At 69.9% G+C, this 56,537-nt stretch carries 53 protein-coding genes (2 of these 53 cut by a window edge); 42 read left to right on the top strand and 11 right to left on the bottom strand.

Going from position 1 to position 56,537, the window contains the following annotated elements; genetic code table 11:
* The 15 genes from ACYVIO_RS40550 to ACYVIO_RS40480 form a co-directional block, all read left to right on the top strand.
* Positions 1-892, top strand: partial view of a DAK2 domain-containing protein gene (locus tag ACYVIO_RS40550; RefSeq protein ID WP_460656333.1) — the 3' portion only. 734 nt of this gene lie to the left of the window's left edge; 892 of the gene's 1,626 nt are visible here — the last part of the coding sequence; its start codon lies beyond the left edge, outside the window; the stop codon is at positions 890-892.
* Entirely contained in the window at positions 889-3,135 is a 2,247-nt protein-coding gene (gene recG / locus ACYVIO_RS40545; RefSeq protein ID WP_460656332.1) for an ATP-dependent DNA helicase RecG, read from the top strand. The genes ACYVIO_RS40550 and recG overlap by 4 nt, the downstream gene beginning before the upstream one ends.
* The gene (rsmD, locus tag ACYVIO_RS40540) at positions 3,132-3,695 is read left to right on the top strand and encodes a 16S rRNA (guanine(966)-N(2))-methyltransferase RsmD (RefSeq protein ID WP_460656331.1); all 564 of its coding nucleotides are present in this window, start codon (positions 3,132-3,134) and stop codon (positions 3,693-3,695) included. Before recG ends, rsmD begins: the two co-directional genes overlap by 4 nt.
* Positions 3,688-4,158 (top strand): pantetheine-phosphate adenylyltransferase, encoded by a 471-nt coding sequence (gene coaD / locus ACYVIO_RS40535; RefSeq protein ID WP_460656330.1) that lies wholly within the window; start codon positions 3,688-3,690, stop codon positions 4,156-4,158. Before rsmD ends, coaD begins: the two co-directional genes overlap by 8 nt.
* A 127-nt stretch (positions 4,159-4,285) precedes the next feature.
* Complete coding sequence (locus ACYVIO_RS40530; RefSeq protein ID WP_460656329.1) at positions 4,286-4,807, top strand: YceD family protein; 522 nt, start codon at positions 4,286-4,288, stop codon at positions 4,805-4,807.
* 107 nt (positions 4,808-4,914) lie between these two features.
* Complete coding sequence (gene rpmF, locus ACYVIO_RS40525) at positions 4,915-5,106, top strand: 50S ribosomal protein L32 (RefSeq protein ID WP_077012766.1); 192 nt, start codon at positions 4,915-4,917, stop codon at positions 5,104-5,106.
* Between the two features lie 14 nt (positions 5,107-5,120).
* On the top strand, positions 5,121-5,852 hold the full coding sequence (gene rnc / locus ACYVIO_RS40520) for a ribonuclease III (RefSeq protein WP_184796024.1): 732 nt from the start codon (positions 5,121-5,123) through the stop codon (positions 5,850-5,852).
* A gap of 1 nt (position 5,853) precedes the next feature.
* Positions 5,854-6,708: a bifunctional DNA-formamidopyrimidine glycosylase/DNA-(apurinic or apyrimidinic site) lyase gene (mutM, locus tag ACYVIO_RS40515; RefSeq protein ID WP_460656328.1), complete on the top strand. Its 855-nt coding sequence runs from the start codon at positions 5,854-5,856 to the stop codon at positions 6,706-6,708.
* A 140-nt stretch (positions 6,709-6,848) separates the two neighbouring features.
* Positions 6,849-7,049: a hypothetical protein gene (locus ACYVIO_RS40510; protein ID WP_184796022.1), complete on the top strand. Its 201-nt coding sequence runs from the start codon at positions 6,849-6,851 to the stop codon at positions 7,047-7,049.
* A gap of 295 nt (positions 7,050-7,344) precedes the next feature.
* Positions 7,345-10,893, top strand: a complete 3,549-nt coding sequence (smc, locus tag ACYVIO_RS40505) for a chromosome segregation protein SMC (protein WP_460656327.1) — start codon at positions 7,345-7,347, stop codon at positions 10,891-10,893.
* A gap of 46 nt (positions 10,894-10,939) precedes the next feature.
* Complete coding sequence (locus ACYVIO_RS40500; protein ID WP_460656326.1) at positions 10,940-11,212, top strand: type II toxin-antitoxin system Phd/YefM family antitoxin; 273 nt, start codon at positions 10,940-10,942, stop codon at positions 11,210-11,212.
* Complete coding sequence (locus tag ACYVIO_RS40495) at positions 11,209-11,613, top strand: VapC toxin family PIN domain ribonuclease (protein WP_460656325.1); 405 nt, start codon at positions 11,209-11,211, stop codon at positions 11,611-11,613. Before ACYVIO_RS40500 ends, ACYVIO_RS40495 begins: the two co-directional genes overlap by 4 nt.
* Before the next feature lie 63 nt (positions 11,614-11,676).
* On the top strand, positions 11,677-12,252 hold the full coding sequence (locus ACYVIO_RS40490; protein WP_460656324.1) for a TetR/AcrR family transcriptional regulator: 576 nt from the start codon (positions 11,677-11,679) through the stop codon (positions 12,250-12,252).
* Positions 12,253-12,298: 46 nt separating this feature from the next.
* The gene (locus tag ACYVIO_RS40485; protein ID WP_460656323.1) at positions 12,299-13,330 is read left to right on the top strand and encodes an alcohol dehydrogenase catalytic domain-containing protein; all 1,032 of its coding nucleotides are present in this window, start codon (positions 12,299-12,301) and stop codon (positions 13,328-13,330) included.
* A gap of 12 nt (positions 13,331-13,342) precedes the next feature.
* A complete protein-coding gene (locus tag ACYVIO_RS40480) occupies positions 13,343-14,317 on the top strand; it encodes a zinc-dependent alcohol dehydrogenase family protein (RefSeq protein WP_460656322.1) in 975 nt (324 codons plus the stop codon).
* 45 nt (positions 14,318-14,362) lie between these two features.
* Here ACYVIO_RS40480 and ACYVIO_RS40475 read toward each other — a convergent pair whose 3' ends face one another.
* On the bottom strand, positions 14,363-14,686 hold the full coding sequence (locus ACYVIO_RS40475) for a nuclear transport factor 2 family protein (RefSeq protein ID WP_460656321.1): 324 nt from the start codon (positions 14,684-14,686) through the stop codon (positions 14,363-14,365).
* A 94-nt stretch (positions 14,687-14,780) separates the two neighbouring features.
* Here ACYVIO_RS40475 and ACYVIO_RS40470 point away from each other — a divergent pair, with 94 nt between their 5' ends.
* The 4 genes from ACYVIO_RS40470 to ACYVIO_RS40455 all read left to right on the top strand — a co-directional run bounded on the left by ACYVIO_RS40470 (position 14,781) and on the right by ACYVIO_RS40455 (position 17,788).
* Positions 14,781-15,308, top strand: coding sequence for a COG4315 family predicted lipoprotein (locus tag ACYVIO_RS40470; protein ID WP_460656320.1), 528 nt, complete (start codon positions 14,781-14,783; stop codon positions 15,306-15,308).
* Between the two features lie 108 nt (positions 15,309-15,416).
* A complete protein-coding gene (locus tag ACYVIO_RS40465) occupies positions 15,417-15,941 on the top strand; it encodes a sigma-70 family RNA polymerase sigma factor (protein WP_460656319.1) in 525 nt (174 codons plus the stop codon).
* Positions 15,938-16,663 (top strand): anti-sigma factor family protein, encoded by a 726-nt coding sequence (locus ACYVIO_RS40460; RefSeq protein ID WP_460656318.1) that lies wholly within the window; start codon positions 15,938-15,940, stop codon positions 16,661-16,663. The genes ACYVIO_RS40465 and ACYVIO_RS40460 overlap by 4 nt, the downstream gene beginning before the upstream one ends.
* A gap of 33 nt (positions 16,664-16,696) precedes the next feature.
* Entirely contained in the window at positions 16,697-17,788 is a 1,092-nt protein-coding gene (locus tag ACYVIO_RS40455; protein WP_460656317.1) for a threonine aldolase family protein, read from the top strand.
* 191 nt (positions 17,789-17,979) lie between these two features.
* On the opposite strand, the gene ACYVIO_RS40450 is transcribed toward ACYVIO_RS40455, so the two are convergent.
* Positions 17,980-18,885: a M56 family metallopeptidase gene (locus ACYVIO_RS40450; RefSeq protein WP_460656316.1), complete on the bottom strand. Its 906-nt coding sequence runs from the start codon at positions 18,883-18,885 to the stop codon at positions 17,980-17,982.
* Positions 18,882-19,268 carry a BlaI/MecI/CopY family transcriptional regulator gene (locus ACYVIO_RS40445; protein ID WP_344183668.1) on the bottom strand — a complete coding sequence of 129 codons (387 nt, stop codon included), beginning with the start codon at positions 19,266-19,268 and terminating at the stop codon, positions 18,882-18,884. Before ACYVIO_RS40445 ends, ACYVIO_RS40450 begins: the two co-directional genes overlap by 4 nt.
* 112 nt (positions 19,269-19,380) lie before the next feature.
* On the opposite strand from ACYVIO_RS40445, the gene ACYVIO_RS40440 reads away from it, so the two are divergent.
* The 7 genes from ACYVIO_RS40440 (at position 19,381) to ACYVIO_RS40410 (ending at position 28,815) form a co-directional block, all read left to right on the top strand.
* On the top strand, positions 19,381-20,802 hold the full coding sequence (locus ACYVIO_RS40440) for a cytochrome ubiquinol oxidase subunit I (RefSeq protein ID WP_460656315.1): 1,422 nt from the start codon (positions 19,381-19,383) through the stop codon (positions 20,800-20,802).
* Positions 20,803-20,813: 11 nt separating this feature from the next.
* Positions 20,814-21,800 (top strand): cytochrome d ubiquinol oxidase subunit II, encoded by a 987-nt coding sequence (gene cydB / locus ACYVIO_RS40435; RefSeq protein ID WP_460656314.1) that lies wholly within the window; start codon positions 20,814-20,816, stop codon positions 21,798-21,800.
* Complete coding sequence (gene cydD / locus ACYVIO_RS40430) at positions 21,800-23,422, top strand: thiol reductant ABC exporter subunit CydD (protein WP_460656313.1); 1,623 nt, start codon at positions 21,800-21,802, stop codon at positions 23,420-23,422. Before cydB ends, cydD begins: the two co-directional genes overlap by 1 nt.
* Positions 23,419-25,029 (top strand): thiol reductant ABC exporter subunit CydC, encoded by a 1,611-nt coding sequence (gene cydC / locus ACYVIO_RS40425; protein WP_460656312.1) that lies wholly within the window; start codon positions 23,419-23,421, stop codon positions 25,027-25,029. The genes cydD and cydC overlap by 4 nt, the downstream gene beginning before the upstream one ends.
* Before the next feature lie 46 nt (positions 25,030-25,075).
* On the top strand, positions 25,076-26,224 hold the full coding sequence (gene ftsY, locus ACYVIO_RS40420; protein ID WP_460656311.1) for a signal recognition particle-docking protein FtsY: 1,149 nt from the start codon (positions 25,076-25,078) through the stop codon (positions 26,222-26,224).
* Between the two features lie 65 nt (positions 26,225-26,289).
* A complete protein-coding gene (locus tag ACYVIO_RS40415) occupies positions 26,290-27,594 on the top strand; it encodes an NAD(P)/FAD-dependent oxidoreductase (RefSeq protein ID WP_460656310.1) in 1,305 nt (434 codons plus the stop codon).
* An 18-nt stretch (positions 27,595-27,612) separates the two neighbouring features.
* Positions 27,613-28,815: an RNA polymerase sigma factor gene (locus tag ACYVIO_RS40410; protein ID WP_460656309.1), complete on the top strand. Its 1,203-nt coding sequence runs from the start codon at positions 27,613-27,615 to the stop codon at positions 28,813-28,815.
* Here the strand turns inward: ACYVIO_RS40410 and ACYVIO_RS40405 are convergent.
* Both ACYVIO_RS40405 and ACYVIO_RS40400 read right to left on the bottom strand, forming a co-directional pair.
* Positions 28,787-29,758: an asparaginase gene (locus ACYVIO_RS40405; protein ID WP_460656308.1), complete on the bottom strand. Its 972-nt coding sequence runs from the start codon at positions 29,756-29,758 to the stop codon at positions 28,787-28,789. The genes ACYVIO_RS40410 and ACYVIO_RS40405 overlap by 29 nt on opposite strands.
* A 39-nt stretch (positions 29,759-29,797) precedes the next feature.
* A complete protein-coding gene (locus tag ACYVIO_RS40400; protein WP_460656307.1) occupies positions 29,798-30,376 on the bottom strand; it encodes a helix-turn-helix domain-containing protein in 579 nt (192 codons plus the stop codon).
* A gap of 88 nt (positions 30,377-30,464) precedes the next feature.
* Here ACYVIO_RS40400 and ACYVIO_RS40395 point away from each other — a divergent pair, with 88 nt between their 5' ends.
* Genes ACYVIO_RS40395 through ACYVIO_RS40385 form a run of 3 tightly spaced genes read left to right on the top strand, consistent with a single transcriptional unit; the run spans position 30,465 to position 33,117 of the window.
* Complete coding sequence (locus ACYVIO_RS40395; protein ID WP_460656306.1) at positions 30,465-31,406, top strand: NAD(P)/FAD-dependent oxidoreductase; 942 nt, start codon at positions 30,465-30,467, stop codon at positions 31,404-31,406.
* A 26-nt stretch (positions 31,407-31,432) separates the two neighbouring features.
* Positions 31,433-31,882, top strand: a complete 450-nt coding sequence (locus ACYVIO_RS40390; protein ID WP_460656305.1) for a sigma factor-like helix-turn-helix DNA-binding protein — start codon at positions 31,433-31,435, stop codon at positions 31,880-31,882.
* Positions 31,879-33,117: a hypothetical protein gene (locus tag ACYVIO_RS40385; RefSeq protein WP_460656304.1), complete on the top strand. Its 1,239-nt coding sequence runs from the start codon at positions 31,879-31,881 to the stop codon at positions 33,115-33,117. Before ACYVIO_RS40390 ends, ACYVIO_RS40385 begins: the two co-directional genes overlap by 4 nt.
* A 51-nt stretch (positions 33,118-33,168) precedes the next feature.
* Here the strand turns inward: ACYVIO_RS40385 and ACYVIO_RS40380 are convergent, their stop codons facing one another.
* Positions 33,169-33,765, bottom strand: a complete 597-nt coding sequence (locus ACYVIO_RS40380; protein ID WP_460656303.1) for a TetR/AcrR family transcriptional regulator — start codon at positions 33,763-33,765, stop codon at positions 33,169-33,171.
* A gap of 253 nt (positions 33,766-34,018) precedes the next feature.
* On the opposite strand from ACYVIO_RS40380, the gene ACYVIO_RS40375 reads away from it, so the two are divergent.
* The 5 genes from ACYVIO_RS40375 (at position 34,019) to ACYVIO_RS40355 (ending at position 39,763) form a co-directional block, all read left to right on the top strand.
* Positions 34,019-35,386 carry an ammonium transporter gene (locus ACYVIO_RS40375; protein ID WP_460656464.1) on the top strand — a complete coding sequence of 456 codons (1,368 nt, stop codon included), beginning with the start codon at positions 34,019-34,021 and terminating at the stop codon, positions 35,384-35,386.
* A complete protein-coding gene (locus ACYVIO_RS40370; RefSeq protein ID WP_460656302.1) occupies positions 35,383-35,721 on the top strand; it encodes a P-II family nitrogen regulator in 339 nt (112 codons plus the stop codon). The genes ACYVIO_RS40375 and ACYVIO_RS40370 overlap by 4 nt, the downstream gene beginning before the upstream one ends.
* Positions 35,722-37,977: a [protein-PII] uridylyltransferase gene (locus ACYVIO_RS40365; RefSeq protein ID WP_460656301.1), complete on the top strand. Its 2,256-nt coding sequence runs from the start codon at positions 35,722-35,724 to the stop codon at positions 37,975-37,977.
* Between the two features lie 10 nt (positions 37,978-37,987).
* On the top strand, positions 37,988-39,169 hold the full coding sequence (locus ACYVIO_RS40360) for a DUF2332 domain-containing protein (protein WP_460656300.1): 1,182 nt from the start codon (positions 37,988-37,990) through the stop codon (positions 39,167-39,169).
* An 87-nt stretch (positions 39,170-39,256) separates the two neighbouring features.
* Entirely contained in the window at positions 39,257-39,763 is a 507-nt protein-coding gene (locus ACYVIO_RS40355) for a hypothetical protein (RefSeq protein WP_460656299.1), read from the top strand.
* Positions 39,764-40,034: 271 nt separating this feature from the next.
* On the opposite strand, the gene ACYVIO_RS40350 is transcribed toward ACYVIO_RS40355, so the two are convergent.
* The 3 genes from ACYVIO_RS40350 to ACYVIO_RS40340 all read right to left on the bottom strand — a co-directional run bounded on the left by ACYVIO_RS40350 (position 40,035) and on the right by ACYVIO_RS40340 (position 42,616).
* Positions 40,035-40,760, bottom strand: a complete 726-nt coding sequence (locus ACYVIO_RS40350) for an arginase family protein (protein ID WP_460656298.1) — start codon at positions 40,758-40,760, stop codon at positions 40,035-40,037.
* 371 nt (positions 40,761-41,131) lie between these two features.
* Positions 41,132-41,869, bottom strand: coding sequence for a hypothetical protein (locus tag ACYVIO_RS40345; RefSeq protein WP_460656297.1), 738 nt, complete (start codon positions 41,867-41,869; stop codon positions 41,132-41,134).
* Positions 41,870-42,175: 306 nt separating this feature from the next.
* A complete protein-coding gene (locus ACYVIO_RS40340) occupies positions 42,176-42,616 on the bottom strand; it encodes a hypothetical protein (protein WP_460656296.1) in 441 nt (146 codons plus the stop codon).
* A gap of 198 nt (positions 42,617-42,814) precedes the next feature.
* On the opposite strand from ACYVIO_RS40340, the gene ffh reads away from it, so the two are divergent.
* The 8 genes from ffh to ACYVIO_RS40300 all read left to right on the top strand — a co-directional run bounded on the left by ffh (position 42,815) and on the right by ACYVIO_RS40300 (position 55,064).
* Entirely contained in the window at positions 42,815-44,383 is a 1,569-nt protein-coding gene (gene ffh, locus ACYVIO_RS40335; RefSeq protein WP_460656295.1) for a signal recognition particle protein, read from the top strand.
* Positions 44,384-44,620: 237 nt separating this feature from the next.
* Entirely contained in the window at positions 44,621-46,015 is a 1,395-nt protein-coding gene (locus tag ACYVIO_RS40330) for a lytic transglycosylase domain-containing protein (RefSeq protein WP_460656294.1), read from the top strand.
* A 431-nt stretch (positions 46,016-46,446) separates the two neighbouring features.
* Positions 46,447-47,592 (top strand): lytic transglycosylase domain-containing protein, encoded by a 1,146-nt coding sequence (locus tag ACYVIO_RS40325; RefSeq protein ID WP_460656293.1) that lies wholly within the window; start codon positions 46,447-46,449, stop codon positions 47,590-47,592.
* A gap of 1,643 nt (positions 47,593-49,235) precedes the next feature.
* Complete coding sequence (locus tag ACYVIO_RS40320) at positions 49,236-50,333, top strand: amidohydrolase family protein (protein ID WP_460656292.1); 1,098 nt, start codon at positions 49,236-49,238, stop codon at positions 50,331-50,333.
* A 129-nt stretch (positions 50,334-50,462) separates the two neighbouring features.
* Complete coding sequence (locus tag ACYVIO_RS40315) at positions 50,463-51,812, top strand: N-acetylmuramoyl-L-alanine amidase (RefSeq protein WP_460656291.1); 1,350 nt, start codon at positions 50,463-50,465, stop codon at positions 51,810-51,812.
* 147 nt (positions 51,813-51,959) lie between these two features.
* Positions 51,960-53,195: a sensor histidine kinase gene (locus ACYVIO_RS40310; protein WP_460656290.1), complete on the top strand. Its 1,236-nt coding sequence runs from the start codon at positions 51,960-51,962 to the stop codon at positions 53,193-53,195.
* Positions 53,183-53,821, top strand: a complete 639-nt coding sequence (locus tag ACYVIO_RS40305; RefSeq protein ID WP_460656289.1) for a LuxR C-terminal-related transcriptional regulator — start codon at positions 53,183-53,185, stop codon at positions 53,819-53,821. Before ACYVIO_RS40310 ends, ACYVIO_RS40305 begins: the two co-directional genes overlap by 13 nt.
* Before the next feature lie 121 nt (positions 53,822-53,942).
* A complete protein-coding gene (locus tag ACYVIO_RS40300; protein WP_460656288.1) occupies positions 53,943-55,064 on the top strand; it encodes a S1 family peptidase in 1,122 nt (373 codons plus the stop codon).
* A 46-nt stretch (positions 55,065-55,110) separates the two neighbouring features.
* Here ACYVIO_RS40300 and ACYVIO_RS40295 read toward each other — a convergent pair whose 3' ends face one another.
* Both ACYVIO_RS40295 and ACYVIO_RS40290 read right to left on the bottom strand, forming a co-directional pair.
* Positions 55,111-55,893, bottom strand: coding sequence for a M23 family metallopeptidase (locus ACYVIO_RS40295; RefSeq protein ID WP_460656287.1), 783 nt, complete (start codon positions 55,891-55,893; stop codon positions 55,111-55,113).
* A gap of 141 nt (positions 55,894-56,034) precedes the next feature.
* Positions 56,035-56,537 carry the final stretch of a flotillin family protein gene (locus tag ACYVIO_RS40290; protein ID WP_460656286.1) on the bottom strand. It continues 850 nt past the right edge of the window, so only the last 503 of its 1,353 coding nucleotides appear in the window; its start codon lies beyond the right edge, outside the window — the gene reads right to left on this strand; it ends in the stop codon at positions 56,035-56,037.

Below are 56,537 nucleotides of genomic sequence, written 5' to 3'. Positions count from 1 at the left end.
GTACGAGGTGATGTACCTGCTCGACGCGGGAGACGACTCCATCGGGGAGCTTCGGCGGGCGCTGACGGGGTTGGGCGACTCCGTCGTCGTGGTCGGCGGCGACGGGCTGTGGAACGTGCACGTGCACACCGACGACGTCGGTGCGGCGATCGAGCTCGGGATCGGGGTCGGGCGGCCGCACCGGATCCGGGTGACGCACTTCGCGGATCTGCCGCCGCACGCGCCGACACCGGGCCGCGCGGTGATCGCGGTCGCGGCGGGCGACGGGCTCGCCACGCTCTTCGGCGAGGCGGGAGCGATCGTCGTACGAGGAGAGCCTGGGCGGCGGTGCTCGACCGGGGAGCTGCTCCGGGCGATCGAGCAGTCGAAGGCGCCCGAGATCGTGCTGCTGCCGAACGACAAGGACTCGATCGCGGTCGCCGAGGCCGCGGCGACGGCGGCGCGGCAGGACGGCGTACGGGTCGCTGTGATCCCGACCCGCGCCCAGGTCCAGGGACTTGCGGCGATCGCCGTGCACGACCCCGAACGCAGCTTCGACGACGACGTCGTCCACCTCTCGGCCGCGGCAGGCCAGACCCGCCACGGCGCGGTCACGATCGCGGTCAAGGACGCCTGGACGATGGCCGGCACCTGCCGGATCGGCGACGCACTGGGCGTGGTCGACGGCGACTTCACGCTGATCACGGACGATCTGGTGACGGCCGCGACCGGGGTCGTGGACCGGCTGCTCGGCGGCGGCGGCGAGCTGATGACGGTGGTCAGCGGCCGCGACACGGACCCCGCGCTGGTCGAGGCGGTGGTGCGGCACGTGCGCCGGCACCGCAAAGATGTCGATGTGATGGTGTACGACGGTGGGCAGGAGCGGTACCCGTTGCTGATCGGGGTGGAATGAAGACAGACATCGACCGGAAGCTGCGCGACTTCCTCGGCGCCCGGACGGCGAAGACGTTCTCGGAGGTGCTCGGCCTCGAGACCGTCGGCGAGCTGCTGCGGCACTACCCGCGGCGCTACCTGAAGAAGGGCGAGCTGACGCCGTTCGACGAGCTCGAGGTCGGCGACCAGGCGACGGTGAACGGCAAGGTGAAGAAGGTCACCGTGCGCTCGCTGGACTCCAAGCAGGAGATCCGGCCGGACGAGGTGAACAAGTACCGCCGGCACAAGACGATCACCAAGGTCGTGGTCACCGACGGCCGCAACGACCTGGAGCTGGCGTTCTTCAACCAGCCCTGGCTGGTCAACAAGCTGACGCCGGGGACGGCCGCGCTGTTCTGGGGCGAGGTGACGAAGTTCCGCGACATCCTGCAGCTGAAGGGCCCGGGCACGGAGATCCTCGACGAGGAGGACCTCAGCGAGGCCGAGATCGAGCGCCGGGCCAAGCCGTTCCGGCCGCTCTACCCGGCGACCGCGAAGTTGCCCACGGCCACCATCGAGCGCAGCCTGAAGATCGTCCTGGACAACCTCGAGGAGCTCGAGGACCCGATCCCGGAGCTGATCCTGGGCAACGAGGACCTGCTCGGCCTGCGCGACGCGCTGCAGAAGATCCATCTGCCGGAGACGCAGAAGGACATCGAGGACGCGCAGAAGCGGTTCCGGTTCGAGGAAGCGCTGGTGATGCAGACGATCCTGGCCCAGCGCCGGGCCGTTACGGACGCGCTGAAGGCGATCCCGCGCGAGCGGACCGCGGGCGGGCTGCTCGACGACTTCGACGCGCGGCTGCCGTTCAAGCTGACCGCGGGCCAGGCCGAGGTCTGCGACGAGATCTTCGCGGACATCGCGCGGCCGCACCCGATGCACCGGCTGCTGCAGGGCGAGGTCGGTTCCGGCAAGACCGTGGTCGCGCTGCGGGCGATGCTGTCGGTCGTCGACGCGGGCGGCCAGGCCGTCCTGCTCGCGCCGACGGAGGTCCTCGCGACCCAGCACCACAAGACGCTGACCAAGATGCTCGGTGAGCTGGCCGAGCAGGGCATGCTCGGCGGTGCCGACCGGGCGACGAAGGTCGGTCTGCTGACCGGCTCGCTGAACGCGGCATCCCGTCGTACGGCGATGCTGGACGCGGCCAGCGGCGCCGCGGGGATCGTCGTCGGCACGCACGCGCTGCTGGAGGACAAGGTCCAGTTCGCCGACCTCGGCCTCGTGGTGGTCGACGAGCAGCACCGGTTCGGCGTCGAGCAGCGGGCCGCGCTGAGCACGAAGTCGGGGGAGAACACCCCGCACGTGTTGGTGATGACCGCGACGCCGATCCCGCGCACGGTCGCGATGACCGTGTTCGGCGACCTGTCGGTGTCGACGCTGACCGAGCTGCCGGCCGGGCGGTCGCCGATCAAGTCGTCGGTGGTCCCGGCCAAGGAGAGGCCGGCCTGGCTCGAGCGGGCCTGGGAACGGGTCCGCGAGGAGGTCCAGAAGGGCCACCAGGCGTACGTCGTGTGCCCGCGGATCGGTGACGACGTGAAGAACGCGACCGACGAGGAGGGCGAGTTCGCCTCCGGCGCCGAGGACGAGGACTCCGGGGGTAAGGGCAAGCCGCGGCCGGCGATCTCCGTGCTGCAGGTGGCCGAGGTCTTGGCCGAGGTCCTGCCCGATCTGCGGCAGGCGGTGCTGCACGGGCGGCTCCCGGCCGACGAGAAGGACGCGGTGATGACGAAGTTCGCCGCGGGGGAGACCGACGTGCTGATCGCGACCACCGTGATCGAGGTCGGCGTCGACGTCCCGAACGCCTCGACGATGGTCGTGATGGACGCCGACCGGTTCGGCATCTCGCAGCTGCACCAGCTACGCGGCCGGGTCGGGCGGGGCAAGGTGCCGGGGCTGTGCCTGCTGGTCACCGACGGCTGGCCGGGGTCGAAGTCGCGGGAGCGGCTGGACGCGGTCGCTTCGACGACGGACGGGTTCGAGCTGTCGCGGATCGACCTCGAGAACCGGCGTGAAGGTGACGTGCTCGGGGTGGCGCAGTCGGGCCGTCGTACGAGCCTGAAGCTCCTGAGCGTGCTGCGCGACGAGGAGGTCATCTACGCCGCCAGGCATGTGGCCAACTCGATCGTCTCGGTGGACGCTTCCCTCGCCGAGTACCCGGCCCTGAAGGCTTTCGTGGCCGAGACCGTGGAGTCCGAAGCCGCCGAGTACCTGGAGAAGACATGACCCGGATCATCGCCGGTACGGCGGGCGGCCGGCGGATCTCGGTGCCGGCGGGGACCGGGACGCGGCCGACCGGGGACCGGGTGCGGGAGGCGATGTTCGCGTCCGTGGAGACCGAGTTCGGCGGGATGCAGGACCTCGCGGTGATCGATCTGTACGCCGGATCCGGCGCGATCGGGCTGGAAGCGCTGTCCCGTGGCGCGGCTCGCGTCGTACTGGTGGAGCAGGATCGCAAGGCGGCCGAGGTGATCGCGGCGAACATCCGCGCGGTCGGGATGCCGGGCGCGACGCTGCTCACCCGGCCGGTGGAGAAAGTTGCCCAGGGCGACAACTCTGGCGAGCCGTTCGACCTGGTGTTCGCCGACCCGCCGTACAAGCTGGAGACCGAGGACCTGCAGGACGTGCTGCTCGCGCTGGCCGAGCACGGCTGGCTGACCGCGGACGCCGTCGTCGTGGTCGAGCGGGGCAAGCGGGAGCCGTGGGAGTGGCCGGCGGGGTTCGCCGCGCTGCGAGACCGCAAGTACGGCGAGGCCCGCCTTTGGTACGGTCACCGCCATGAGTAGAGCGGTCTTCCCAGGGACGTTCGACCCACCCACCAACGGGCACCTGGACGTGATCGCGAGGGCCTCGGCGGCGTTCACCGAGGTGATCGTCGGCGCCGGGGTGAACCCGTCCAAGCAGCGGATGTTCGACGGCGACGAGCGGGTCGCGATGCTGACCGAGATCGCCGCGCCGTACGGGAACGTCTCGGTGGTGCCCTTCGAGGGGCTGCTGGTCGACTTCTGCCGGACGGTCGACGCGCAGGTCGTCGTGAAGGGCCTGCGCTCGGGCAGCGACTACGACTACGAGCTGCGGATGGCCCAGATGAACCGGCAGCTGACCGGGGTCGACACGCTGTTCATGCCGACCGCGCCGGAGCACGGGTACGTGTCGTCCAGCCTGGTCAAGGAGATCGCGAAGCTGGGCGGCCCAGTGGACGCGTTCCTGCCGCCGAGCGTTCACGCTCAGTTGATCGCCAGGCTGTAGTGCCCCCGATTGGGCTCCTGAGCGCGGAGTTGGTAATGTTGTCCATCGGTCTCGCTGAGACTGAGATTCTGCCTGCCCCACGCCTGAAAGGGATGTCCTGAGCGCCTTGGACCCGCGGTCCCCACTCGTGATCGATACCCACGAGCTGTCTCGCCGCGCCGGGTCCCAGCGCGAAGTCTCCTTCACGGCAGTGGCACCGGCCGATCTCGGGATCGACGTGATCGGTGTTCCCGACGGCGATCCGATCCAGTTCGACTTGCGGCTGGAATCGGTGGTCGAAGGGGTGCTCGTGACCGGGACGGCCCAGGGCCGGCTGGTCGGGGAGTGTGCGCGGTGCCTGATCGACATCGAGGACGAGTTTCTCGCTGACGTCCAGGAGCTGTACGTCTATCCCGAGAGCGACGCCGAACCCGACGAGGCCAGCCGGATGGAGGGCGATCTGATCGACCTCGAGCCGGCACTGAGGGACCAGGTGGTGCTCGCACTGCCGTTCACGCCCTTGTGCAACGACGACTGTGCCGGCCTGTGCCCCGAGTGTGGGGTCCGGCTGGACGACGAGCCGGGGCACAAGCACGAGGAAGCAGTCGATCCTCGGTGGTCGGCGCTGTCCGGCCTGGCCGGTCAGGACGAACGGCCGCGGGACCAGTAACCTCAAGACCTCCCGTACTCCGGTACGGGCGCAGGACAACTACAGAGCAACCGCACACCAAGCCGGCCGGGTTCTCGAGCCTCCGGCCGAACCGAGGAGTCATAACCGTGGCCGTTCCGAAGCGGAAGATGTCGCGCAGCAACACCCGCAGCCGCCGGGCCCAGTGGAAGACCACTGCCCCGTCGCTGGTGACCTGCGTGAACCCCGCCTGCCGCGCGAAGCACCTGCAGCACACCGTTTGCCCGACTTGCGGCCAGTACGGCGCGAAGGGCGAGCGTCGCCAGGTCGTCGAGAGCTAAACGGCACCTACCCAGTGAATTCGGTCAACGAGACGGGGCTCTACGCCGAGCTGAACCAGCGGCTCGGCGTATCGCTGGCTGACGAACTACTGGAGCACGCCTTCACCCACCGTTCGTTCGCGTACGAGAACGGTGGGTTGCCGACCAACGAGCGGCTGGAGTTCCTCGGGGACTCCGTGCTCGGCGTCATCGTCACGGAGTCGCTGTTCCGCAACCATCCGGACCTCTCCGAGGGCCGGCTGGCCAAGTTGCGCGCCGCGGTGGTCAACATGCGCGCGCTCGCCGGGGTCGCTCGCGACCTCAAGCTCGGCAAGTACCTACGGCTCGGGCGCGGCGAGGAGGCCACCGGCGGACGGGACAAGTCGTCGATCCTGGCCGACTGTGTCGAGGCGCTGATCGGTGCCGTCTACCTGGACCGCGGGTTCGAGGTGGCCGGTGGCGTCGTGCACACGCTGTTCGACGAGCTGATGGAGTCGTCGGCGCGGCTCGGTGCCGGCCTGGACTGGAAGACGTCGCTGCAGGAGCTGGTCGCCCAGCTCGGTGTCGGCGTCCCGGAGTACGTGATCGCCGAGTCCGGTCCCGACCACGCCAAGACGTTCGAGGCGCGCGTCCGGATCGGTGCCGACACCTACGGGCACGGCATCGGCCGGAGCAAGAAGGAAGCCGAGCAGCAGGCAGCCGAAACGGCCTGGAAAGCCTTGCGCGCGGCGCATCCCGACAGCATCGACCCGTCCCAGCAGCCCTGAGGTGCCTGAACTTCCTGAGGTAGAGGTCGTTCGCCGCGGACTCGCGGATTTCACCACCGGGCGGACGATCGACGCCGTCGAAGTACTGCATCCTCGTCCGGTCCGGCGGCACCTCGCCGGGCCGGACGACTTCGTTGCCACCCTGAAGGGCCAGACCTTCGGTACGCCGGCGCGGCGCGGCAAGTACCTGTGGCTCCCGCTGGAGTCGGGCGACGCCGTACTGGCTCACCTCGGGATGAGCGGCCAGTTCCGGGTCCAGCCGGTCGGGGCGCCAGACGAGAAGCATCTGCGGATCCGCTTCCGGTTCGCCGACAGCGGGGGAGAGGTCCGTTTTCTGGACCAGCGGATGTTCGGTGGTCTGTCGTACGCCGAGGGCGGCGCCGAACTGCCCGCCGAGATCGCCCACATCGCCCGCGACCCGTTCGATCCGCTGTTCGACCTGGACGCGGCCGCCGCCGGCCTGCGCCGCCGCAAGACCGGCCTGAAGCGGGCGCTGCTGGACCAGACCGTGGTCAGCGGAATCGGCAACATCTACGCCGACGAAGCGTTGTGGCGGGCCAAGCTGCACTACGCCAAGGCCACCGAAACGCTGAAACCCCAACAGGCCAAGGAGATTCTCGGTCACGCCCGGGCGGTGATGGCCGAGGCGCTGGACGTCGGCGGCACCAGCTTCGACGCCCTGTACGTCAACGTGAACGGGGAATCCGGCTACTTCGAGCGGGGTCTCGCGGTCTACGGCCAGGAAGGTTCGCCGTGTCCGCGCGACGGCCGCCCGATCCGGCGCGAACCGTTCATGAACCGTTCCTCGTTCCGCTGCCCGAAGTGTCAGCCGGCGCCACGACACGCCCGGTGGTGAGCGGTAAATCCAGATTTGACGTACCCCAGGTTGACCGTGCGCGTAGCGGGTGTCACCCTGAAAGACGGCACATCTTTTGAGAGGCGCTCCTCGGACCGGGGGCGCTACCAGCCAGAAAAACCCTTCCGGAGGACAGCACAATGGCCAAGGCTCTTCTAGGGCATCTTGGAGGCACTGACCCGCGTCTGCTCGAGCAGGTTCGCCTGCTCAACCGGCGCGTCGCGGACCTGGAGGCGCACGTGATGCGGCTGCAGGCAGAGAACGACCACCTGGTCGCAGCCGTTCACGACGGTCGGCTGCTCACCGTGGACGAGGCACTCAACACGCCTGCCCACGTCTGACCAGAGCGACAGACCAGTCAGTACCAGCTGACCCGGGACCATCGGTCCCGGGCAGCACCCCCGCACCGTCCGCACCACCCACGGCGGCGGCCCCCGTCCGGGCCCCGCCGCTCTTTTTGGCGTTTTCCTGTGTCGGATCGACGCAGCCTCCGCGAGACGTGAGGCTGTCCGACGTAGACTCGGGCCTGGAACACCTTCCCCCGGGTAGCCGCAGTATCACCGGCAGTTACGACGGTTCCATCGGATACCGTCTGTCCTTTCACGGGTTGGGAGCAAGGCTTTGTACCTGAAGAGCATGACGCTCCGGGGTTTCAAGTCGTTCGCCTCGGCGACGACGATGAACTTCGAACCAGGGATCACCTGCATCGTCGGCCCGAACGGCTCCGGCAAGTCCAACGTCGTGGACGCGCTCGCCTGGGTGATGGGCGAGCAGGGTGCGAAGTCGCTGCGCGGCGGCAAGATGGAGGACGTCATCTTCGCCGGCACCTCCGGCCGCAGCCCGCTGGGCCGCGCCGAGGTCGTGCTCACCATCGACAACACCGACGGCGCGCTGCCGATCGAGTTCGCCGAGGTGACGATCTCCCGGACGATGTTCCGCAACGGCGGCTCCGACTACCAGATCAACGGCCAGAACTGCCGGCTGCTCGACGTCCAGGAACTGCTCAGCGACTCCGGCATCGGCCGCGAGATGCACGTCATCGTCGGTCAGGGCCAGCTCGACTCGATCCTGCGGGCCACGCCCGAGGGCCGCCGTGGCTTCGTCGAGGAGGCGGCCGGCGTCCTGAAGCACCGCAAGCGCAAGGAGAAGGCGCTGCGGAAGCTCGAGTCGACCGAGGGCAACGTGCACCGCCTCGGAGACCTGATCGCCGAGATCCGCCGTCAGCTCAAGCCGCTCGGCCGCCAGGCCGAGGTCGCCCGCCGGGCCGTCACCATCCAGGCCGAGGTCCGCGACGGGCGCTCCCGGCTGCTCGCCGACGACATCGTCCAGGCCCAGTCCGCGCTCGAGGCCGAGCTCAAGGACGAGGCCGCGATGACCCAGCGCCGGGCCGAGATCGAGGAGGCGCTGCGCGAGGCCCGCGAGACCGAGGCCGACCTCGAGGAGGCGCTGCGCGAGGACGCGCCGGCGCTGCAGGCCGCCCAGGACACCTGGTACTCGCTGTCCGGCTTCGGTGAGCGGATCAAGGGCACCGCCCGGATCGCCGCCGACCGGATCCGGTCGCTGAACGACGAGGCCGACGAGCCACGCGCCGGGCGCGACCCCGAGGAGCTGGAGCTGGAAGCCGCCCGGGTCCGCGAGACCGAGGCGCAGATCGAGGCCGAGGTCGAGGCCCACTCCGAACTGCTCGCCGAAGCGATCGAACGCCGCCAGCAGCTCGAGGCCGAGCACGCCGAGGAGGAGCGCCGGATCGCCGCGCTGATCCGGGCGTCCGCCGACCGGCGTGAGGGTCTGGCCCGGCTGACCGGCCAGGTGAACGCGCTGAAGAGCCGCGCGTCCGCCGCCGAGTCCGAGATCGGCCGGCTCGCCGCCAACCAGCGCGAGGCCGAGCAGCGCGCCGCGAAGGCGCAGCACGACTTCACCGCCCTGGAGACCCAGGTGGCCGGCCTCGACGCCGGTGAGAAGGGGCTCGACGACCAGTTCGAGGCCGCGCAGAGCGTCCTGGACGAGATGGACGAGCGGCTCACCAAGGTCCGCGCCGAGGAGCGCGACGCCGAGCGGGAGCGGGCCGGGCTGACCGCCCGCAAGGACGCCCTGGAGATGGGCCTGAACCGCAAGGACGGCGCCGGTGCTCTGCTGGCCGCCTCCGAGCAGGTGACCGGGCTGATGGGGTCCGTGGCCGCGCTGCTGAGCGTGCGCACGGGCTACGAGACCGCCATTGCCGCCGCGCTCGGTGAGGCTGCTGACGCGGTGGCCGTGACGCACACGGCCGCTGCCGTCGAGGCTGTCGGGCACCTGAAGGAGCACGACCTCGGCCGCGCCGGGATGTTGCTGGGCGATGCGCCGGCCGAGGACTACGCGTCCTGGCCGCAGCTGCCGTACGGCGCGACGTACGCGGTGGAGGTCGTGGACTGCCCCGAGCAGCTGCGCCCCGCGCTGCGCCGCCTGCTGCGCAAGGTCGCGGTGGTGGACGACGTGGCCGCGGCGCAGTCGCTGGTCCAGCACCTCCCCGACGTGACTGCCACGACCCGGCAGGGCGACGTACTGGGTGCGCACTTCGCGTACGGCGGATCGGACGCCGCGCCGAGCCTGATCGAGGTCCAGTCGGCGGTCGACGAGGCCACGGAGAAGCTGACCGAGGCGACGGCGCGCAGCGAGCGGCTGCGGTTCGAGCTGGCGGCGCTGGAGCAGGAGCGGGCGCAGCAGAAGGAGTCCGTCGAGATCACGCTGGCCCGGCTGCACGAGTCGGACGCGGCGATGGCGGCCGTGGCCGAGCAGCTGGCCCAGTTCGGGTCGCTGGCCAAGGCGTCGCGCGGTGAGGCGCAGCGGATGGCCGAGGCGATCGCGGCGGCCGAGGAGGAGCGCGACCGGAACCTGTCCGGCCTGGCCGACCTCGAGCAGCGGCTGAACGACGCGGAGATGTTCGACGAGGACGGCGGCGACGAGCCGGACCCGACCGAGCGCGACCGGCTCGCCGAGGCGGCCAAGGCCGGCCGGGCGTCCGAGATGGAGGCGCGGCTGGCGCTGCGGACCACCGAGGAGCGGGCCCGGGCGCTGTCCGGCCGCGCCGACTCGCTGGAGCGCGCGGCCCGGCAGGAGCGCGAGGCCCGGGCTCGGGCGATCGCACGGGCGTCGCGGCGGGCCCGTCAGTCCGAGGCCGCGCAGGCCGTGCACCTGGCAGCTGGGCACGTACTGGCTCGCCTGGAGCACTCGCTGCAGCTGGCGGCCACCGAGCGTTCGGCGATTCAGGCGCAGCGTGCTGACCGGGAGAAGGGCCTGGCCCAGGCCCGGTCGTCGACGCGGAACCTGAGCTCCGACCTGGAGCAGCTGACCAACACCGTGCACCGCGACCAGCTCGCGCGCGCCCAGCAGAAGATGAAGCTGGAGCAGCTGTACGAGAAGGCGCTCGGCGAGCTGGGCACCGAGGTGGAGCCGCTCATCGCGGAGTACGGGCCGGACCAGCTGGTCCCGCCGCTGCCGAAGGAGGGGGACGACCCCGACGTCGAGCAGCCGGGCGAGCCGTTCAACCGGACCAAGGTGGAGAAGCGGCTCAAGTCGGCCGAGCGCGCGCTCGGTCAGCTCGGGCGGATCAACCCGCTCGCCCTCGAGGAGTTCGAGGCGATGGAGGAGCGGCACCGGTTCCTGGCCGAGCAGCTGGACGACCTGAAGAAGTCCCGCCGCGACCTGATGGACATCGTCAAGGAGGTCGACGACCGCGTCGAGCAGGTCTTCACCGAGGCCTACCGCGACGTCGAGATCGCCTTCGAGCACGTCTTCAGCCGGTTGTTCCCCGGCGGTGAGGGCCGGCTCGTGCTGACCGACCCCAGCGACATGCTGGCCACCGGCATCGACGTCGAGGCCCGCCCGCCCGGCAAGAAGGTCAAGCGGCTGTCGCTGCTGTCCGGTGGCGAGCGCTCGCTGGTCGCGGTCGCGTTCCTGGTCGCCCTGTTCAAGGCCCGCCCCTCGCCGTTCTACATCCTCGACGAGGTCGAGGCGGCCCTGGACGACACCAACCTGGGCCGGCTGCTGGAGATCTACGAGGAGCTCCGCGAGAACAGCCAGCTCCTGGTCATCACCCACCAGAAGCGCACGATGGAGGTCGCCGACGCCCTGTACGGCGTCACCATGCGCGGCGACGGCGTCTCCGCGGTCATCTCCCAACGCATCCGCGAACCCGAACCGGCGTAAATCCCTTGCTGTAGCGAGGTGTGTCTCATCGCGCTACGCTGGGGGTATGAAGGTCATCACGCAGCGCGAGTTCCGGAACCAGTCCGCGGCTGTGATGGATGCTGTCGAGGCAGGGGAGACGTTCCACATCACCCGAAACGGTGCCGAGGTCGCCGAGCTGCGTCCGCTGAACAGGCGTCGGCGGGTGACCGCCGCGGAGCTGGTGGCCAAGCATCGCCGGCTACCGAGGGTGGATGCCGATCGGCTGCGCGCCGAGGCGGACGAGATCTTCGGCGGCGCGGACCGGCTCGGCGACGACGACGTCTGGGACCGCGAGTGACGCAATCGCCGTCCGTCGGCGTGCTGGACACCTGCACGTTCATCGACCTCGGAGTGCTCGACCCCGACGACCTGCCGGTCTACCCCGAGCTCACGACGATCACCCTGGCCGAGCTCTACCAGGGTGTGACCATGGCGAAGGACCCGGTGACGATGGCGGCCCGGGCTGAGTTGCTGCATGCCGGGGTGAGCGAGTTCGAGCCGCTGCCGTTCGACGCGGACGCCGCGGCCCGGTACGGCAGCCTGGTGGCGCTGGTGCTCGATGCCGGCCGGAATCCGCGTCCCCGGCGGCTCGACCTGATGATCGCTGCGATCGCGTCCGTCCAGGGACTCCCGCTCTACACGCGGAATCCGGCCGACTTCAAGGGCCTCGACGAACTGCTGACCGTCCACGCCGTCTGACGGCGTACGGCCTGGTGAAGTTGATTGCTTGACTTCCTTGAGACGACCGGTCATATTAGATGCATGGCGCGGAGGAGTATGCGGGAAGAGATCGTTGACGCGGCGTTGGCCCAGTTTCACGAGAAGGGGTTCAATGCGGCGGCGGTGAAGGACATCACGGATCGCGCCGGGGTGCCGAAGGGGTCGTTCTACAACCACTTCGCGAGCAAGGAAGCGCTGGCGATCGTGGCGCTCGAGCGGTACGGCGAGCAGCGGCGGTTGATGGATCTGGCCGATCCGGCGGTGCCGCCGACCGAGCGGATCCGCAAGCACTTCGAGTTCCTGCGCGACGAGGTGGTCCAGTTCGGGATCGCTCGGGGGTGCCTGCTGGGGAACTTCGGGACCGAGATCGTCGATCACAGCGACCCGATCCGGGTCGCGGTGAACCAGGGCCTCGGGTACTGGAGCGGCCTGCTGGGCGCGGCGATCGCGGAGGGGCAGAAGGCCGGCGAGATCCGGACCGACCTCGGGCCCGACCAGACCGCGCGGTACCTGCTCAGCGCCTGGGAAGGGACCCTGATCCAGGCCCGTGCCGACAAGTCGCAGGCGGCCTTCGAGGTCTTCTTCGCACTGACCTTCGACAGCCTGCTGAAGCCGTAGTTTTCACAGCCCCTCACTCGAGGGGCTTTCTTTTGAGGAGAGCAAGATGACCGACCGTCTTGGAACGTATCGCGCCGTCGAGGCTCTCGATGGCGTGTTCACCCTGGTCGACAAGCAGTTCACCGCGCCCGACCCCGGCCAGGTCCGGATCGCGGTCGAGGCCTGCGGGATCTGCCACAGCGACGAGGCCGGCGTGCACAACATGCTCGGCGCCCTGCCGGCCGGTACGCCGATCGTGCCCGGCCACGAGATCGTCGGCCGCGTCGACGCGATCGGCGACGGCGTCACCGGCTGGCAGGTCGGCGACCGGGTCGGCGTCGGCTTCCACGCCGGCCCGTGCCTGGTCTGCGCGAACTGCCGCCGCGGCGACTTCGTCTTCTGCACCGACCAGCCGATCGCCGGGGTCAGCATCGACGGCGGGTACGCCGAGTACATGACCACCCGCGCGAGCGGCCTGGTCGCCGTACCGGAGGGCATCTCGGCCGCCGAAGCCGCGCCGCTGCTGTGCGCGGGGATCACCGTGTTCAACGGTCTCCGCAAGAGCGCCGCCCGGCCGGACGCGCTGGTCGCCGTACAGGGCATCGGTGGCCTCGGTCACCTGGCCATCCAGTACGCCGCCAAGCTCGGGCTGCGCGTCGTCGCGATCGCTCGCGGCGAGGCGAAGCGGGACCTGGCGCTGAAGCTCGGGGCCGACGAGTACATCGACAGCACCGCGGTCGACCCGGCCAAGGCGCTGCAGGAGCTCGGTGGCGCGCAGGTCGTCGTCGCGACCGGGACGAGCGGCGCCGCGATCACCGCGCTGCTCGGCGGGCTCGCGCTGCACGGCCGGCTGATCATCGTCGGCGTCACCAGCGACCCGGTCGAGGTCGGCATGTCGGTGATCTTCAACGACCAGACCATCCAGGGGTCGCTGACCGGCACCCCGAGCCAGAACGAGGAGAACCTCGCGTTCGCCCTCGCGCACGACGTCCGGCCGATGGTCGAGACGGTCCCGCTCGAGCAGGCGGGCACGGCGTACCAGCGGATGCTGTCCGGCGACGCCCGGTTCCGCATGGTCATCACCACCACCAACCACTGAGGGGCAAGCGATATGAGTCAGTTGATTCTGAACGCGATCGGCGACATCGAAGGCAACACCGAGCTGGTCGAGGCGCCCGACCTGACCGTCGGCGCCGGTGGGGCGCTGGTCCGGATCGAGGCGGCCGCGATCAACCCGGTCGAGTTCATGCTCGCCGCGGGAACGTACGGCTACCAGGCGCAGGTCCCGTTCGCGCTCGGTACCGAGGGCGTCGGTCGGGTTGTCGAGTCCGGCGACCCGGACCTGCAGGGCAAGCGGGTGCTGATCGTGCCGAACTACCAGCAGGGCACCTGGGCCGACGAGGTCGTGGTCAAGGCCGAGAACCTGGTCGTCATCCCCGACGAGGGCGATGCGCTGCAGCTGGCAATGGTGGGGGTCAACCCACTAACGGCGTACAAGCTGCTCACCGAGTTCGTCGACCTGAAGCCGGGGGACTGGATCGGACAGAACCTGGGCAACTCGTCCGTCGGCCAGTACGTGATCGGTCTGGCCAAGCACCTCGGCCTGAAGACCGTCAGCGTCGTACGGCGGGAGGAGGCGGCCGCCAAGCTCCGGGAGCTCGGTGCCGACGTGGTGGTCGTGGACGGCGAGGACCTGGCCGGCCGGATCAAGCAGCGGCTGGACGGCGCCGAGCTGAAGCTGGCGCTGGACGGCACCGGCGACCAGACGATCGGTGCGCTCGCCCAGACCGTTGAGTTCGGCGGCACGGTGGTCAGCTACTCCAGCGTGACCGGCCAGGCGCCGGTAGTCGGCCTCGGCGACTCCATCTACCGTCAGCTGACCCTGCGCGGCCTGTGGATCGTGAACTGGCTGAGCACCGCGTCGAAGGCCGAGCTGGACAAGACCTACACCGAGCTGGCCGCGCTGGTCGCTTCCGGCGTACTGAGCCTGGAGGTCGGGGCGACGTACCCGCTGGCCGACTACCGCAAGGCCTGGGACCACGCGCGCGAGTCAGGCCGCAGCGGCAAGGTCCTGTTCAGGCCGTGATCGACGACCTCGCCGGTACGGCGGTGTGCCGGCGAGGGGTCGCGGTCAGGCCGTGATGGTCATCGAGGCGAGGTGGTCGCCCTCGACGTCGAAGGTGAAGTGGGACGGGCCGTTGAAGCCGTCGCCTCCGACCTGGGTGAGCACGGTGACCGGGTTGCCGGGGGTGGCGACCGTCGTACCGGTGAAGGTGACGTTCTTGCCGATGAACTCGCCGTCGCTCCAGGAACGGATCCGGTCCGGGCCCTGGAACTTGCGGCCCCAGTCGTCGACGTAGCCGTCGGCGGCGAAAGCGGCGACGAAGGCGTCGGCGTCGAGCTGGTCGATGGCGTCCAGAGCGCGCTGGACGGCGGTCGGGATGTCGTTGCTCATACCGCGACGATAACCTGCGTCACACTCGTGAACCGGTCCGGCGATCTGTCCGTGTGGAGGGTGTTCGAGAAACACCCGTCCCGAGGAGCAGTTCATGAAGCGTTTCGCCTTTGTCGCCGCCACCGCCGTACTCGGCCTGGCGGCCCTGGCCGCCTGTGGTAGCGGCGACGGCACGACGACCCCCGCCGCCGCGCCGCAGAGTCAGAGCACCACCCCGAACACGACTGCCGCGCCGAAGCTGGCGACGGCGGACGTCGGGAACTTCGGCAAGGTCGTTGTCGATGGCAACGGACGTACCTTGTACGTCTTCGACACGGACAGCACCAGCCCGTCGAAGTCCAACTGTGACGGCGAGTGCGCCGCCCTGTGGCCGCCGGTGATGGCCGGCACGGCCGCGCCGCAGCTGGACGGTGTCGACGGCTCGCTGGTCGGCACGGTGACCCGGACCGACGGCAGCAAGCAGCTCACGCTGGCCGGTGCGCCGCTGTACCAGTACGCGCCCGACACCAAGCCCGGTGACGGCAAGGGCCAGGGCGTGCTCGGTACGTGGTGGGTCGTCGGCGCCGACGGCAAGAAGATCACCACCCCGGCCGGCAGCGACTCCGGCAACTCCGGCTACTGAGTCAGCACGATGTCGGTCGGGTACGTGCTCCAGGGCCCTGCGGTGGCTCGGCAGGGCGGATCGCCTAGGGTACGAACGACCGCGAGCGTCGAGGCCGGGAGGACTGCGGTGGGCGAGCCGGACCGCAGTGCCGAGGAGCTGATCCGCTCCTTGTACGCCGAGCACGGCCGCAGCCTGCTCGCGTACGCCACCCGGCTGACGGGCGACCGGGTCGCTGCCGAGGACGTCGTGCAGGAGACCCTGCTGCGGGCCTGGAAGCATTCGGACGACCTGATCGACGGCAAGGGCTCGGTCCGTGGCTGGCTGCTGACCGTGGCCCGCAACATCGTCACCGACCGGGCCCGCGCCCGTGCCGTACGGCCTGCCGAGGTCGCCGAGGTGGAGGACCGGCCGCCGGTCCAGCGGGACCACTCCGACTCGGTGGTGAACAGCATGGTCGTGCTGGACGCTCTGGACCACGTCACGCCCGAGCACCGCGAGGTCCTGGTCGAGCTGTACTACCGGGGCCGGACGGTGACCGAGGCCGCGAAGGAGCTGGGCGTCCCGCCCGGTACCGTGAAGTCGAGATCGTATTACGCCCTCCGAGCGCTGCGGAGTGCGCTGGGCGGAGCTGGAGCGGAGGTGGCCCGATGAGTACGAGTGATGGCGGGCACGACCGCTCCCAGCTCGGTGCGTACGCACTGGGCGCGCTGGAGCCCGACGAGGCTCGTGAGGTCGAGCAGCACCTGGCCGGCTGCGCGGAGTGCCGCGCCGAGCTGGCGGAGTTCGAGGAGATGAAGGAGTTCCTCGGGGAGGTTCCGCCGGAGGCGTTCCTGGACGGGCCGCCGGCTGACGGCGACCTGCTGCTGCAGCGGACGCTGCGGGCTGCTCGTGAGGCGGCTCCGGCTTCCGTCGAGACGGCCCAGACTCCCGTCATACGGGCGAGCAGGTCGAGGCGGCCCTGGTTGCTGGCGGCTGCCGCCATAGTCGTCGTCGCCGGAGCGCTCGGCGGCGGAGTGGCGATTGGGCGGCAGTCGGTCGACCAGGTGGTGGCCGAGGACACGCCGGCCGGGTCCAAGCAGGTCAGTGCGACCGATGCGGTGACCGGTACGACGATGGCGACGACGGTCGAGCCACGGACCGGCTGGAGCTGGATCGTGGTCAACCTGACCGGTCTGAAGGCCGGAGCCGAGTGCGAGATGCTCGTGACCGACAAGACCGGCCGGACGTGGACGGCCGGGAGCTGGATCGTGTCGGACAAGGCCGCTCGCGAGGGCAGCCGGTTCGGCGGCGGGGTGCTGGTGCCGCTGGAGCAGGTGCGGTCGGTGGAGATCCGGACCGTCCAGGGGGAGCACGTCGTCACCACCCAGGTGTGAAAACCCGGTTGCCGGGAGGGAGAGGATGGAACGGTGGCTGACTCCTCCGAAGACCTGAAGGCACGCCGTAAGGCGGCTGCTGCCGAGTCCACTCGCTGGCTGACCGGGCGCCGTCCGTCCGTGGCGGACACCCTGCGCAAGCTGGCCGATGTGGCGACCGATGAGCAGCGCGACGGCTACGGCAGTGGCGGTGAGGTCGCCCTGCTGGAGGCTGAGGTCGCGGAGCTGCTGGGCAAGCCGGCGGCCGTGTTCATGCCGACGGGGATCGCTGCGCAGCAGAGCGTGCTCCGGGTGTTCGCCGACCGGGCTGGTACGCAGCGGGTCGCAGTGCACGGGCTGTCCCACCTGCTGGTGCACGAGCTGAACGCACTGGAAGAGGTGCACCGGCTCCGGATCGAGCGGCTGACCGCCGAGCCGCGGCAGCCGCGGCCGGACGAGCTGGCCGCCATCCCGGGGTCGCTGGCCGCGGTGACGCTGGAGCTGCCGCTGCGCGACGCCGGGTTCGTCCTGCCGACCTGGGACGAGCTGGTGCTCTTCGCCGAGGCCTGTGCGGCTCGCGGCGTACCGCTGCACCTGGACGGTGCGCGGCTGTGGGAGAGCACGCCGTACCTCGGGCACAGCCTGGCCGAGGTCGCCGAGCTGGCGACGACGGTCTACGTCTCCTTCTACAAGGGCCTTGGTGGGCTGAGTGGAGCCGCGGTCGCCGGACCGGTCGACGTGATCGCCGAGGTGCGCCGCTGGCAGCGCCGGCTCGGTGCCAACCCGTACACGCTCTTCCCGTACGCCGTGTCGGCGCGCGAAGGCCTGCGATCGGTGCTGCCGCTGATGGGTGACCTGCGCGACCGGGCGGTCGAGCTGGCGGTCGCGTTGCAGGCCACCGGGTTCCGGGTCTTCCCGGAGCCGCCGCACACGAACTCGTTCCGCGTCTTCGCGCCGCGGCCGGCGGGCAAGATGGAGCGGGCCGCCGTACGCCGGATGGAGGCGACGCGCGAGTCGCTGACCTGGACCTGGCAGGCGGCCGACGTACCGGGGTGGTCGTGGGTCGAGCTGGTGGTGACTCCGGACACGTTGGCGTGGCCGGTCGACGAGGTGGCGAAGGCTTTCGGGGAACTTCTGGAAGACTAGGTGCGTATCACCTGTGAGGTTGTTCGCATCAAGGCGGGGAGAGTTGTAGGTCTGTGCTCACGTTCGTTTTCACCATGATTGTTCTGCTGGTTCTGTCGGGGCTCGTGCTGCTTGCGGTCGCACGGGGTGAGGGGAAGCGCTTCGGGTAGTGGGGGATTCCCGGGGTCGTTGCTTGAGGCAACGGCCCCGCGTCACCGCAGCGCTTCGGCCAGGGCTTTCAGCACCGGCGCGGCCACGGTGACGGTGGGGAGAACGAGCAGGGCGACGGCCGTCGTGTAGGTGGCCGCCGACAGCACGGGGAAGCGTGGCTCGGGTTCGGCCAGGCGCTGGACTCGCAGGACCGTCGCGGACTTGGCCATCGCCATGCCGGCCGCGGGCGCGGGGGAACCGGCGAGCGCGACCAGGGCACGGGCCAGCGGGAGTGGTCCGTTGCGGCGGCGTGCGTCGTCGTCGGCGAGCAGTTCGACGAGCGTGCGCGCCTGCTCCAGTGCGACATCGCTGCGGACCCAGCGCGGGAACGCCATGTGCAGTGCCGTGAACGCCTCCAGGACCAGGTCGTGCCTGGCGCGGAGGTGCGCTTGCTCATGCGCCAGTACGGCGCGCAGCTCGCTGTCGTCGAGCCGATCGAGTGCGCCGACCGACACGACAACGCGGGAGCCGCGCATTGCCGGCAGGCAGTAGGCGAGCGGAGTCTCCTCGGCCAGCACCCGCAGACCGGGGATCAGCCCGTCCGGAGTTGCCAGTACGTCGACCAGGTCGCGGTGGCGCTTGCGACGGGCTCTGGTCCCGACTGCGACGCGGCCGGCGGCGTACAGGAGTCTGATGGCGACCAGTGCGGTCAGTGCGAGCACCGCTGCCGCGGCCAGGTCTCTCGCTGACGACGGGTCGAAGCGTGGCTCGCCGGGCTCGCCTGCTGTCGAGTACGACAAGGAGATGCCGGCGCCGAGCGCGGCCAGTACGGCGGCGATCGACAGGGCCTGCCAGAGAGCTACTGCCGCGCGCGGGATGCGGTAGGGCCAGCTGGATCGAGCCAGCAAGGCTGGAGCCGGCCCGGTCAGCACCAGAGCCAGTGCCGCGAGCAGGATCGGGGTGATCACCCCTCCCGCGCCTCGAGCCTGCTCAGGGCCTCGCGCAGCAGCGCGGCCTCCTCGTCGGAGACCTGCCCGACGAACCGGACCAGCGCCTCCCGGCGGTCACCGGCCTGGTCGAGCGCGTCGCGCATCAGGTCGACGGCCAGGTCGGCGCGCGGCGCGGAGGCCTTGTACCGCCAGGCCTTGCCGTCGCGCTCGCGCTCGGTCAGCTTCTTCTTGGCCAGCCGGTCCAGTACGGTCATGACGGTGGTGTAGGCCAGGTCGCGGGTGAGCGAGAGCCGCTCGTGGACCTCCCGCACGGTGAGCGCGGTGTCGGCCGCCCAGAGCTGCTCCATCACCACCCGCTCGAGCTCGCCGAGCGGTCGCGGAGCCTTCGGGTCGGTGGTCACGTGACCAGTATAACTACACGTTGTAGTAGATCGCCGCCGGCATCTACTACATCCCGTCGTAGATCTGCGCTAGCATCTACTACGTAACGTCGTAGATCGCCCGGGAGGGCCGATGGACACGCTCGATCTGGCGCGCTGGCAGTTCGCGATCACCACCGTCTACCACTTCTTCTTCGTGCCGGTGACGATCTCGCTGGTCGCGATCACGGCCGGCCTGCAGACCGCCTGGTACCGGACGGGCAAGGACAAGTACCTGCGGCTGACCAAGTTCTACGGCAAGCTCTTCCTGATCAACATCGCGATGGGCGTCGTCACCGGCCTGGTCCAGGAGTTCCAGTTCGGGATGAACTGGAGCGACTACTCGCGCTTCGTCGGCGACGTGTTCGGTGCCCCGCTGGCGCTGGAGGGGCTGCTCGCGTTCTTCGTCGAGTCGACCTTCATCGGGCTGTGGATCTTCGGCTGGGACCGGCTGCCGAAGAAGGTGCACCTGGCCTGCATCTGGATGGTGGTGCTCGGCACGCAGCTTTCGGCGTACTTCATCCTGGCGGCCAACTCGTGGATGCAGAACCCGGTCGGCTTCCGCTACAACGCCGAGCGCGGGCGGGCCGAGCTGACCGACATCTGGGCGGTACTGACCAACAAGGTCGTGCTCGTCACCTTCCCGCACACGATCTTCGCCGCCTTCATGGTCGGCGGCGCGTTCGTCGCGGCGGTCGCAATCTGGCACCTCGTCCGCCGGCCGGGCGTCGACACCGGAGCATTCCGTACGGCGATGCGGCTGGGCGCGGTGATCGTGATCGCGGCCGGCGCCGGAGTGGCCCTGAGCGGTGACCAGCAGGGCAAGGTGATGACCGAGGTCCAGCCGATGAAGATGGCGGCGGCCGAGGCGCTGTACGAGTCGGAGAAGCCGGCGTCGTTCTCGGTGTTCACGGTCGGCACGCTGGACGGGTCGAAGGAGATCTTCTCGGTCAAGGTGCCGTACCTGCTGTCCTTCCTGGCCACCGGGACCTTCGACGGCGAGGTGCAGGGCATCAACAACCTGCAGCAGGCCTACGAGAAGCTCTACGGTCCCGGCTCCTACAACCCGAACGTCCCGCTGACGTACTGGACCTTCCGGCTGATGATCGGGGTCGGGATGACGGCGGTGGCGCTGGCGGTGCTGCTGCTGTGGATGACCCGGAAGGGTCGCGAGCCGCACAGGCTGCTGATCTGGATGGCACTTCCGCTCCCGCTGCTGCCGCTGTTCGCGAACGTCTTCGGGTGGGTGTTCACCGAGACCGGGCGGCAGCCGTGGCTGGTGTTCGGGCTGATGCCGACGTCGGCCGGGGTGTCGCCGGGGACGACGAGTGCGGAGATCCTGACCAGCCTGATCGGGTTCACCGTCCTGTACGGCGTACTGGCGGTGGTCGAGGTGAAGCTGATGCTCAAGTCGATCCGGGCGGGACTGGCCGGGACGTCACCGCCGGCGGATCCCGACGGGCCCGACTCCGACGACGGCTCGGCCGAGGCCAAGCCCCTGTCCTTCGCGTACTGAGGGGACTGACGATGGAACTCACGACGGTCTGGTTCATGGTGATCGCGTTCCTGTGGATCGGCTACTTCGTGCTGGAGGGGTTCGACTTCGGCGTCGGCATCCTGCTGCGGGTACTGGGCCGGGACGAGCCCGAGCGGCGGGCGGTGGTGACGACGATCGGGCCGGTCTGGGACGGCAACGAGGTCTGGCTGATCACGGCCGGCGCGATGACGTTCGCGGCCTTCCCGGAGTGGTACGCGACGCTGTTCAGCGCGTTCTACCTGCCGCTGTTCGGGATCCTGGTGGCGCTGATCCTGCGCGGGGTCGCGCTGGAGTACCGGGGCAAGCGCGACGACCTGCCGTGGCGGTCGCGGATGGACACGCTGATCACGATCGGCTCGCTGGCGCCGGCGCTGCTGTGGGGGATCGCCTTCGCCAACCTGGTCCGGGGCATTCCGCTCGACGCGTCGTACGAGTTCGTCGGTGGGCTGGGCGACCTGCTGAGTCCGTTCGCGTTGCTGGGCGGGGTGACCTTCACAGCGGTCTTCGTTGCTCACGGCGCGATCTTCCTGGCCTTGCGTACGACGGACGATCTGCGCGAGCGGGCGAACCGTCTAGCTGGGTGGACCGGGCTGGTGGCGGCTGTGCTCGCTGTCGGGTTCCTGGCCTGGGCCCAACAGCTCCGGGGCGACCGGTGGTCGGCCGTGATCGCTTTTTGCGCCGCGCTGGCGCTCGTGGGTGGGCTGGTGGCGAACAGGTTGCGCCGGGAGGGCTGGGCCTTCGCGGGGACCGCAGTGGCGGTCGCGCTCGCGGTGACGTCTCTGTTTGTCGCCATGTTCCCCGCGGTGATGCCGTCGACGCTGGACCCGGGCTCGACGCTGACCACCGCGGCGGCCGCCTCCACGCCGTACACGTTGAAGATCCTGACCGTCATCGCGGCGATCTTCACGCCGCTGGTGATGCTCTACCAGGGCTGGACGTACTGGGTGTTCCGCAAGCGCGTGATCGTCGGCGTCTGATGAAGCCGATCGATCCGCGGTTGCTGCGCCAGGCCAAGGCGGCCCGGCTGTTCATGGCCGGGTCGGTGGCCATCGGGGTCGCCACTGGTCTGCTGGTGATCCTGCAGGCGGTACTGCTGGCCAAGGGCATCTCCGGCGTCGTGCTGCACGGCTCTGGTGTTGCGGAGGTGGCCTGGTGGCTGGCGGCGGTTGTGGCCGGCCGGGCGGCGCTGACGTGGTTGCAGGAGGTCGTGGCGCAGCGGGCGGCGGCTGCGGTGAAGTCGACGCTGCGGCGGCGGGTCCTGGAGCACTCGCTGAAGCTGGGGCCTTCGTGGCTCAGTGGGGAGCGCAGCAGCCAGCTGACCACGCTGCTGACCAAGGGGCTCGACGATCTCGATCCGTACTTCGCCCGGTACCTGCCGCAGCTCGTGCTGGCGGCTACTGTCCCGGCTGGAGTCGTCGGCTGGATGGCGACCGGCGACCTGATCGCTGCGGCGACCGTGGTCGTGACGCTGCCGCTGATCCCGTTGTTCATGGCGCTGGTGGGCTGGGCCACGCAGGCCTACAGCCGGCGGCGGCAGCGGGCGCTCGCCGTACTGGCTCATCACTTCTCGGACGTGGTGTCCGGGCTGGCCACGTTGAAGCTGTTCGGTCGGGCCAAGGGCCAGGCAGAGTCCGTACGACGGGTGACCGAGGAGCACCGGGTCGCGTCGATGGCCAGCCTGCGGCTCGCGTTCCTGTCGTCGTTCGTGCTGGAGCTGCTGGCGAGCATCTCGGTCGCCCTGGTCGCGGTTGGAGTCGGGCTGCGACTGGTCGACGGCAAGCTCGGGCTGGAGACCGCGTTGCTGGTGCTGATCCTGGCGCCGGAGGCCTACCTGCCGTTGCGGCAGGTCGGTGCGCAGTTCCACGCGAGTGCTGACGGGGTGGCGGCGAGCGAAGAGGTGTTCCGGGTGCTGGAGACGCCGCTGCCGCTGCAGGGCGAGCGGACCGACGTACCGGATCTCCGGTCGGTCGGGCTGCACCTGCACGACGTGACCGTGCGGTACCCGGATCGGGAGCAGGCGGCCTTACAGGGCTTCGATCTGGACCTGTGGCCGGGTGAGGTGGTTGCGCTGACCGGACCTAGTGGGGCTGGGAAGTCGACTGTGCTGGCGGCGATCCTCGGGTTCGTCGTACCGGCCGGTGGTGTGGTTGTCGCCGGTGGGAGTGCGATGGACGAGTTCGACATGGGGCTGTGGCGGCAGCAGTTCGGGTGGGTGCCGCAGCGGCCCGGTCTGCGGGTGGGGAGCATCGCGGACAACGTTCGGCTCGGGCGGCCCGCTGCGACTGACGCAGAGGTGCGTCAGGCGCTGGACACGGCAGGAGCTGCGTCGTTGGAGTTGAACACGCCGGTGGGTGAGCAGGGGCAGTTGCTGTCGGGTGGACAGCGGCGGCGGGTCGCACTGGCTCGGGCGCTGGTCACCGAGGCGCCGGTGCTGTTGCTGGACGAGCCGACGGCCGGGCTGGACCCCGTGGCCGAGGCTGCGGTCGTCGCTGGGCTGCGGGCGACCGGACGGACGGTCTTGCTGGTCGCACATCGGCCGGCGCTGATGGAGGCGGCTGATCGAGTGGTGTCGGTGTCGAGGGAGCTGGTGACGGTATGAGCGTTCTTGGACTGGCGATGCCTGCGCGCCGGGTGCGGCCGCGGCTGCTGCTCGCCGTGCTGGCTGGAGTGCTCGCGTCAGGGACTGCGGTCGGCCTGCTGGCCACGTCCGCGTGGCTGATCACGAAGGCGTCCGCCGAGCCGCCGGTGCTCACGCTGCTGGTGGCGATCGTGGCGGTGCGGGCTTTCGGAGTCGGTCGCGGCGTCTTCCGGTACGTCGAACGGTTGGCCGGCCACGACGCGGCGTACCGGGTGCTGGGCGACACCCGGGCTCGGATCACCGAGCGGCTGGAGCCGCTGGCACCTGTTGGGCTGGCGTCGTCGCGGAGTGGGGACCTGCTGGCTCGGCTGGTGCTGGACATCGATGCGGTGCTCGACCTGTGGTTGCGGGTGCTGCTGCCGGTGCTGGTCGCGGTGGTGACCGCTACGGCGACAGTCGGGTTGCTGGTGCTGCTTCTGCCGGTGGTGGGCGCTGCGGTGGCCGTGGCGGTGTTGGTTGCTTGCACGGTGGTGCCCTGGCTGACGGCGGCCAGCGCTGCCCGGGCCGAGCGGATGATGGCGGGGGCTCGGGGAGACGTCGCTGCGGCCGCGACCGAGAACCTGCAGACGGCGGCCGACGTACTGGCGTTCAACGCGGTGGACGACGTACTGGCGTCCTTCGAGGCGGCGGACCGGCGGCTCGCTGCGACGCAGCGGCGGTCTGCTTGGAGTACTGGTCTTGGTGGCGCGTTGCTGGTGGTCTGCGTCGGGGCGGCGAGCATTGCCGGCCTGGTGCTCGGGACTGGGGAGTCGGGCCCGGTGTACGCCGTACTGGTGCTGACGCCGCTGGCGCTGGCCGACGTGCTGGGCGGGATCCCGGTCGCTGCGCAACTGGCGATCAGAGTGCGTGCTGCCTTGCAGCGGGTGGAGGACCTGCTGGGTACGCCGGTGCCGGTGGCCGAGCCGTCGGACCCGCTGCCGATGCCTGCTGGATCCGGGCTGCAGGTGCGGGGTCTGCGGGTCGGCTACGGTCCGGACGACGTACTGCGCGACCTGGACCTGGATCTGCCCGCTGGGAGCCGGGTGGTGATCACCGGTCCGAGTGGGTCGGGCAAGAGCACGCTGGCCCTGGTGCTGCTCCGCTTCCTGGAGCCGCGCGCCGGTGAGGTGCTGCTGGACGGTTCCGACGTACGGCGGCTCGAGGGCGACCAGGTGCGGTCGAGGGTCGGGCTGCTGACCCAGGAGAGCTACGTGTTCGACACGAGCATCCGGGAGAACCTGCTGCTCGCGAAGCCCGGCTCGAGCGACCTGCAGCTGTGGAACGCGCTCTACCGGGCCCGGCTCGGCGACTTCGTGCACGGCCTGCCGAAGGGGCTCGACACGATGGTGGGGGAGCACGGCGCCCGGCTGTCCGGCGGCGAGCGGCAGCGGCTCGCGTTCGCCCGGCTGCTGCTGGCCGACCACGACGTGCTCGTCCTGGACGAGCCGACCGAGCACCTGGACGAGGAGACCGCCCAGAGTCTGCTGAGCGACCTGTTCCGTGCGGCGGGCCGTCGTACCGTCGTACTGCTCACGCACCGCCCGGAACTGGCGCCTCACCCAACGCGACCGATCGTGGATCTGGCATGAGTGTCTGCCAAGATGGGGAACCGTGTTGACTCCTCAGCTTGTCCCGATGCTCGCCGACGCCGCGCTGATCGCGATCATCGCGGCGGTCGTCGTCCTGGTCGCCGCCGGAACCACCGGGCTCGTCGTCGCCCGGCGCCGGACCCGTGAGCTGCCTCCCGCGACCCCGCCCGCGCCGCTCGACACCGCGGAACCGACGGTCGGTGAGGACGCCGAGGAGCCGCGGGACACCCCGACGCGCACGCTCGAGGACACCCAGCTGCCGGAGCTGGAGAAGCCGGAGTCCGCGCAGGGCCGCCTGGTCCGGCTGCGTGCGCGGCTCGCTCGGTCGCAGGGCTCGCTCGGCAAGGGGCTGCTCGCTCTGCTGTCCCGCGACAAGCTGGACGACGAGACGTGGGAGGACATCGAGACCACGCTGATCACGGCGGACGTCGGTGTCACCCCGACCCAGGAGCTGGTCGAGCGGCTGCGCACCCGCGTCCGCGTCGAGGGCATCGGCGGCGAGGAGGCACGCACGATCCTGCGCGAGGAGCTGATCGCGCTGGTCGACCCGTCGATGGACCGGTCGCTGAAGACCGAGCACGAGGGCAGCCAGCCCGCCGTCGTCCTGGTCGTCGGTGTGAACGGCACCGGCAAGACCACCACCGTCGGCAAGCTGGCCCGGGTGCTGGTGGCCGAGGACAAGCACGTCGTACTGGGTGCTGCGGACACGTTCCGGGCGGCTGCGGCCGACCAGCTGCAGACGTGGGGCGAGCGGGTCGGCGTACGGACTGTGCGCGGGCCTGAGGGCGGCGACCCGGCGAGCATCGCGTTCGACGCGGTCAAGCAGGGCATCGAGGAGCAGGCCGACGTCGTACTGGTCGACACGGCCGGCCGGCTGCACACCAAGACCGGGCTGATGGACGAGCTGGGCAAGGTCAAGCGGGTCATCGAGAAGGCGGCCGAGGTCGACGAGGTACTGCTCGTCATCGACGCCACCACCGGGCAGAACGGGCTGACCCAGGCCCGGGTCTTCGCCGAGGTGATCAACGTGACCGGGCTGGTGCTGACCAAGCTGGACGGGACCGCCAAGGGTGGCATCGTGATCGCGGTGCAGCGGGAGCTCGGCGTACCGGTGAAGCTGGTCGGGCTCGGCGAAGGCGCCGACGACCTGGCGCCGTTCGACCCCGAGCAGTTCGTGGACGCCCTGCTCGACTGACGCACGGTTACCGCTCGACTCTGTTGATCCCGTTTGGGCTTGCCCGGGATCTGGTATCAAGAGGCATGAGCCGACCGAGGATCGTCATCGTCGGAGCCGGGTTCGCCGGGTTCCACGCTGCCAAGACGCTGTCCCGGGTGAGCCGGGGCCGCGCCGACATCGTGCTGGTCAACCCGACCGACTACTTCCTCTACGTGCCGCTGCTGCCCGAGGTGGCGACCGGCATCCTGGAGCCGCGCCGGCTGACGGTGGCACTGGCAGACGCGCTGCCGGAGGTTCAGCTGGTGCTCGGTGAGGTCGACGGGCTCGACCTGGACGAGCGCAGCGTCTCGTACGAGGATCCGGCCGGCCACGCCGGTGCGCTGCACTACGACCGGCTGGTGATCGCCGCCGGCAGCGTGAACAAGCTGCTGCCGATCCCCGGCGTGGCCGAGCACGCGCACGGCTTCCGCGGCATCCCGGAGGCTGTGTTCCTGCGCGACCACCTGATCCAGCAGGTCGAGCTGGCCGACGCCACCGACGACCAGGACGCTCGGGACGCGCTCTGCACGTTCGTCGTGGTCGGAGCTGGCTACACCGGGACAGAGGTCGCTGCGCACGGCGTGCTGTTCACCGAGCTGCTCAAGAAGCGCAGGCCGCGGCTGCGCGACCAGCAGATGCGCTGGATGCTGCTGGACATCGCCGACCGTGTGCTGCCCGAGCTGGACCAGCGCCTGTCCCGTACGGCGGACAAGGTGCTCCGCAAGCGCGGTGTCGAGGTGCGGATGGGCCTGTCGGTCGAGGAGGCCAAGCACGACTGCGTCCGGCTGACCGACCAGACCGAAGTACCGACCAACTCGCTGATCTGGTGCGTGGGTGTCCGGCCCGACCCGGTGGTCGAGGGGCTCGGCCTGAAGACCGAGAAGGGGCGGCTGGTCGTCGACGAGTACCTGAACGTGCCGGGCCACCCGGACGTGTTCGCCTGCGGCGACGCTGCCGCCGTACCGGACTTGACACGGCCTGGTGAGGTGACGCCGATGACTGCGCAGCACGCCGAGCGGCAGGGCCGTCGGGCCGCGCACAACGTCGCGGCGTCGTTCGGCACCGGTGAGCGCAAGCCCTACGAGCACAAGGATCTGGGCTTCGTGGTGGACCTCGGCGGCATCGACGCGGCGGCGAACCCGTTGCAGATCCCGCTGGGCGGTCTGCCCGCGAAGGCGGTGACCCGTGGCTACCACCTGCTCTCCATGCCGGGCAACAGGATCCGTACGGCGACCGAGTGGCTGTTCGACGCGACGCTGTCCCGTCAGAGCACGCACCTCGGGCTCATCCCGGCTGTCGACGTACCGCTGGAGACGGCGAGCCCTGAGCGGGTCCGGCGGCATCCCTAGGCGGTAGGTTTCCTCGGCATGGAGCTGGAGAGCCTGTTACGCGAGCTGACGCCCAGGGTGGTCGGTGCCGTGGTGCGGCGGACCGGGGACTTCGCCGCGGCCGAGGACGCGGTGCAGGAGGCGTTGCTGGCTGCTGCTCGCACCTGGCCGCGTGACGGCGTACCGGACAACCCGCGGGGCTGGCTGATCCAGACCGCGCACCGGAAGGTGATCGACGAGATCCGGCAGGAGCAGGCCCGGCGGCGCCGGGAGGAGCTGGCCGCGCAGCGCGACGTACCGGCTGACGACGTGGAGGAGACCGACGACACCCTGCGGCTGCTGTTCATGTGCTGCCACCCGGACCTCACACCGGCCTCGGCGATCGCTCTCACCCTGCGCGCGGTCGGCGGTCTGACCACCACGGAGATCGCGCAGGCCTACCTGGTGCCCGAGTCGACGATGGCGCAGCGGATCAGCCGGGCCAAGCAGAAGATCAAGGGTGCGTCCTTCGAGCTCGAGCCGGGCGACGAGCGGCTGCGCAACGTGCTGCACGTGCTCTACCTGATCTTCAACGAGGGCTACACCTCCAGCAGCGGTCCCGAGCTGCACCGCAGCGACCTGGCGGCGGAGGCGATCCGGCTGACCCGGATGGTGCACGCACTGCTGCCGGAGAACGGCCAGGTGACCGGACTGCTCGCTCTGATGCTGCTGACCGATGCCCGCCGGGACGCGCGCACCGGTTCGTCCGGCGAGCTGATCCCGCTGGCCGAGCAGGACCGCTCGTTGTGGAACCAGGATCTCATCGCCCAGGGACTGGCACTGGCGGTCGACGCGTTCGGCCGGCCGCCGCTGGGGGAGTACCAGCTGCAGGCGGCGATCGCGGCGCTGCACGACGAGGTGGACAAGCCGGAGGACACCGACTGGCCGCAGGTCCTCGCGCTGTACGGCCTGCTGGAGCAGCTGTCCGGCAACCCGATGGTCACGCTCAACCGGGCGATCGCAGCGGCCATGGTCGACGGCCCGGAGTCCGGGCTGGCGATGCTGGAGCCGCTCGACGAGCCGCTGGCCGGGCACTACCGGTTGGACGCCGTACGAGGGCATCTGCAGGAGATGCGGGGTGACACGGAGGCCGCCGCGGAGCACTTCCGCGCAGCGGCCCGCCGTACGACGAGCTTGCCGGAACGGGACTACCTGACGCTGAAGGCCGCCGCGGTCAGTGGTGCTGCGCGAACGCCGCAGTGATCTCGTCCAGGCCCTCACCTGTTGCCAGCAGCAACCTCAGCAGCACTCGCGCCTTGTAGGGGTCGAGGAAGCCGCCGTCGATGAGCCCCCGGCCGAGCAGGTCGGACTCGGAGCCGATCGCCTTGTAGGTGCTGCGCAGCACCGAGCCGCCACCGGTCCGCGACGTCAGTACGACGGGCATGCGCTCGGCCAGCGCACCCAGCACCGGTGCGAGCGCGGACGGGACGTGGCCGACGCCGAAGCCCGCGACGACCAGGCCCTGGTGGGTATCGGCCAGTCCCTCCAGCAGCAGCCCGTCGTCGTCCATGGTGACGGTGTAGAGCGCCACGCGAGCGGCGTCCAGGTCACCGGCCTCAGGTCGTCCCGGTACGCCGTCCTGGCGGGCGGGCTTCGTGAGGATGCGGACCTGGTCCTCGACCACGTGGCCGATCGGCCCGGCGTTGGGAGACGCGAAGGTCGCCGTACTGGTGCTGTGCGTCTTGCGGACCCAGCGGGCCGCGTGGATCTGGTCGTTGAACACGACGAGCGCACCGAGGTCCCGGGCGGCAGGGGAGCAGGCGACGCGTGCCGCGGCCAGCAGGTTGGCCGGGCCGTCCGGTCCGGCCAGGGTGGGGTTGCGCATGGCACCGGTCAGCACGAACGGGTGCGGGTGCGGCCAGACCTGGTCGACCATGAACGCGGTCTCCTCCAGCGTGTCCGTGCCCTGGGTGACCACGACACCCGACGCACCGGCGCTGACAGCCTTCGACGCCGCGTCGACGACGTCCAGCATCGTTGCCAGCGTGAGGTTCCCGCTGGGAACGGCCTCGACGTCCTGCACCTCCAGCACCGACCCCAGGTCGGCCAGTCCCGGCACCGCGGCGGTCAGCTCGGCCCCGGTCAACCGGTTCGAACCGCCGGCCACGGAGATGGTGCCGCCGAGGGTGAAGAGCGCGACGCTCACGGGGAGATCCTCTCGTCTGTACGACCAAGCGGCCGAAGCCTACTGTGACTTGGCGCGTACGTGCAGTCGCTCTCCCTGCGGGCCGAACAGGCCGAGCATCTCGACCGGCTCCGGGCCCGGGTTGCCGAACCAGTGCGGGACGCGGGTGTCGAACTCGGCGACCTCACCCTCCTTGAGGATGAAGTCCTTGTCGTCCAGGACCAGCCGGAGCTGACCGGAGAGTACGTAGACCCAGTCGTAGCCCTCGTGGGTCTGCTGGTTGACCTCGCCGCCCGGCCAACCCGGCGGCGCGATCTGCTTGAACGCCTGGAGCCCACCGGGCCGCCGGCTCAGCGGGATCACGATCGCGCCGTGGTGCCGCTTGATCGGCTTGGCGTGGATGCGCGGGTCACCGGTCGGCGGAGCGTCCACCAGTTCGTCCAGCTGGACCTGGTGCGCCCGGGCCAGCGGCAGCAGCAGTTCCAGGGTCGGGCGGCGCTGCCCGGACTCCAGCCGGGACAGGGTGCTGATCGAGATCCCGGTGGAGGTCGCGAGGTCGGTCAGCGTGGTCCCGCGCTCCTGGCGCAGCCTGCGCAGCCGGGGGCCGACCGCTTCCAGCACGTCGTCGAATTCGCTCATGTTGCCATCTTGGCAAAGATCTTTGTCATTTTCGAGAACTCTGCGGATGCTGTGATCAGACCTGCTGAAGGAGATAGAGGAGATCGACATGTACGACGTGATCGTGATCGGCGGCGGCGTGGCCGGGCTGAGTGGCGCACTGCCGCTGGTGCGGTCCCGCCGGTCGGTACTGGTGATCGACCAGGGCGACCCGCGCAACGCCCCCGCCGACGGGGTGCACAACTACCTGACCCGCGACGGCATCCCGCCGCTGGAGCTGACCGCGCTCGGGCGCCAGGAGGTGACCGGGTACGGCGGGGAGGTGCTCACCGGGACGGTCACGTCCGCCCGGGCTTCGTCTGAGGGCTTCGTGGTCGAGACGGCCGACGGTCGGAGCTACGAGTCGCGGCGGCTGCTGGTCACCACCGGACTGACCGACCAGCTGCCCGACGTACCGGGGCTGGCCGAGCGGTTCGGGCGGGACGTGCTGCACTGCCCGTTCTGCCACGGCTGGGAGGTGCGGGACCAGGCCATCGGCGTACTGGCGACCGGACCGATGGCTGTCCACCAGACGATGATGTTCCGCCAGCTGAGCGACGACGTGACGCTGTTCCTGCACACCGGTCCGGAGCCGACCGAGCAGGAGTGGGAGGAGCTGGCCGCGCGCGGGATCTCTGTGGTGCAAGGCGTTGTGGAGCAGCTGGAGGTCACCGACGACCAGCTGACCGGCGTACGGCTGGAGGGCGGCAGGGTGATCCCGCGGCAGGCCCTGGCCGTGCAGACCACGCTGCGGGCGCGTGCTGAGTTCCTGGACGAGCTGGGACTCAAGGCGGTCGACCGGGAGGTTCGCGGGTTCGTCATCGGGACCGCCGTCGAGGCCGGACCGGGTGGGACGACCAGCGTCCAGGGCGTGTGGGTCGCGGGCAACGTGACGGACCCGATGGGCCAGGTGGTCACCTCCGCGGCGGCCGGTTTCTCCGCCGGAGCGGCGATCAACGGCGATCTGGTCGGAGAAGACACTCGATTGGCTGTGGCCGCGCGCAGTAGTTGAGGAGTTGAATAGGGGCGGGAGGGTGGATGCGCGACTCGATCGACCCCGATTTCGCCTCGTACGTCGATGCGCGGCAGGGCAGGTGGCTCCGAACCGCTGCCCTGGTCTACGGCGACCAGGCGCGGGCCGAAGAACTACTGCTGCACGCCTTCAGCCGGCTGGCGCTCGTGTGGGGGCGGCCGGACGACCCGGACGTGTTCGTCCAGCGCCTGCTCTACCAGCCGGCGCTGTCGCGCTGGCACCCGGTGAAGTTCACGCCCAGCGACGACACCACACTGGCGGCCCTGGCCGAGCTGACACCCGTCCAGCGGACCGTGTTCGTGCTGCTGCACTACGAGGAGCTGACCGAGTTCGAGATCGGCGATCTGCTCAGCCTGTCGCACACGGCGGTGCACGGGCACGGCCAGACTGCGCTCAGCCGGTTCCGTAGTGGCCTGGGGCTGGGCGACTGGCGCAACCCGGCGGAGCGGCGATGAGGCGCGAGGACGTCAGACCCCTGCTGGAGCAGGCGATCGGCGGCCTGCCCGAGCCGGACCTGGCCGACGCGGCCTGGGCCGGCGGACTGTCGATCCGCCGCAGGAGGCGTCGTGGCCAGGTGATCGCGGCCATCGTCGTCGTACTGGTGGTGGCGGTGGCCGGTGCGCTGGTGGCGGTCAACGGGTCGTCGTTCGGGCTGAAGCCGCCGGACGACGTACCGACTCATCCGCCGGGGTACGTGCCGCCGGCCGGCCAGATCGCCGGCATGGACTTCTGGATCGCGCCGCAGGCCGGTAGCGAGGCGTGGCTCGACCGGATCGTCACGCCGATGGGTGGCGAGCTGGACTACCCGGACAACCCGGCGCCGCTCGCCGAGAAGCCGGTCGCCCAGATCGCCGCGGTGGTGCTCTCGCGCAACGGTGACAACTTCCGGCCGCTGCTGCTGGGGAGTACGGCGAACTGGTCGGAGGCTGCCGTCGACCTGGTCCCGATAGCCACAGGCGCACCTCTCAGTACCGGCGCGGTCGCTCCCAGTGGCCGGCTGGTGGCCTTCCCCCAACCGGGCGCCGTCGTGGTGCTCGACTCGACCCGTGCGACCACCCGGCGGATCCCGCTGCCCACCCAGGACATCCGCAGCGTGTCCTGGCTCGGGGACAGTGAGCGACTGCTGGTGAGCGGGCCGCGGAGCACCTACCGGGTGTCAGCCACCGGTGAGGAGGTCGTCCCTGTCCAGACCAGCGTGGACCCGGACGCCGGCACCGCGCCGTACCGGCTGGATGGGGTGACCACCCAGGTGGTGCTGATGCGGTACACACGGCGGGGCTGGACGGCGGACAGCCCGGTGCAGCTGCCGGTGCAGCGCTGGGCCGGGCAGACCTTCACCAGCGGCAGCCTGGCCGCTCGGGTGTTCGTGGCGGACGAGCTGCCGCAGGTACCGACAGTTGCCTCGCGCCCGCAAGTGGTCGCCGCCATCTCCGCGGTGGACAACCAGCCGAGCCGGTTGATGGTGCTGGGGGAGACCCCGCCGGCCAAACCGCCGGCGACCGGGGCGCAGACGCCTGACGCGGTCCGGGAGCGCGGCTGCTGCGCCGTGCTCGGCTGGTACGACAGCGAGACCGTGCTGGTCCAGGTGACCAACTGGATGCTGGCGTGGAGCCTGGAGACCGGCCAGGTACGGCGGGTGGCCGAGCTGAAGGTGGCGGCCGTTGCCGTAGGCCCCGGACTGCGCGGCTGACCCACCGCGCTGCCTTGCCCTGCAAGGCGGAACGGCGGGCCGTCGTACGGGCTACTCGACGATGCAGCGCAGCGTCATCTGCACCAAGTGGTCGGCGTCTTCGACGCGTGGCATCGGCTCCCCGGTCATCGCGCGGATGATCAGGACCCCGGCGAGCCACTGCACCATCAGCACCGGGTCGGCGTTGTCCCGGACGCGTTCACCCCGGGCCCGGGCGCGCTTCAGCGTCGCCTCGGCCGCGTCGACGCGGCGTTGCAGGAAGGCGCGGTAGAACACCGCGAACTGCTCGTCGCGGTTCATCTCGGTGACGGCGAGCCGGACCAGCGCCACTCCTTCGGCACTGTTCACGAACATCAGCGCGTCGCGGTAGACCTGGCGCAGGTCGCCCGCGATCGAACCGGTGTCCGCGTCCGGGATCTCGACGTCGAACATGTCGGCCAGCGCGTCGTTGGCCAGCTGTTCCTTGCTGGCCCAGCGCCGGTAGATGGTCGCTTTCCCGACCCCTGCCGCCTCGGCGACGTCGTCGACGGTCATGCCGTCGAAGCCGCGCTGCAGCAGCAGCTGGACGGCGTACCGCCGAATCCTCGGCTCGGCGTCCGGGTCCCGTGGCCGGCCCCGGCGTGGTTTTTCCCCGCTGCTCGTTCCCATCGGTCGTGTTCCCCAGCTCGGACGGTCGCAGTGGCGCGGCTGCGGGCCGTGTGATGAGGCCAGAGTGCCACACATGACTCGATGTCACCTGGATGTCACCTGACCGACCGCTTTGTCACATGCCTGAAACATCCGGACCGATCGGCTGAAACGGCGCGCCGACACCGTTTGCGATGTGGCCGCGCGTGGGCTTCCCGGCGTTGTGGAGAACTCCTCGATGAGGACGCGGGCCACCCCCAGATCGATGGAAGGGATGACGTTGATGGAGATCAACGCCGGCGATACCGCCTGGGTCTTGGTCAGTGCCGCCCTGGTGTTCTTGATGACACCGGGCCTGGCTTTCTTCTACGGCGGCATGGTGCGCGTCAAGAGCGTGCTGAACATGATGATGATGAGTGCCATCACCATCGGGGTCGTCACCGTGCTGTGGGTGGTGGTCGGCTACTCGCTCACGTTCGGTGGTGACAACGGTGGGGTGATCGGCAACTTCTCGGTCGCCGGCCTGAAGGGACTGATCGCGCCCGACGCGGTCAGCGGCACCATCCCGACGCTCGCCTACGTCGGCTTCCAGCTGATGTTCGCGATCATCACCCCCGCGCTGATCTCGGGCGCGATCGCCGACCGGGCGTCGTTCCGGGGCTGGATCGTGTTCGTGGCGCTGTGGACCTCGCTGGTCTACTTCCCGGTCGCGCACTCGGTCTGGTTCCTCGACGGCGAGGGCGGCGGAGGCTTCATCGGGACCGGCATCAAGGCGATCGACTTCGCCGGCGGTACGGCGGTGCACGTGAACGCCGGTGCGGCCGCGCTGGCCCTGGCGATCGTGCTGGGCCGGCGGGTCGGCTGGCGCAAGGACCCGATGCGGCCGCACAGCCTGCCGCTGGTCGTGCTCGGCGCCGGTCTGCTGTGGTTCGGCTGGTTCGGCTTCAACGCCGGCTCCGCCCTGACCGCCGGTACGACGGCCGCCGTCACCTTCGTGAACACCCAGTGCGCCACCGCGGCCGCCGTGATCGGCTGGCTGATCGTGGAGCGGATCCGGCACGGCAAGGCCACCACGCTGGGCATGGCCTCCGGTGCGGTCGCCGGTCTGGTCGCGATCACCCCGGCCTGTGGCGCGCTCACCCCGGTCGGCTCGCTGATCCTCGGTGTCGTTGCCGGTGGCATCTGCGCCTTCGCGGTCTCGCTGAAGTACAAGCTGGGCTTCGACGACTCGCTCGACGTCGTCGGCGTGCACCTGGTCGGCGGTCTGGTCGGCTCGCTGGCGATCGGCTTCCTCGGCACGGCCGCCGCGCCGTCCGCGGTGGACGGTCTGTTCTACGGTGGTGGTGCGGGGCAGCTCGGCCGGCAGGCGCTGGCGAACCTGATCGTCGGGGTCTACTCCTTCGTGGTCGCCTTCATCCTGGCCAAGCTGATCGACATGACGATCGGCTTCCGGATCAAGGAGGACGACGAGGTCACCGGCATCGACCAGCTCGAGCACGCGGAGTCGGCGTACGACTTCCTGGCAGCGGGCTCCGGCCTGCGGGGCCCGGCGACGGTGGTCCGGACTCCGGCCCCCGCGCCCGTCTCCGACGAGCCGGCCGACAAGAAGGACTCTTCTGAGAAGGAAGGTGCGAACGCATGAAGCTGATCACCGCGGTGGTCAAGCCGCACAAGCTCGAGGACGTCCGGACCGCGCTGGAGACCTTCGGGGTGACCGGGATGACGGTGACCGAGGCCAGCGGCTACGGTCGGCAGAAGGGCCACACCGAGGTCTACCGCGGCGCCGAGTACGAGGTGGACCTGGTCCCGAAGGTCCGGCTCGAGGTGGTCGTCGAGGAGAGTGACGCCGCCGACGTGCTGGACGTGATCGTGAAGGCCGCGCAGACCGGCAAGATCGGCGACGGCAAGGTCTGGGTCACCCCGGTCGAGACGATCGTCCGGGTCCGCACGGGCGAGACCGACGGAGACGCCCTCTAGATGGTGGACCGGGCAGCACAGCGGCGCGCGCGGGCCGAGGAGGCCGACGCGCTGCTGTACCTGCTCCTCTCGAAAGCCTGTGACGCCCTCGGTGTGCCCACCGAGGGCGTCGCGCTGGTCGCCGTCGGCGGCTACGGCCGGGAGGAGCTTTCGCCGTACAGCGATCTCGACGTGATGCTCGTGCACGTCGAGGGGTACCCACGGGTGGACGAGCTCGCCGCACAGATCTGGTACCCGCTGTGGGACTCGCGGACCAGGCTGGACCACAGTGTGCGGACCTTGGACGAGGCACGTCAGGCAGCTGCTGACGACGTACGGGTTGCGCTCGGCCTGCTGGACGCGCGGCACGTTGCGGGGGACTCGCACCTCACGCTGCAGCTGCGGTCGGTGCTGATGGCCGACTGGCGTCGTACGGCTCGCGATCGGCTGCCGGCCTTGGCTCAAGCCTGCCGGGACCGCGCTACGAACGTCGGGGAGCTCGCGCACCTGGCCGAGCCGGATTTGAAGGAGGCGTACGGCGGACTGCGGGACGCCGTGGTGCTGCGTGCGTTGGTTGCGTCGTGGCTGGTCGACGTACCGCATCCGGTGCTGGAGCGGGCACGGCTGGACCTGCTGGACGTTCGGGACGAGCTGCATACCGTTGCCGGCCGGGCGACCGACCGGTTGGTTGCCGACGTCACCGGTGAAGTTGCTGCTGGGCTTGGGCTTTCGGGGCGAGACGCGTTGCTGCGACACGTCTACTCGACCGGGCGGACGCTGGCGCACGTGTGCGACGTGTCCTGGCGACGGATCGAGAGCCTGGTGGCCAGGCCGCCTCGTTCGCGGCGCCGTCGTACCGGTGGGCCGTTGCTGCTCGCGCTGGACGAGGGGGTCGGGCAGCACGAGGGTGAAGTCGTGCTGATGCCGGACGCCCGGCCGGAGCGGGACGCGGCGCTCGGTCTGCGGGCTGCTGCTGTTGCTGCGGACAGGGAGCTGGTGCTGTCGCCTTCTGTGGCTGCACGGCTTACGGCGACTGCTGCTGAGCTGCCGGAGCCCTGGCCGGGCGAGGCCCGGCGGCTGTTCTGTGCGCTGCTCGGTGCAGGGCCTGGACTGCTGGAGGTTTGGGAGACGCTCGACCAGACCGGCTACATCTCGCGGCTGCTGCCGGAGTGGGACAGCGTGCGCTTCCGGCCGCCGCAGTCGGCCATCCACCGCTACACGGTCGACCGGCACCTGCTGGAGACCTGTGTCGAGGCGTCGTCGATGGTGCGCGACGTACGGCGTCCGGACCTGCTGCTGGTCGCCGCACTGATCCACGACCTGGGCAAGGCGGTCGAGGGCGACCACAGCGTGACCGGTGCTGCTATTGCTGCGATTGTGGGGCGTCGGCTGGGCTTCAGCGAGGCTGACGTCGAGACGATCACCCTGCTGGTGCGACAGCACCTGATGCTCGCGCAGGTGGCGACTCGTCGGGATCTGGACGACCCGATGACGGTCGACCTCGTGGCGGGGATCGTCGGCGACACGGAGACGCTGGACCTGCTGGAGGCGCTCACGTACGCCGATGCCCGGGCTGCTGGGCCTGCGGCCTCGTCGCCCTGGCGGCTGCGGCTGGTGGGGGAGCTGGCTCGGCGGGTGCGTGGTGAGCTGTCCGGCGGAGGGGCTTCGCTCTGGAACGAGACACCGCCGCTGCCTACGCCGGAGCTGCATCAGGTGGTTGGGGTGGGTCGGCTGGGTGTGACAGTGTCGGAGCACCACGGGGATCTGCGGGTCAACGTGGCTGTGCCGGACCAGGTGGGGACGCTGTCGACGGTGGCCGCCGTACTGGCTGTGGAGCGGTTGGCTGTGCGGTCTGCGGTGATCACCTCGGTCGAGGGGCTGGGCATCTCGTCGTGGACTGTCGCTGGGTCGCCGCCTGATCCGGTGCGGCTGCGAGACCGGCTTGCTGTGGCTCTGCGCGACAACAGCGACCTCGTACGGCGGTTGGCCGCGCGGGACTCGGCTCGGAAGGGTCCGGCTGCCCGCGTGGACTTGCTGCCGGGTGCATCGGAGACGGCGACCGTGCTGCAGGTCCGGGCGCACGACCGGCCCGGGCTGCTGTACGACGTGACTGCGGCGATCGCTGCGACCGGTGCGGACATCCGGTCGGCGCATGTCGGGACGCTGGGCGCGGAGTGCGTCGACGTGTTCTACCTGACGGACTCGCACGGCTCGCCGCTGGAGGACGAGGACGCGCGGGTGACCGCCAAGACGGTGCTGGATCGCCTGACCTCTTAGTGTCTGCGGTGTGGATGTCGTAGAGGCCTTTCAGTTGCAGGCGACCGCGTGTGAAGAGCTGGGTTCACCGCTGTACGCCGACCTGCTCCGCCGGCTCGTGGACGACTACGAGCTCGGCGGAGTCACCACCCGGGTCCTGGCCGGGCACGAGCAGGACCCGGGCCCGTCGGCGCTCGCGCTGCGGCTGCTGGGCTCGGTGCACCGGCTGGTGCTTGCGGGGGAGGCGCCGGAGTTGGCGGTGTTCTACCCGAGCGTCGGTGGTGACTGGGACCCGGTGCTGGGGTGGGAAGCGTTCGAGCAGGTGCTGCAGTCCCGTGGTGCCGAGCTGCAGAACCTGCTGGACCAGCCGCCCCAGACCAACGAGGTCGGCCGGTCGACTGCTTTGTACGGCGGGCTGCTGCGGCTCTTCGAGGTCGTACCGCTGCCGGTCCGGCTGTTCGAGATCGGGGCTAGTGGTGGGCTGAACCTGCGCGCGGATTGCTTCCGGTACGAGGTGGCCGGTGCTGTTGAGCCGACCACCTCGCCTGACGCGCACGCCTCCTCGCCGGCCGGCCCCGCGTCCGCCAAGGATGCTGACCTCACCACCTCCCAAGTCGGCACCACCCCAAGCAGTCCGGCCGCCGAGCGAGTCCCAGCCCAAACCCTTGTCTTCGGTGCCCCCGGCAGCCCGGTCGTCTTCGCCGACGCCTGGTCCGGCCGCCCGATGATCCCCGCGCCCGACCTCCGCATCGCCGAGCGCGTCGGCAGCGACATCAACCCGGTCAACCCCCTGACGCACGACGGCGCGCTCACGCTCATGTCGTACGTCTGGCCGGACATGACCGCCCGGCTCGAGCGGTTGCGCGGCGCACTCGAGGTCGCGCGCACAGTCCCCGCCGACGTACGCCGTGAGGACGCCGTCTCGTTCCTGCGCAACCTCGAACTGTCCGAGGGGCACGCGACGGTCGTCTGGCACTCGGTGATGTGGCAGTACCTGACCCGCGACGACCAGATCGTCGCGGACGCGGCCATCGCCGCGCTGGGGGAGCGGGCGACCTCCTCAGCTCCACTCGCGCGGCTGTGCCTCGAGCCGATGCGCCGCACGCCCGACGCGCCGTACGAGTTCCTGATCGTGCTGCAGACCTGGCCCGGCGGCGTACGGCGTGTTCTCGGTCACGCGGCGCCGCACGGGCTGCCTGCCGTCTGGGAATGAGGCTGGCGTTCCAGGTTAGGCAACCCTTATTCTGAGCGAGCTACTTAGGTAAACCTAACCTAAGTTCAGACGAGAGGATTCCGCCCGATGATCCGTCGTACCGTCCTGACCGTCGCCGCCGCCACAGCGCTGGCCGTCGGTCTGATCACCCCCGCCCATGCCGCGCCCGGCAGTGCGAGCAACCTCGGCAAGACCTTGAGCGCGTCGAACGCGACCGGCCTGGCCGCGGCCGGCGAGACGATCACCGTCACCGGCAGCGGGTACAGCGCGAGCCAGGGGTACTACGTCGCGCTCTGCGCGGTGCCGTCCGACTACAGCTACGGCACCAAGCCGAGCCCGTGCGCCGGCGGCGACGGCCAGGGCGGCACCACCGTCGGCCCGTCCGCCTGGGTCACGAACAACCCGCTCGGCGGCAGTGCGTCGTACCCGATCGCCACCAACGGCACCTTCACCGCCCAGATCCGCATCGCCGAGATCAACAACGGCCTCGACTGCAGCGACCCCGACCTCACCTGCGCGATCGTCTCGCGGCGCGACCACTTCGCCGCTAACGACCGCACCGGCGACGTCTACATCCCCGTCTCCTTCAGCTGACTCCTCGGTCGGCGAGACCTCCGTCCGGTCTCTCGCCGACTCGGTAGCTGAAGATCCCGCGCCGGTCCGGCTGACCTCTTCTCGGTCGGTCAGCTGACCGGTCCTTGGCCGGCGGCAGCTGTCAGGTGGCTGCAGCCCTCGGCCGAGCAGTAGCGAGTTCTCGGCTCGCCACTGTCGGCCCCACCCGCGCATGGCGGCCCGGGTGGGGCCTTCTTCTGTTCCGCGCGGGCCTGCTGCTGGTCCGGCGCGGCGGCTCTGGTCCGGCGCGCGTCTAGGTCAAGGCGGCCACGAGCGTGTCGGTCAGCTCGACCGCGTACTTCCCGTCCGGATCGAGGTCCGGGTCGAAGATCCCGATGTCGATCCCCACACACTTCTCCGAGGCGAGCAGCGGCCGCAGCAGCTCCCGCAGCTGATCATGCTGAAGCCCACCCGGATCCGGACTGTCGACCGCCGGCATCACCGCGGCATCGAGGATGTCCACATCCAGATGCACCCAGAACCCGTCGAGTGCTTCCATCCGCTCGAGCACCTTCCCCGGCGTACCAGCATCGATCTCCGCCGCCCGCCAGGTTGCGATCCCCACCGTCCGCAGCTCGTCGATGTCGGAGTCGTCTTCCCGAATGCCGAGCAACGCCGCGTCCTCATCAAGCACGTACGGCGACAGCCCGTCGAGGTCCGTCAGGTCCGCCTGCCCCCGTCCGGTCACCAACGCCAGCGCCTCGCCACCCGCAGCCCCGACGTACGGCGAGTTCTCCACCGTCCTGAAGTCCGAGTGCCCATCCAGGTAAACCACCCCGAACCGCCCCCGCCGCCGCAACGCCACCGCAGGCCCGAGCAAGTTGCTGCACTCCCTACCCAGCAGCACCACAAAGTTGCCCTCATCAACCAACTGCCCCACCCGCCCAGCCACCCGCAAGCTGTACTCCGCCATCGCCCCCGCGTTGAAAACCCCGTCCCCCGGCTTCCAGTCCCCCCGGTCGTACCGAGGCGGCGTCACGCAACCGGCATCCGCAGCCCCGATCCGCCCCAGAAACCCCAGATCCCGCAACGCCCCCGCCAACTTGTAACACCCCGGCACAGTCCCGTCCTTGGGCGGCCGCAACCCCAAGTTAGAAGGCCCATCCACCACAACCCGCCGCCGCTCGGCCACCCCAACACCCCTAACCACTAGTCAAACCAGGAGTGGTTAATCCTGGGTGCGGCTCCGCTGGTTGTCAACGCTCCGGCTCAGCGATCCCTAGGTAGTTGGGTCAAGTGTCGGCAGCGAAGCCGCGCAACACCGGATGACTCGGGGCCGTGGGTTCGAGCGCTGCTGTCCGTGGCGGAACGGGTGCCGTCACGGATCAACAGTGATCGGTCTGCGGTCGTCTAGTCCCACTGATGCCGGGTTGGGTGTTGCACTCTCGGCGCGTTCGGGTTGCCTGCTCCGCGGGCGCCCTGACCCAAGGTCGGCCGGAAGGCCGTGGCGCCGGATGCGGGGGCTTGGGCGCTGAGGAAGCGCATTTCGACACCAGCCGCAGGCGAAACTCGTTTCGGCGGGGTTCGTTGACTGTTGGTCGGCGACAGCTGGATCGCTGCTGGGTTCGGTACGTCGGCCGGGTACGGCCGCTGTGGACGGCCACGGTAGTAGTGGCGAATCTTGTCGACCTCCGCATCGAGGTGTTGCCGGATCTCGTTGGTAACCATCAGTCCGGACTCGGCCGGCCGGCTTCGCAGCGATGGCCACAGCCGATTAGCCATCGCCGGGATCAGAGCCGCTCTGACCGCCCGCTGGTCGTTCTCGCCGGCGGGCACGTCGTGGGTCAACCGGTTCTTGACGACGCTGTCGGCGAGCTGGTCGAAATGCATGGCGCCAGGCCCTCGGATCGCTTCTGCCAGGAAGGCCGCGCGGTCCTTGACCGGGCCGGAAACCTGACGGACAAGATCATCCATGGCCGTGAACCACCCCGGGTACTGGGGCGTGATGAGATACGCCTCCGGGTATCCGGCGGCGACCGCGAACATCTCGAACTGCTGAACAGCGCGGTACTCGGCGACCGCCTCGATGAGTGCCAGGGACTCGGCGGTGCGGACAGCGTTCGGTTCGTCCGGCGCGTCGGTCTCCATCCCGGCGTGAGTTGCCTCGTGGAGGACGGTCGCGAGCGCCTGTCCTTGCGCCGGACCGGCGATGCGCGAGCCGGGGCCGGTGAGGTACGGCAGGACGAGTTCAGCTGAAAGGCTGAAGTCTCCCGACCTCGGGTCGAACGCGCCCCACCTCTGCAGCTCGCCGGGTGGTGTGTGCGCTGCGCGAAGAACACCACTCCAACGATCGATCGGCGTGCGCGAGATCCGGCGCGCGACGCCGTACAGCCGAACGAACTCTCGATGGACGGCGGACTCGCGAGTGACGATCGGATCGCCGCCGCCCATCGCTCAGCTGCCCTGTCCGCGCGGTCCCTCGACCGGCCACGGGGGATCACGCAGCTCGTTCTCCCAGTGCTCGAGTGGCCTGGTCATCGCCCGGATGTCGGCGGCTTCGTCCTCCTCTGCCTGTTCGGCGATGTCGAAGATGCGTCGACGAGCCTCGCGAGCGGCCGCGATCTGCTGATCCCGGTCGCCCTCGGAGGTGAACGCGCTCGCGTGGATCTCAGCCGCCAGATCGTAGAGCGGGCTCCGCTGTCGTGGGGGAGACGACGGCGCGCCCAGACGATCGATCAGGACGCCTGTCCACCGTTTGTCCTCGTCGGAGGAGTCGGCCGGAACCAGCGCCCGCAACCGCTCCTGTTCGGCGGCGACATCACCGGACGGGCTCTGCCCGAGTCGCTCCCGTGCGCGCGAGAACGCCATCGTGAACTCATGGGCGTCGAGTGGCATCCGTTCCAACCTCCTTCGTGACGGCGTTTCCGGCGTGGTCCTCTACTGGCACGGGCGCTCCTTCGGTGGATGTCGTCGTAAGAGAAGTTAGCGGGACCGGCTCGAACAGGGCGGGAGTTATCCACAGGTTCGGGTGGGTGGGGGTGGCCGGTAGACTCGTCGAGTTGTCTGGGTTGGACTGAAGAAACGGACTTTGCTGTGTTCGACACGCTTTCCGATCGGCTTTCTGGTGCGTTCAAGAACTTGCGGGGCAAGGGCAAGCTGACCGACGCCGACATCGACGCGACCGCCCGGGAGATCCGGATCGCGTTGCTGGAGGCCGATGTCGCCCTGCCGGTGGTGAAGGAGTTCATCGCCGCGGTCAAGGAGCGGGCAGGCGGGGCCGAGGTGCGTGGGGGGCTGAACCCGGCGCAGCAGGTGATCAAGATCGTCAACGAGGAACTGGTCAAGATCCTCGGTGGCGAGACGCGTGAGCTGCGGATGGCCAAGCGGCCGCCGACGGTGATCATGCTGGCGGGTCTGCAGGGTGCCGGTAAGACCACGCTGGCGGGCAAGCTCGCCAAGTGGCTCAAGGAGGTCAAGCACCAGACCCCGATGCTGGTCGCGGCCGACCTGCAGCGCCCGAACGCGGTGACCCAGCTGCAGGTGGTCGGCGATCGCGCCGGCGTACCGGTGTTCGCGCCGGAGCCGGGCAACGGCGTCGGTGACCCGGTCCAGGTCGCCAAGCAGGCGATGGACGAGGCGCGCACCAAGCAGTACAGCGTCGTGATCGTCGACACGGCCGGCCGGCTGGGTGTCGACGCCGAGCTGATGCAGCAGGCCGCGGACATCCGGGACGCTGTCACGCCCGACGAGATCCTGTTCGTCGTCGACGCGATGATCGGTCAGGACGCGGTCGTCACCGCGCAGGCCTTCCTGGACGGCGTCGGCTTCGACGGCGTCGTACTGTCCAAGCTGGACGGCGACGCCCGCGGTGGTGCCGCGCTGTCGATCGCGCAGGTCACCGGCCGCCAGGTGATGTTCGCGTCCAACGGCGAGAAGCTCGAGGACTTCGACGTCTTCCACCCCGACCGGATGGCGTCGCGCATCCTCGGCATGGGCGACGTGATGAGCCTGATCGAGCAGGCCGAGCGGACCTTCGACGCCGACGAGGCCGCCAAGACCGCGGCCAAGCTGCAGAAGAAGGGCGGCAAGGAGTTCACCCTGGACGACTTCCTCGCCCAGATGCAGTCGGTGCGCAAGATGGGCCCGCTGACCAAGATCTTCGGGATGCTGCCGGGCGCGGCCCAGTTCAAGGACCAGCTGGAGAACTTCGACGAGCGCGAGATCGACCGGATCGAGGCGGTCATCCACTCGATGACGCCGGCCGAGCGGACCGATCCGCACATCATCAACGGCTCCCGCCGGGCCCGGATCGCGAAGGGTTCGGGCACCGAGGTGGCCACCGTCAGCGGTCTGGTCGAGCGGTTCTTCGAGGCCCGCAAGATGATGTCCGCGATGGCCAGCGGCAAGGGCATGCCGGGAATGCCCGGGATGCCGGGCATGCCGGGGATGGGCGGCGGCAAGAAGGGCAAGCAGCAGGCGAAGAAGGCCAAGCCCAAGCGCGGCTCGGGCAACCCGGCCAAGCGCGCCAAGGGTCCGGCCCAGCCCTCCGAGGCGGCGCCGGGCGAGCTGCCGGCCGCGTTCGGCGGCCAGCTCGGGAACAGCAACTTCGAGCTCCCGGACGCGTTCAAGAACCTGATCGACGGCGACGACAAGAACAAGTAGTCACGAATTCCTCCAGCTGGAGGATGCCACCCCGCCCGGTGGTGACGTACGGTGAAACTGCGGGGGTTCTCATCCCGCGGGGGAGCAGTACGTCGTACGCCGTACAGGCGCTTGAAACCGGTTGTCCGTGACAGGGGACTCACCGTGACCGGTTGTCCTTGACCGGTCACCGGTTAAGATCGTGCCTGCGCCCGGAGCACGGGTGTACTGCGGAATACGTCGAGGAGACGGGTTCGGATGAGGCGGCAGTTCAAGGATCTCGAGACGTGGCGGGGCAAGTTGACCGCGACGTGGATCTGCCTGGCCCCACCCGCCGCGATGGTCGCCGTGTTCGTCGCCGGCGGCGTCCCGTCGAACACCTTCGTGGTCGACGCGCACGCGCTCAGCCAGCCGCGCCAGGACTCGGTCTTCGACGACCTGCTCGACGACGTCCCGGACAAGCCCGGCGCGGACGGCAGCATCCCGTCGGAGAAGCGGTCGACGATCGAGGTCCCGGTGACCGGCGCGACCGACAGCAAGCAGCAGCCGGTGATCGGCCCGACCGGAGCGGTCTCGGGCATCCCGGGGACCGTGCTGGCGGCGTACCAGAAGGCCGCGAACGACCTCGCCGTCGCGAAGCCGGGCTGCCACATCACCTGGCCGCTGCTGGCCGGCATCGGCAAGGTCGAGTCGGCGCACGCGAGCGGTGGGCGGGTCGACGCGGCCGGGAAGACCCGCGGGCAGATTCTCGGGCCGGTGCTCGACGGCGGTCCTGGCATGGCGGCGATCGCCGACACCGACGGTGGCCAGTACGACGGGAACGCGCAGTGGGACCGGGCGGTCGGACCGATGCAGTTCATCCCGGGGACCTGGAAGGGCTTCGGGGCTGACGGCAACGGCGACGGCGTGAAGGACCCGCACAACGTCTTCGACGCGTCCCGCGCCGCGGCCGACTACCTGTGCTCGGCGAACGCCGACCTGAGCACCCCGCAGGGTCTGGTCGAGTCCGTACTGCAGTACAACCACTCGATGGACTACGTGTCCACGGTGCTGCGCTGGATGAAGTCGTACAGCAACTCGACCATCACCACCCCGAACGACGACGGCGTGATCGACCCGCCGGGCGACGACGGCAACGTGCAGAAGGACGACGACCCGACCAAGGTCCCGGGCGACGACGACACCACGCCGAAGCCGACGGCCACTGCCAGTACGACGCAGCCGGCCACGACCAAGCCGGTGCAGCCGACGCAACCCGTCCGGTCGACTCCCACGCCGACGAAGCCGCCGAGCTCTCCGCTGCCGACCAAGCCGCCGACCTCGCTGCCGCCGTGGACGAACACGCCGAAGCCGCCGACGAAGCCGACGCCGCCCACGCTGACGCCGCCGCCGACGACCACGCCGACGCCGACGAACACCCCCACGGAGAACACGCCGACGCCGACTCCGACGCCGACCCCCACTCCGACGCCGAGCGAGACGCCGACGCCGACTCCGACCGGCGAACCGACGTGCGCCCCGGCCGAGACGCCGACGCCGACCCCGACGGCCACGCCGACGGGGGATCCGACCTGCACCCCCGCGGGCGAGGAGACCAAGGGCCCGGAGGGCAACTCCACCCCGGACGACGCTCCGAAGCCCGCGGCCAACTGATTCGCTCGGGGCCCGAGGCCCAATAGATCGGGGCCTAAGGCCCACAGTGTTCGGGCCGACGCCCGCGTGGGGAGTACGAGAAGCCTGGGCCGTGGGCAACCGCCGGGGTGCGCGGGCCGGGGACTTCGATCGCCAAGCCCCTGGTGCGTTCCGAGGGAGTCCGTCCAGTGGACCGCCGAGCGGGGGCCGTGGGCAACCCGGTACGGTACGCGGAACAACGATCGATGCCACTCGCTTGAGCGGCCTACACCGTGTGCCGAGCGCCCTGTTTCGCGACGGGCCGCCGGCAACGTTAACTTTCCGTCAGATCTCGATAACTTTCTGGCGCATCGATCGTTGAGGGGTCTATGCGCCTAACCCGTAGTGGAAACCGTCGGGTCAAAATCATCATCGCTTCACTGTGCACGGCCCCCCTCCTGGTGGGGGCCATCGTGACAGTCGCCTCGGGCGGAGCCGGTGCCTCCGGCCAGCTCGCGGCGGACAGCCCGGTCGCCCCATCGCCTGGAGCCGGACTGAACAGCGGTGAATTCGACGAACTGACGATGATCGTTCCGCAGCGTCCCGGAGTGGACGGCCGGATCGGATCGGACAAGCCCGCCCGTGCCGACGTCCCCGTCCAAGGGGCCACCGACGGCCGCTCGGTCGTCCGTCCCGGCCGGCCGAACGCCGTGAACGGCATCCCCCGCGGGGTCTTCCCCGCCTACCGCCGCGCCACCGCGAATCTCGCCGTGGTCCGGCCGAACTGCGGCCTCACCTGGCCCCTGCTGGCCGGCATCGGCAAGGTCGAGTCGAACCACGCCTCCGGCGGCCGGGTCGACGTCGCCGGCACCACCCGCGGCAAGCTGCTCGGCCCCGTGCTCAACGGCAAGGCCGGGCTGGGCAAGATCCCCGACACCGACCGCGGCCGGTACGACGCCGACCGGGTCTGGGACCGCGCGGTCGGCCCGATGCAGATCGTCCCGGGCGTCTGGAGCGAGTTCGGCGCCGACGGCAACGGTGACAGCTTCCGCAACCCGAACAACGTGTACGACGCGGTCACCACCGTCGCGGTCTACCTGTGCTCCGAGGGCGACGACCTGAAGCGCCCGCGGGACCTGGTCACGGCCCTGCTGCGGTACCAGCACTCCAAGGACTTCGTCGCGACCGTACTGCGCTGGATGCGCGTCTACAGCAAGAGCGCCGTACTGATCCCGAACGCGAAGGGCAACCTGTCGGCCGCCAAGCCGCTCGGCAACGCCGAACGCAAGGTCGACCCGCGCGACGTCCCGGACGTTCCGGACGACACCAAGAAGACGCCGACGCCGAAGCCGACGACGCCGATCGAGACGACGATCCCGCAGCACGTGGACCCGACCCCGCCGCCGACCGACAAGCCGACCCGGCCGACCAAGCCGCCGACGGACAGGCCGACGCCGACCCCGACCGAAGACACCCCGACCCCGACGCCGACCCCCACACCGACGCCGACCCCGACCCCGACGCCCACCCCGACCCCGACGGACACCCCGACCGGGTCCCCGTGCGCGACCGAAGGCAACCCGACCCCCTGCACGCAGGGCAGCGGGTCCCACGGGTAACAAGTCCCGTCGCGGCACGCTGCGGCAAGTGGGCTGATTCCTTCCAGGTCCGCGCGACTCTTCGGAGTCGCGCGGACTTGCTGGTTTCCAGGCTGGGTCCCTTGAGTGCGGAACAACAGCCCGGTGGGCATGCGGCCGACAACGCCGCTGGTGGATGGTGCCGCACCGGCCGGGAACAAGCGATGGGCCGTCTGGGCGCGGACTTGGAAGCGCATCAAGAGCCAGCCGAGGTGCTCGATCTCGTGCTCGTACGTCGCTATGCCGGCGATCGCTGCCGTGTCGTGCAGGTAAGGCGCCCGTCATCGCCTCCTCGTCGGAGCTGGCTGCCGATTTCCAGCAGGTCGAGTGCCTCGGGTGCGGCACGGCAGCCCGGCGGTCATGCGGCCGACAACGTTGCTGGTGGTTGATGCCGCGCCGGCCGGGAACAAGCGAGGGGTCGTCTGGGCGCGGACTTGGAAGCACATCAAGAGCCAGCCGAGGTGCTCGATCTCGTGCCCGTACGTCGCAATGCCGGCGATCGCTGCCGTGTCGTGCAGGCGCCCGTCATCGCCTCCTCGTCGGAGCTGGCCGACGATTTCCAGCAGGTCGAGTGCCTCGGGTGCGGCACGGCAGCCCGGCGGCCATGCGGCCGACAACGTTGCTGGTGGTTGATGCCGCGCCGGCCGGGAACAAGCCGGGGGACGTCCCGGGGGCGGACGTCCAAGCTCGGCCCCCGCCGCCACAGGCTTGGCTGGCGGGCGGGGCTCATCACCCGGTCAGCCTGCGCCCTGGCGGAAGCGCATCAGGGGTCGATGTCCGGCAGGCCGGATGCACGGTGGTGGGTGGTTTCCGGGGCGGGGTGTTTCGGGTGTGGCACGACAGGCCGGCGGTGATGCGGCCGACAACGTTGCTGGTGGTTGATGCCGCGCCGGCCGGGAACGAGCGAAGGGGGTCGTCCGGGCGCGACCTTGGAAGGACGTCAGGGGCCGATGTTAGGCAGGGCGGATGCACGGTGGTGGGTGGTTTCCGGGGCGGGGTGCGTCAGGTGCGGCACGACAGCTCGGCGGTCATGCGGCCGACAACGTTGCTGGTGGTTGGTGCCGCGGCGGCCGGGAACAAGCGAAGGGGTCGTCCGGGCCTGCGCTTGGTAGCACGTCAGGAGCCGATGTCCAGTGGGCCGGATGCACGGTCGTGGATGGTTTCCAGGGCCTGAGTGGGTCGGGTGCGGCACGACAGGCCGGCGGGCATGCGGCCGACAACGTTGCTGGTGGCTGGTGCCGCGCCGGCCGGGGACAAGCGAGGGCGGGCGGGTGCCCGAAGGCTGCGGTGCGGACCGGCTCGTTTCGGGGAGCCCTTGAGCGAGGGGACTGGTTGCAGGCTTGCGGACTTGTTGGTTGCTGGGGGCGAGTGGGTGGTTTGTCAGGTCGTGCGGGCTTGCTGGTTGTGGGTGAGCGCTTGATCCGAGGGGGCTGGTTGCAGGGCTGGGGACTTGTGGGTTCGGGGGTGGGGGCTTGCGGTCGCGTCCGCGGTGGGGGGCGCGGGGCTCGAGGTTCGGGTGGGACCTTGAGTGTTGGTCGGTGTTGAGTGGGGCGGGGGCGTGGTGGTGAAGCGGGTGGGCGGGGGCGTGGGTGCGGGGTGGGGGTGGGCCCGTTACGGTCGGTGGTATGGCGACGAATGGACCTGGGACGTTCAGGCTTGTTGGCACGGTGTTGCCGGGTGGGGGGCGGCAGGAGCTTTATCTGAGCGGTGGGGTTGTTGTCGAGCGGCCTGCTGGTGGCGAGGTCAGTACGTTGAGTACGGACGGCTGGATTGTCCCGGGGCTGGTTGATGCGCACTGCCACATCGGGCTTGATCAGCGGGGTGCGGTTGGCGAGGAGATCCAGCTGGAGCAGGCGATTGCTGATCGGGATGCCGGGGCGCTGCTTGTGCGTGATGCGGGGTCGGCGGCCGATACGCGCTGGATCGACGACCGGGAGGACTTGCCGAAGATCATCCGGGCCGGGCGGCACATCGCGCGGTCGAAGCGGTACATCCGCAACTACGGCTGGGAGATCGAGCCGGGCGAGCTGGTCGCGTACGTCGAGCAGGAGGCCCGTCGCGGTGACGGGTGGGTCAAGTTGGTCGGTGACTGGATCGACCGCGACGCCGGTGACCTGACGCCCTGCTGGCCGGCCGACGCGCTCGACGCGGCGATCGCGCGCGCCCACGAGCTCGGCGCGCGCGTCACAGCGCACGTGTTCGGCGAGCACGCCCTGCCGGATCTCCTTGCCGCCGGCATCGACTGTCTCGAGCACGCGACCGGGCTGCGGCCCGAGCTGCTCGACGACATGGCCGCGCGCGGCGTCGCCGTCGTCCCGACGATCATCCAGCTCGAGAACTTCCCGATGTACGCCGACCAGGCCGAGGCGAAGTTCCCGCAGTACGCCGCGCACATGCGCGACCTGTACGAGCGCCGCCACGAGACGCTGCGCAACGCGGTCGAGGCCGGCGTCCCGGTGTACGCCGGGACCGACGCGGGCGGCGTACTCGGGCACGGCCTGGTCGCCGACGAGATCCGGGCGCTGACCGAGATCGGCATGACCGGTGAGCAGGCGCTCGCGGCCGGGTCGTGGGCGGCACGCGAGTGGCTCGGCGTACCAGGCGAGCTGACGCCGGGCGCGCCCGCCGACCTGGTCGTCTACGACGAGGACCCCCGGCTGGATCCGCGCGTGCTCGACGCGCCGCGGCTGATCGTGCTGCGAGGCAATCCGGTCAAGGGTTGAACTATCCTCCGAGTGACGGGACCAATTCACCGGGTGACGGGAAAAAGTTCACCCAACTACTGGTCTGGCCGGAAGATATTGCCCTACCGTGAGGGAAACCTCCGCCGCCCCTCGGAAGGATTCCCGCCCATGAGTCACAGAGTTCCCAGATTGGTCGCGGTGCTCGCCGCCGGCGCACTTGCCTTCAGCGCTCTCCCCAGCAACGCCGCGACACCCGTCGAGACCGGGTCCACCTCGACCTTGTCCGAAGCCTTCAAGGCCGCCGCCACCCAGTACGACGTACCGCGTGAGCTCCTCGTCGGCATCGGGTACGCCGAGTCGCACCTCGACGGCCACGACGGTCAGCCCAGCCAGGCCAACGGGTACGGCGTGATGCACCTGGCCAGCAACCCGAGCAACCCGACCATGTCCGAGGCCGCGAAGCTCACCGGGCTCCCGGTCGAGAAACTCGCAAAGGACGCCAACGTACAAGGCGCCGCAGCGGTCCTCGACGCGTACGCCGACAAGGCCGGCCTGCAAGGGCAAACGCGTCGCGACATCGGCAAGTGGTACGAGGTCGTCGCGCAGTACTCGCACTCCGCGGACGGCCCGACCGCGCGCCTCTACACCGACGAGGTCTACCGGATCATCGGCCTCGGAGTCGGCGCGGAAGGCGTCTCGACCCAGCCGGTCAAGGTGACTCCGGACCGGGGCAAGTACGCGAACGTGGCGCCGCTCGGCACGCGGACGCCGGCGTCGATCCTGGCCGCCGACTACCCGGGCGCGATCTGGAACGCGGCCAGCAGCAGCAACTACCGCGTCGGCCGGACCTCCGCGATCAGCACGATCGTCATCCACGTGACCCAGGGCTCGTACGCCGGAACGATCAGCTGGTTCAAGAACGCGTCGGCCCAGGTCAGCGCGCACTACGTGGTCCGTTCCAGCGACGGGCAGATCACCCAGATGGTGGCCGAGAAGGACACCGCCTGGCACGCCCGCAGCGCGAACCCGTACTCGATCGGCATCGAGCACGAGGGCTTCGTCGACCAGCCGTCGTGGTTCACCGACGCGATGTACCGGGCGTCGGCCGCGCTGACCAAGAACATCGCCGAGCGTCGCGGCATCCCGAAGACCCGGACGTACATCAAGGGCCACAGCGAGATGCCGGACAACGACCACACCGACCCGGGTCCGAACTGGAACTGGACCTACTACATGCAGCTGGTGAACGGCGGCAACCCGAACCCGCCGACGTACAACTTCACCACGTACGGCAGTGGGGTCCGGGTCCGCTCGGACGCGAAGCTGACCGCGTCCATCGTCACCACCTTGCCCGGCCCGACACAGGTCTTCGTCACGTGCCAGAAGCAGGGCGACACGGTCAACGCCGAGGGCACCAGCAACAACTGGTGGTCCAAGCTCCGCGACCAGGGCGGGTACATGTCGAACATCTACATCGACCACCCCGCCGCTCAGCTGCCGGGTGTCCCCGTCTGCTGACACGAAGCCGTAAAGCCCCCTGTCGTGGAAACACGGCGGGGGGCTTTGCCATGATCTAGTCAGTACCCGGACGAAGAGTAGAGCCTGCTGTACCGACGAGAAGGGGTCCGGCGGCGGAGGATCGGTGCTGACGACGATGGAGGCACGATGCTCACGAAGATCCTGACCCGCGGCTGGCCCGCCTGTGTTTACCTGTACGCCCGCTACCTGGTCGGCATGGTGTCGCTGGCGGCCACGCCGATCGGCTTTCTGCTGAGCTGGGCGATCCCGGGGATCACGGCCGGCCTGGTGGAGTTCGCGAACAGCGAGCGGGACAAGGCCACCCGGTACCTCGACGGACCCTTCGAGGCGGCGCTGCCGCGAGCGACCCCGCGGAAGCCGGGCGACGTTGCCACGCTGGTGAAGGACCGCGCGTTCCGGCGCAGCCTGCGGATCCTGCCGATGGGGGTGCTGTCGATCGTCGGTCTGCTGATCGCGACCATCGCGGTCTTCGCTGTCCCGAGCGCGGTGCTGGGGATGTTCCTGTGGAAGGCGGCACCGGGGGAGTTCACCCTGATGGGGTTCCCGGTCGACAGCTGGCTCGACGCCCTCACCCTCGGTCCGGCGCAGGCGCTGATCGGTGTGGGCGTGATGGGCTGGGGCGCACCGGCGGCAGCGAACGCCTACGCCCGCAGCATCCGCCGGCTGCTCACACCGAGCGAGGCCGAGCTGGAGACGGCAGCGCTGACCCAGCGGGTCGAGGAGCTGACCCGCACCAGGGCCGGAGCGGTCGACTCGCACGGTGCCGAGCTGCGGCGCATCGAGCGGGACCTGCACGACGGCACTCAGGCCCAGCTGGTCTCGCTGGCCATGCGGATCGGTGTGGCCAAGCAGCTGATGACTGACGACCCGGAGAAGGCGGCCAAGCTGCTGGACGACGCCCGGGACGGAGCCGAGCAGGCGATGACCGAGCTGCGCGGCGTACTGCGGACCATGTACCCGCCGATCCTCCAGGACCGTGGCCTGGCTGGTGCGGTGTCCGCCCTGTCTGCCCGCAGTCCTATTCCGGTCGAGCTGCGCGTCGGCGAGCTCGGGAACGTCCCCGCGTCGGTCGAGGCCGCGGCGTACTTCGTGGTCGCCGAATCACTGACCAACGTCTCCAAGCACTCGGCCGCCGGCCACGTCGACCTGCTGCTCGAACGGCGCGGTCCGGAGCTCTACCTGGCGATCACCGACGACGGCATCGGCGGCGCCCGGATCGGCGACCAACCGGACCTGCTCGGCCGGGGGAGCGGGCTGCGCGGCATGATGCACCGGGTGGAAGCGATCGACGGACACCTGGAACTGACCAGCCCGATCGGCGGGCCGACGACGGTCGAGGTGATCCTGCCGTGCGGGTCGTGATCCTCGAGGACAACCCGATCCTCGCCGAGGGCCTCGGCCTGCTGCTGGGCAACTCCGGCTTCGAGGTGATCGGCGTGGCCGGCGACGCGACGGAGTTCGCCACTCTGGTCGACGCCGATCCGCCAGAGATCGCGATTGTCGACGTCCGCCTCCCGCCGACGTTCACCGACGAGGGCCTGCGCGCGGCGATCGAGGCGCGGCGCGTCAGGCCCGGGCTTCCCGTGCTGGTCTTCTCCCAGTACGTCGAGGAGGTGTACGCCGCCGAGCTTCTTGCCTCCGGCAGCGAAGGCATCGGCTATCTCCTCAAGGACCGCGTCTCCCGCGTCGACGAGTTCCTCGAGGCCGTACGCCGAGTCGCGGCGGGCGGCACCGTGCTCGACCCCGAGGTCGTCAGCCAGCTGATGGTCAAGCGCAACGACCCGCTCGGCCGCCTCACCCCGCGCGAACGTGAGGTCCTCGCGTTGATGGCCGAGGGCCTCGGCAACCTCGCGATCGCCGAGAAGCTGGTGATCAGCGAAGGGGCCGTGCACAAGCATGTCGGCAACGTGTTCCTCAAGCTCGACCTGCCGCCGACCGATTCCGGACACCGCCGCGTGCTCGCCGTACTAGCCCATCTCGGGCTGTAAGCGCTTGCCCTGACAACGTAGGTCTTCCACCTCTTGACGGCTCGTACGTGATCCAGCACGCTGAGTCGCGAGAGCGCTCTCACCGCACCCCAACCGCCCCGAGGTGAGGAGAGTCCCAACCATGAAGATCCTCGTGACCACAGCCCTGGTCGCCACCGTTCTGGCCGTGCCGACGCAGGCGATGGCCGCCGATCAGACGCTGGCCGTCCCCAGGCAGGCCGCCGCGATGCAGGCGGACTTCGGCCTGACCGAGCAGCAGGTCCGCGACCGGCTGCAGGCCGAGTCCGTGGCGAGCAAGCTCGTCCCGGCCGCGCAGAAAGCAGCCGGCGCGTCGTACGGCGGTGTCTGGTACGACGCCGCTCGCGAGAAGCTGGTCGTCGGCGTGACCACTCCACAAGCGGCCGACGCCGTACGCCGTACAGGTGCCGAAGCCGAACAGGTCAAGGCAACCGCCGCCCAGCTCGACCAGCGCAAGGCTGCCGTCGACAAGCTGGCCGGCAAGCAGGTCCCCGCGGCCGTCAGCGGCTGGTCGACCGACGCCAGGACCGGCACGATCGTCGTCAACGTCCAAGCAGGCAAGCGATCCGCGGCCACCGATGCCTTCGTCAACAAACTCACCAAGGCCGGCGCGATCACCGTCAAGGAGGTCGCGGCCCAAGCCCCGCAGACCTTCGCGGCCGGAACCGTCGGGGGAGACCCGTACTACACCGGCAACGTCCGCTGCTCGATCGGCTTCTCCGTGCACGGCGGGTTCGTCACCGCCGGCCACTGCTCGGGCGCCGGCGCCAGGACGCGCGGCTGGGACGGCTCGGCCCAGGGCGTGTTCCGCGGCTCGTCGTTCCCCGGCAACGACTACGCCTGGGTCCAGGTCGACAGCGGCTGGTGGACCGTACCGGTCGTGCTCGGCTGGGGTCAGGTCAGCGACCAGCTGGTCCGCGGTTCCTGGGAAGCGCCGGTCGGTACGTCGGTCTGCCGCAGCGGATCGACCACGCACTGGCACTGCGGCACGATCCTGGCCAAGAACGAGACCGTGAACTACGGCAACGGCCAGCTCTTCTACGGCGCGACCAAGACCAACGTCTGCGCGGAGGGCGGTGACTCCGGCGGCTCGTTCATCACCGGCGACCAGGCCCAGGGCGTGACGTCCGGCGGTTGGGGCAACTGCTCCAGCGGCGGCGAGACCTGGTTCCAGCCGGTCAACGAGATCCTCGGCGCGTACGGGCTGACGCTGCACACGGCATGAGGAAGTCCCGGATCCGCCTTGTGGACAAGGCGGATCCGGGACCCGTTCAGCAGATCGGTACGCCGGGCAGCTGTGCTGCGGGATGGTCGATGTAGATGTTGGTCATGAAGCCGTTCTGGTCGCGCAGCTTGGACCACCAGTTGTTGGTGTAGCCCTCGGCGCTGACCGTGTCGCCTTGCTTCTGGCAGAGCACCCAGACCTGTGTCGGGCCGGGCAGCGTGGCGACCACCGGAGCGGCCAGGCGGGCGTCGGAGCGGACCCGGATGCCGGAGCCCCAGGTCATGAACGGCGTACCGCCTCCGCCTCCGCAGCCGTTGTCGCTGGTCAGGAAGCTCTGGTTGTACGAGCTCGGGTATGGCAGGCCCTGGCCGTTGATGACGATGTTCTGGCCGACGCCGTTGAGCAGCTGCTCGTAGTGGATGTGCGGACCCGACGAGTTGCCGGTGCTGCCGGTGACCCCGATCTGCTGACCCTGGCCGACCGTGGCGCCACTGGGCACGGAGTACGCCGACAGGTGGAAGTAGTACGTCTTCCAGCCGCCACCGTGGTCGATGGAGATGTAGTTGCCGGCCCCGGACGGCTGGGAGAACCGGGTCGCGACACCGCCCGCCGAGGCGAGCACGGGAGTGCCGTTCGTCGTACCGCCGTCGGCACGGACGAAGTCGAGTGCACGGCGGACCTCGGCCGAGTGGTGGCTGAAGGTCCAGCGCTGACCACAGGGGAACGGGGCCTTGAAGTTGGGCGCGGCCTGCGCCTGGGTCGGTACCGCCACCAGCGTGGCGGCACCGACCAGGAGCGAGGCGAGCACAGCGAGAGTTCGTCTGAGCACGATGATCAGTCCCTCAAGCGACCGGTCACGGGCGGTGATGTCCGTGACGCCTGGAGTGATGGCCTCAAGGTAGCGCAGCACTAGTCAGTTAGGAACGGGTCTTGCTCAGAAGGCGTTACTGATTAACCCTCGGTCGAAAGGTCAGGCCGTTTCGTCCTTCACCGGCTCCAGCGACGGGGCGTCGGAGGCCGGCTTGGTGCTCAGCGAGTCGATCAGCTGCTTGGCCAGCGCGAAGCCGGAACCACCCATCGTGATCGTCTTGACCAGAGTGTCCTCGATGCCCTGGGCACCGTTCAGGACGACCATGTTGCCGACCTTCTCGAACGAGCCCGCGGCCGCGCGGACGATCTCCGGGTAGGCCTCGGCCAGCTGCTGCGCGACGACCGCATCGGTGTTCGTGGCCAGCGCCTCGGCGCGCGCCTTGATGCCGGCCGCCTCGGCCATCGCCTTGGCCTGGACGGCGAGCGCCTCGGCCTTACCGTTCAGCTCGGTCGCCTTGGCCTGCGCCTCACCGCGCAGGGTGACCTCGCGGGCGTTCGCCTCGGCGGACGCGATCTGCGCGTCGCGGGCCGCGTTGGCCAGCGTGCGCTGCTTGTACGCCTCGGCGTCGGCCGGCTTCAGCACGCTGGACTCCAGCTGCTTCT

The sequence above is a fragment of the Kribbella endophytica genome, assembly GCF_054781295.1.
The sequence above is the reverse complement of the archived record's forward strand: the minus strand, read 5'-3'. Positions and strand labels throughout refer to the sequence as shown.

Bases quoted from the DNA above. Each gene is read 5' to 3' on its own strand.
- ACYVIO_RS40480 (WP_460656322.1), top strand. From the start codon at position 13,343: ATGAGTCAGTTGATTCTGAACGCGATCGGCGACATCGAAGGCAACACC.
- ACYVIO_RS40310 (WP_460656290.1), top strand. From the start codon at position 51,960: ATGCTCACGAAGATCCTGACCCGCGGCTGGCCCGCCTGTGTTTACCTG.
- ACYVIO_RS40330 (WP_460656294.1), top strand. From the start codon at position 44,621: ATGAGGCGGCAGTTCAAGGATCTCGAGACGTGGCGGGGCAAGTTGACC.
- ACYVIO_RS40460 (WP_460656318.1), top strand. From the start codon at position 15,938: ATGAGTACGAGTGATGGCGGGCACGACCGCTCCCAGCTCGGTGCGTAC.
- ACYVIO_RS40395 (WP_460656306.1), top strand. From the start codon at position 30,465: ATGTACGACGTGATCGTGATCGGCGGCGGCGTGGCCGGGCTGAGTGGC.
- ACYVIO_RS40370 (WP_460656302.1), top strand. From the start codon at position 35,383: ATGAAGCTGATCACCGCGGTGGTCAAGCCGCACAAGCTCGAGGACGTC.
- ACYVIO_RS40415 (WP_460656310.1), top strand. From the start codon at position 26,290: ATGAGCCGACCGAGGATCGTCATCGTCGGAGCCGGGTTCGCCGGGTTC.
- ACYVIO_RS40380 (WP_460656303.1), bottom strand. From the start codon at position 33,765: ATGGGAACGAGCAGCGGGGAAAAACCACGCCGGGGCCGGCCACGGGAC.
- ftsY (WP_460656311.1), top strand. From the start codon at position 25,076: ATGCTCGCCGACGCCGCGCTGATCGCGATCATCGCGGCGGTCGTCGTC.
- cydB (WP_460656314.1), top strand. From the start codon at position 20,814: ATGGAACTCACGACGGTCTGGTTCATGGTGATCGCGTTCCTGTGGATC.
- ACYVIO_RS40355 (WP_460656299.1), top strand. From the start codon at position 39,257: ATGATCCGTCGTACCGTCCTGACCGTCGCCGCCGCCACAGCGCTGGCC.
- ACYVIO_RS40500 (WP_460656326.1), top strand. From the start codon at position 10,940: ATGAAGGTCATCACGCAGCGCGAGTTCCGGAACCAGTCCGCGGCTGTG.
- ACYVIO_RS40490 (WP_460656324.1), top strand. From the start codon at position 11,677: ATGGCGCGGAGGAGTATGCGGGAAGAGATCGTTGACGCGGCGTTGGCC.
- ACYVIO_RS40345 (WP_460656297.1), bottom strand. From the start codon at position 41,869: ATGGAGACCGACGCGCCGGACGAACCGAACGCTGTCCGCACCGCCGAG.
- ACYVIO_RS40315 (WP_460656291.1), top strand. From the start codon at position 50,463: ATGAGTCACAGAGTTCCCAGATTGGTCGCGGTGCTCGCCGCCGGCGCA.
- rsmD (WP_460656331.1), top strand. From the start codon at position 3,132: ATGACCCGGATCATCGCCGGTACGGCGGGCGGCCGGCGGATCTCGGTG.
- ACYVIO_RS40510 (WP_184796022.1), top strand. From the start codon at position 6,849: ATGGCCAAGGCTCTTCTAGGGCATCTTGGAGGCACTGACCCGCGTCTG.
- ACYVIO_RS40340 (WP_460656296.1), bottom strand. From the start codon at position 42,616: ATGCCACTCGACGCCCATGAGTTCACGATGGCGTTCTCGCGCGCACGG.
- ACYVIO_RS40410 (WP_460656309.1), top strand. From the start codon at position 27,613: ATGGAGCTGGAGAGCCTGTTACGCGAGCTGACGCCCAGGGTGGTCGGT.
- ACYVIO_RS40365 (WP_460656301.1), top strand. From the start codon at position 35,722: ATGGTGGACCGGGCAGCACAGCGGCGCGCGCGGGCCGAGGAGGCCGAC.
- cydC (WP_460656312.1), top strand. From the start codon at position 23,419: ATGAGCGTTCTTGGACTGGCGATGCCTGCGCGCCGGGTGCGGCCGCGG.
- ACYVIO_RS40485 (WP_460656323.1), top strand. From the start codon at position 12,299: ATGACCGACCGTCTTGGAACGTATCGCGCCGTCGAGGCTCTCGATGGC.
- ACYVIO_RS40300 (WP_460656288.1), top strand. From the start codon at position 53,943: ATGAAGATCCTCGTGACCACAGCCCTGGTCGCCACCGTTCTGGCCGTG.
- ACYVIO_RS40375 (WP_460656464.1), top strand. From the start codon at position 34,019: ATGACGTTGATGGAGATCAACGCCGGCGATACCGCCTGGGTCTTGGTC.
- ACYVIO_RS40440 (WP_460656315.1), top strand. From the start codon at position 19,381: ATGGACACGCTCGATCTGGCGCGCTGGCAGTTCGCGATCACCACCGTC.
- ACYVIO_RS40385 (WP_460656304.1), top strand. From the start codon at position 31,879: ATGAGGCGCGAGGACGTCAGACCCCTGCTGGAGCAGGCGATCGGCGGC.
- ACYVIO_RS40470 (WP_460656320.1), top strand. From the start codon at position 14,781: ATGAAGCGTTTCGCCTTTGTCGCCGCCACCGCCGTACTCGGCCTGGCG.
- smc (WP_460656327.1), top strand. From the start codon at position 7,345: ATGACGCTCCGGGGTTTCAAGTCGTTCGCCTCGGCGACGACGATGAAC.
- coaD (WP_460656330.1), top strand. From the start codon at position 3,688: ATGAGTAGAGCGGTCTTCCCAGGGACGTTCGACCCACCCACCAACGGG.
- ACYVIO_RS40475 (WP_460656321.1), bottom strand. From the start codon at position 14,686: ATGAGCAACGACATCCCGACCGCCGTCCAGCGCGCTCTGGACGCCATC.
- ACYVIO_RS40320 (WP_460656292.1), top strand. From the start codon at position 49,236: ATGGCGACGAATGGACCTGGGACGTTCAGGCTTGTTGGCACGGTGTTG.
- recG (WP_460656332.1), top strand. From the start codon at position 889: ATGAAGACAGACATCGACCGGAAGCTGCGCGACTTCCTCGGCGCCCGG.
- cydD (WP_460656313.1), top strand. From the start codon at position 21,800: ATGAAGCCGATCGATCCGCGGTTGCTGCGCCAGGCCAAGGCGGCCCGG.
- ACYVIO_RS40400 (WP_460656307.1), bottom strand. From the start codon at position 30,376: ATGAGCGAATTCGACGACGTGCTGGAAGCGGTCGGCCCCCGGCTGCGC.
- ACYVIO_RS40390 (WP_460656305.1), top strand. From the start codon at position 31,433: ATGCGCGACTCGATCGACCCCGATTTCGCCTCGTACGTCGATGCGCGG.